Source organism: Nostoc sp., from assembly GCF_036917355.1.
GTDB lineage: Bacteria > Cyanobacteriota > Cyanobacteriia > Cyanobacteriales > Nostocaceae > Nostoc.
Genome location: NZ_JBALDP010000023.1, coordinates 1 through 57,671, shown reverse-complemented (window position 1 = coordinate 57,671; position 57,671 = coordinate 1). Strand labels below are relative to the sequence as shown.

Sequence of the window (57,671 nt, the reverse complement as noted above, 5' to 3'; positions counted from 1 at the left end):
GGCATATAATCTTAGTTTAATAATGTTGCAAAAGATTATTTTTTATAAAATATTTTGTGTTTTGGTATACCATTACCATTATTTTTGATGGTAAGGGTAGTATAAATATTGTTGAGAATGTATTCTAAAAAATAATCCCAGCAGAGACTATATAACAAGGCCGCCTGCCAGGAAGGTATAGTATATTTTGGCCATGTTTGATTGGGTTAGCGCTTATTTGTAAAAAATAATTGCGTATCCTTTAGATACAATAACTAAATACTTTGGAAAACACAGTTAAGAAAAGTTACTAAATAGGTTAATTTCTAATTAAAACCAACAATTTCCCGAATGGGGAGAAGGGGGAGAAAAAATTACCTCTTTCACCTCTGCTCCTTGCCCCTCTGCCTCTTTCCAATCCCCAATGCCCCATAATATAAGAAAGCGCTTCACACTTCTTAAATAATCAGCTTTATTAAAACAATGGCGAGAGACTTGCGGGGATTCATTAAAATTTTGGAAGAAAGAGGACAATTACGGCGAATTTCTGCTTTAGTTGACCCAGACTTGGAAATTGCTGAGATTTCCAACCGGATGCTGCAAAAAGGTGGCCCAGGCTTGTTGTTTGAAAACGTCAAAGGCGCTTCCTTCCCGGTGGCGGTGAATTTGATGGGAACAGTGGAAAGGATTTGCTGGGCGATGAATATGCAGCATCCAGAGGAGTTGGAAACTCTGGGGAAAAAACTAAGTATGCTGCAACAGCCAAAACCGCCAAAGAAGATTTCTCAGGCGATAGATTTTGGGAAAGTGCTGTTTGATGTGGTGAAGGCGAAACCAGGACGAGACTTTTTCCCCGCTTGTCAGCAAGTTGTGCTTCAAGGTAATGATTTAGATTTAAATAAGTTGCCTTTGATACGTCCTTATATTGGTGATGCTGGCAAGATTATCACGCTGGGATTAGTAATTACCAAGGATTGTGAGACTGGTACTCCAAATGTAGGTGTGTATCGCTTGCAACTGCAATCTAAAAATACGATGACGGTTCACTGGTTATCGGTGCGGGGTGGGGCGAGGCATTTGCGAAAAGCGGCCGAACGTGGGAAAAAATTAGAAGTTGCGATCGCACTTGGTGTAGATCCTCTAATTATTATGGCAGCAGCTACACCCATCCCTGTAGATTTATCAGAATGGCTGTTTGCAGGACTTTATGGCGGTTCTGGTGTGCAGTTAGCAAAATGTAAAACTGTAGATTTAGAAGTTCCCGCAGATTCCGAATTTGTCTTAGAAGGAACGATTACACCAGGGGAAGTTTTACCAGATGGGCCTTTTGGCGACCACATGGGTTATTACGGCGGCGTGGAAGATTCGCCGTTGGTACGCTTTGAGTGTATGACGCACCGGAAAAATCCGATTTACTTAACAACATTTAGCGGTCGTCCACCCAAAGAAGAAGCGATGATGGCGATCGCACTAAATCGCATTTATACGCCCATACTGCGGCAACAAGTATCAGAAATTGTCGATTTCTTCCTCCCAATGGAAGCTTTGAGTTACAAAGCGGCGATTATTTCCATAGATAAAGCATATCCGGGACAAGCGCGACGGGCGGCTTTAGCGTTTTGGAGTGCCTTACCACAATTTACCTACACCAAATTTGTAATTGTTGTGGATAAAGATATAAATATTCGCGATCCGCGTCAAGTTGTCTGGGCGATTAGTTCTAAAGTTGACCCAGTGCGCGATGTCTTTATTTTGCCGAATACACCTTTTGATACGTTAGATTTTGCTAGTGAGAAGATTGGCTTAGGCGGACGCATGGGAATTGATGCGACTACAAAGATTCCGCCGGAAACAAATCATGAATGGGGTTCGCCTTTAGAATCCGACCCCGATGTGGCGGCGATGGTAGAGAGACGATGGGCGGAATATGGTTTGGCAGAGTTGCAGTTAGGAGAAGTAGACCCAAATTTGTTTGGCTATGATATGAAGTAACCTGTTATAGATCAATACAGTTTAGATAGAGCAACAAAACCCTAATGTAGAGACGCGATTTATCGCGTCTTGAAGTTTATGTAGATTCGGAGATATCAATAAGACTCCAGCCTTAGGTACTGATGCCAGAAACTTGAAGAAATTATGACAAAAAAAGTGAAAAATCCAGCATCAAAGTTAGCGATCGGATTGGCATTCAGTTGTGTTAGTGTGATACTCAATACTGGTATAGCTAGTGAAATAAGTTTAGCGAAATCAAGTAATTCTCAAAAGTGCGATATTTTTGCCTACGTCACCGATACAGATTCGCAAGGGTTAAATGTGCGGAGTGGTGCAAGTACAAATAACGTAATTATAGGACAAATACCCATTAACGAAACAGTTCATGTTATTGGTGCTGCTGGAAATTGGGTGCAGATTACTAATGCTAACAATGGTTTTCAAGGAACTGGATGGGTATTCGTGCCAAAGTTAGGCTTAACAACGCGAGGCTACGGTACTAACGGCGTGGATTTCTATGCTAGTAGCAGTCAAAAAAGCCAAAAACTGAGAAGAATTCCTGCTAATACGGCTGTCAAATTGTTGGGCTGTCAGGGAGATTGGGCGCAGGTAGAATATCAAGGTGTTAAGGGTTGGTTGACAAGGGAAGATCAATGTGGTGCAGCCCTTACTAGTTGTTCTTAGAATCCCACCCTAACCCCCAAGTAAGGAGCAGGGTATTTCATACGAAAAAATAAAAATTGCGATCGCAATATTACCTTAGTTTTTCCTTAACGCTTGATACATATTGCTAGAAAATTAAAGAGTAATTTTTGACATGGTTATTCTCAGAGTTCTGAGAATAACCATGTTACAAAATCACGAAGAATGCCTTGCTCTACTTGAGCAAATTCGCTGGAACGGGAAGCCAAAGTGCCCATATTGTGAATCAACCAACGCTACTCCATACAAGAATGAGCGTAGATATCACTGTAATGAATGCTTTACTTCATACAGTGTTACAGTCGGTACACTTTTTCACAAGACTCATGTAGAATTACAAAAATGGTTTGTTGCGATTCACCTTGTGCTAAATTCTTCAGGGGGTATTAGTGTGCGTCAGCTTGCCAAAGAGATTGGGGTTAATAAGAATACGGCTTGCTACATGATAGAGCGTATTCATAAAGCGGTGATGGAAGAAAAGCAACTACTGGAAATGCTTGTAGCAATTATTGAGTGATAGAAAAGATTGAGGAAGACCCAATGGATAGCCGCCCATTAAAAAAACAAAATATACGTGCTTTTTGTTTTGCGATGAACGTTTTGCCCAAAGTAGTAGTACTTTTTGTCTCTCTACCAATTCTTAATCAGCCTCTTTATGCTCAGATTCCACAGTCACAAACTCCTATCATAAGTCAAACCCCAGCGCAACTTGATAATCGAATCATCAATTTGGAGAACAAGATAGGAGAAATACGTAAGGAACTTCTAGAAAACATAAAATGGATTATAGGTTTTATTTTGACTTTGTTTACAGTTCTCTATGGATATACATTATTTAAAACATTTGTTTTAGACAAGGAAGCAAAAAATGATTTGAAACAAGAACTCACAGATGAACTTAAAAAAATACTTCGTGACGACATTGTTCAAGAGATTCTTACGGAAATGACACGAGATATGAAACATAATATATATGAGATACAGAAGCGTATCAATTATCTAGAATATGAAATTGTCGATTTATCTGTTGAACAAATACATAATTCGTCTGAAGAAAAGATTTACAAATATTTAATTTTAATTAGGCAGTACATTACTGCTATTCAAATACTGTATGATATGAATAAGCAAAATAAGCAATTGGGACTTGAAGAAATAGAAATTGAAGGCAGTCAATATCTTTTCCTTCAGCGTTTTCGAGATATCGAAAATATTCTTAAAAAAATCTTAGCTAACAATAATGAACAACATATAAATGAATTCAAGGTAATTCTGAATAAGGGTATTTTGGTTGAAGAAATTGAAAGTTTATTAGATAAACTTACTGACCACACAGAAGAAGTTAATAAAGTAAAGGAGATGTTGCAATCTCTGAAGAACAAATCTAATATCTATTCAAGAATAAATACTGCTAGAAATTAATTCCAGTTAATTTTGAGCTAATTTATGAATAAATTGCTTTATGGTATTCATAAGCAGTACTGAAAAGTCAACAATTTAAATTTAAAAACTGACATGATAAATTGGATAAAAACAATAGTTTTTGTTTTAATCATATTGGCATTGGTTACAGTTTTTGTGTACTTACTTCATAAAGTTAAAAAGGTATTACATAAAAAAATTGAAATTTTTAAAAATAAGATTATTGAAGATGTCACAAATAAAGCCAAAGAAAATTTGCGGCAAGAGTTCCAAATTTTGAAAGGAACTCTACAAGAAAAAAACACTTGGAAGAATTTTTTAGCTAAATATACATATAGACAAGAAGGAGAACTTTTAGAGTACTGGAGACAACTCGAAACAGAAAAGAGGGAAGCTCAAAAAAATAATGATGAACAAAAACTTACAAGAATTCATAATACACAGCAGGAAGTAGAAGAATCTTTACAAGACTTGAGAAGACTAATGCCAAAAGACTATGATGAATATCTGGTGGAAAGAATGAAGAGAGGATCTGATATAATCAATAATAGCGTGGAAGAAATCGTGAAACGGACACCCATTGAACCAATAGAATAGAAAAATTGATCGGTATAACTAATTATAACTATAGAGAATTTACATTGTCTATAATATATTCAAATGCTTTTATTAAATATTGAAAATAAACTTTTTGAGGAATGTCTTTTTCTTTTTTTAGCTTTTCATCCAATAATTGTTGAAAGATGTTGGTGTAATTTTGAATATATTGGCTTTTACTTCTAATATTTATAATATTTGAATTACAAAGAGAATAAATCCCCCATTGATCTAGCAGGTCAGTATTACCAAAAATGATACAATACTCAATGACTTTTTCGTAATGCTTAATGTCTTCTATGCGCTTCTTATCGTTATCAGTATTTTCAGTATTTATTGAAATCCAAGAGAGAGGTAGAGGAAATTTATCTAATAGCTTTGCTTGTACAAAATTAATGTGATTTTCTCTTTCTTTTAATAAGAAATTTAAGCCCTCTGTGATAATTTCTACTAATTTGGGATCTTCTGATTCTTTTTTCTTTTTTTCCACAAGACGCTGGTATTCATCAATAGAAGAAGCCATTTGTAAGGATTTTTTAATCTCTTTTAATTGGAGCTTTAGATTTTCACGAAATTGGTTTGGTGTTATTGACATAATTTAAAGGTGATAGATAAATATTTTTCCAAGAAGAATATATTCTAGAACATCAGTTCAGTATTAGAAGTCGATGTTGATAAACCTAGTTTCTGTACTTAATAAAATCAAAATTTTCCTGATTCACACCTAAGAAATCTGGTTTATCAAATTACTGAATTTGTGTTCTAGTGGAGAGTAATATTCTTTATTCATAGAAAGTCACTACCGCTAACTAGCAACACTATTAAGAATGATATTCTTTGTTCATAGAAAGTCACTACCGCTAACTAGGACACAATGATGTTATTGATTCAACTACATTCAAAAGCCAAAGTTAGAAATGTATAAAGCACCTGTACTACTATGCGATCGCACCTTAACCATCAAATTCAACTTACAGCCACCGTTGCAATAGGTCTATAGCCGCCCCACATGGAAACCAAATCAATTTAGCGATGAACTATGGGGTTGCGAAGTCAAATTCAAGTTTCCCATTGTTAAATTACTTGAATATAGCCAACAATGGACAGAATTAGAAGCAAGTTCTAACCCATTTGCTACAGTAGTGATGGTTCATTTGAAGGCAAAGGAAACACGCCAAGATGACCAAAGCCGCAAACGCTGGAAGCTTGATTTAACGAAACGACTCTACGAAAAAGGTTATCAGCGCGAAGATATTATCAACCTGTTTCGGTTTATCGATTGGGTGATGAGATTACCTGAAGAATTAGAGAACAGTTTTTGGCAAGAAGTAACTCTATATGAGGAGGAGAAGAAAATGCCGTATATTACCAGCGTAGAAAGAAGGGGTATTGAACAAGGAAAAAGAGAAGGACTCCTTGAAGGTATTGAAATGGGTTTGGAACTAAAATTTGGCAGTGAAGGGTTAACAATATTACCAGAGATTGTCCAAATACAGAACGTAGAGATATTAAGTGCTATTCTCACCAGTATCAAAACTGTGAATAATCTAGAAGAACTCCGGCAAATCTATCAATAATTCACCACTTATACTCGACTCTAAAAAGCAGCGATGTTTGAGAGAGGGTACTATATCTTAATACACTCGCTTTAACCCCATCTCATCCTCTGCTAATTTTAATATATTAAGTTAAATTAAGAATTATTTCAAAATAGTAAACAATTTTTGGGAATATCACCCAAGCTAATTAAAAGGTTTACGCCGAATGGATATTTTAATAGAATAATCTCATCAAAAGATTCGCAGAAATATAAATGGACTGGATTACACTACTGCGATCGCTACAGTCTGATTTTATTAAAAGGTTAGCATCTGGTTGTCTGCTTCATTGTGAAACAGAAGGTCAATATAGTGAATTAACTATAATTTCTGGAGAGAGGTTAAAGGCACTACGGGAATTTTGCTGGCAGATGGCTGAGAAATATAAGCGTGTTTTACCAGTGCGTGATGTTTTTCTTAGCTATCTCAAAGGGAAGTTAGGTGAGGAAGTTGTCAAAGAACGTTTAGCTGATTTTATTACCGAAGTCGATTATGAAAAGCGATTTGGCGGCGATGGTAATATAGATTTTACCTTGACTTCTGACCCATCTATTGGTATTGAGGTTAAATCTCGTCATGGTCGCATTGACAGAGTTAGATGGTCAATTAGTTCTGAAGAAGTTGAAAAAAATGCAGTTGTAGTTTGCATTTTAATTCAAGAAGATGTGAGTGAAGCACAATCTGAGTATCACCTTTTTTTGGCTGGCTTTCTCCCAACCAGGATGATTAAGTTGAAGACTGGTAAAATTTCTTTTGGGATAGAACAATTACTATATGGTGGTGGTTTATGGTGCTATCTAGAACAGTTACAATCTTCTATAAATAATTCTTCTCGGCAACAACCACCTATTTATAAATATCTTCCGAAACAGGAGATTTCATTTAAGCCAACTATTAATCAGGTGTTCAAATCTCCTTTTAAACCTGAATATAGTGATGAAGATTTAAATCTACTTTATACAAAAAGGGGTGATGAGTATTTCGAGAAAGGAGAATATACAAATGCTATTATTAATTACACTAAAGCGTTAGAAGTTACTAATAATGATATTAACTTATATTATAAACGAGGTTTAGCACACTATCAAACAGGAGATTATGAAGCTGCGATCGCAGATTATTCTCAGGCAATCCAGATAAATATTCATGATGCTAAATCTTACAATAAACGAGGTTTAGCTCTCTATCAATTGGGCCGATTAGAGGAAGCCATTAATGATTATACTCAAGCTATTAGAATAAATCCTAATGTTGCCGTAACCTATAAAAATCGGGCTGAAGCTCGTTCTCATGTTGGAGATAACCAAGGAGCAATTGAGGATTATACCCAGGCTATTAAAATTAATCCTCATTATGCTGATGCTTATAAAAACCGTGGCATTACTCGTTATTTATTAGGCTCTCAACCAGGATTTCCTCAAGCAATCAAGATTAATCCTCAAGATGCCATAGCTTATAAAAAACGTGGTAATGCTCGTTCAGATTTAGGAGATTTTGAGGGCGCAATTGAAGATTATACTCAGGCAATCCAGATTAATCCTAATTATGCCGATGCTTACTACAACCGTGGTAATGCTCGTTCAGATTTAGGAGATTTTGAGGGCGCAATTGAAGATTATACTCAGGCAATCCAGATTAATCCTAGTTATGCTGATGCTTATTATAATCGTGGGAATATTCGTTTAGAAATTGCAGATAAACAGGGAGCAATTGAAGATTTTCAAAAAGCGGCAGATATCTATCGTCAAGAAGGTAAACTAGAAGCACTCAAAGATACACGAGAAATAATATTAGATTTAGAAATAGAAGAATCAGTAGATATTTTAAACTTTTAGATAAATACTATATTAAGTAGCCTCCAAAGTTTGTTTAGCATCTGGGTAATTTTAGTTGATTTAGTTAATACTATTGCTGATGACTTGTATCTACCATTTGACCTGAATCGGCAATGCCCGAATTGGGATTATCGAGTTTTTCAAATGAGCGAACCTACCGTTTATTTTTTTTGATAGCCACTAAAGCAGTTATACTTAGTATACCTAAAATTAGAGAAGACTCAGGGATAGGTGTTATAGAAAAAGAAGTGAGAGGATAACCTGTGTAATAACCTTGCTCCCCTATTTCTAAGTAGTCATAAGTGTAAAACACATTATATGACGCTCCTCCTACGGTGTAAGCAAATCCAAATTCATCTAATGCCGGGGTTTCAGCGAATAAGAGATTGTCATTGTCAAGAAATAATCCTGGAGATAATAAAGACTCTATTGAGTTGCCATTTCTTGTGCCAGTAATATCTATAATTTCATAACTATTTGTGGCTGAATCGTAGGGGTTAGTTGTTAATTTTCCTGCGACTGTAACAATGTCATTTGGATCGAGTACACTCGTACCAGAGTAGGAAAAATTAAAAATGGCGGCTGAGACAGGAGCCATCATAGTTGTTAAAAGGCAGACGGTACCAGTGATAGTAACTGCGAGCTTTTTATCAAAATTCATTCCATTTTCTCTTTTATTTCAAAACACTATTAACAAGGATTTTTATCACTACTTATTTGTGTAACTAATAGCTGTTAGTAAAGGCTACGGCAGCACGTCAAAGGGTAGCATCATGTCGTTATCTTCGTGATTAAGCATGTGGCAGTGCCACACGAAGCGTCCAGTGAATGAATTGCCAAAAGGTAAATTCGCTGTGGCTTTAGCACCGAAGGGAACTATCAGACGAACAACCTCAAACGGGTTGACTACCACAGTATCCTTCCAGCCGGCTTCGTTCGCTGCTGGTGGTTTTGCTAAACCTTTTAAATAGGGAGTAGGGTCGAGTGGTGGATAATCATAAGGCACTGTATCCCCACCAGGTGCATGGTGCATAAGTACTTTACGCGGCCCAGTAGCCCTGTATGCTGCCGAATAGGCAGTATCATTAATTGATTGGCGGTTGAGGATTTGAAATGGCACTAGATGTAGGTGCATTGTATGAGCGAATGGCTGTAGATTGATGAAGTTCCACTGCTCTACTGTGTCTACTTGTGGTTGCTCCCTCAATTCTGGGTGGTTGGCTGCTTCATGCCAGTAAACCGCGTTGAGCATCATCGCTAACACCTGAAAGTTGGAGTTCAAAATATCTGTTAGAACTAGGTTGCGCTGTCTTACTGGTTTGGTAGCAATCTTCGTTATCAATGGATTGTTTACTCGCAGCCGTGTGGGAATAGCTTTAGAAACAGCAGCACCCCGATTCACCGTAAACTGCATGATTTCTGGCATTCTAAAGTAACCCTGGTCAATAACCGTAGCCAAACCTTTGGGATACGGTGCCGCAGCGTCATTTTGCAATACAATCTTATCTCCTGGCAGACTTGTAGAAAAATCGATTAGCACATCAGCTCGTTCACCAGGCCCTAGCAGTAACTTAGACAAATATACTGGAGCGTTTAAGAATCCTCCGTCACAGCCAATTTGAATTAGTTGCTGATTTGAGGACAGCTTAAGTCTGAAGAATCGGGAGTTTGAAGCGTTGACGATACGGAAGCGGTATAAAGTTCGGTCAACATTGAGGTTTGGCCAAGCCTTGCCATTGACGACAGCAACATCACCGTAAAACTCATGATCCCATTTTGCTGGAAAGGACATCGAACCATCAGAGTTGAAGGAATGATCTTGTAGTATCAAGGGCACTTCATAGGGCGCTCCAGCAGGGATACCAAGAGGGCCATTGCCATCTATAGGATCGTCCTCATCCCGAATCAGATACATCCCAGCCAGACCGGCTTGGAGGTTCAATGCAGTCATGCCAAGGGAATGGTCATGATACCAGAATGTCCCGGCTTCTTGATTGTTGTTGTAGTTGTACACATTGCTCTGTCCAGGTAGGTACGTGTCTTCTGGATAACCATCGCTGTCAGGCTCGGTATTGCTGCCATGTAAGTGTATGACTGTTCGTGGGTTAGTGATGTCGGACGCATTGACACCATGTAAGCTTGTATCAACTGACCTAGCTAATGGATGAGTACCGAGTTTGTTGAATGCCCGAATCCTAACGGGCGTTCCCCTTGTTACCTCGAAAGTGGGGCCAAGATAAGACAATCCGCCGTAACCCCAGGTGGTAAAAGACCCTAAGCTACTGTGGAACGAGTGTTTACCTGGTGCAATATCTAAGGTACTAGGTGGTGAAATCGGGTATGAAATGGGCAGAGACTCGGTAAATTTTGAGAGTCGAGGCGAGGCTGCATAGGTTCTCTTGGCTTTGAGTACTTCAGGAAGCAGAACTCCTACTCCTAAACCTGCACTCATCGTTAAAAATTGCTTTCTGGTTAACATTTTTGGTTGTGTTGTAAAAATTAGCGTTGAGTCTATAAGGTCTTGGACTTATGCAAGAACTCTCTGAAACTTTGATAGGCTTATGATGCTATAGGTTGATTAGCGATCGCACTTTGTTTACTAACAAAATATGGTTGTTTTTGTTCGACATCCCTAGCTGCTAAGAGTGTACTCAGGGTGTTAATCATCTGAGTACTTTCCTCTACAGCCGAGTTCATTTCTTCTCCCAAAATGCTATGAGTTTTTTTGAACTCCCGAATCAGGTTATCTCGATCGTTTTGAATAACTAATTGCGCCAACCGATTATAAGTGGCTGCTAGTCGTTTAATGGCTTCACGACGCTCTGGTGTAGCAAGCATAATATCTACTATCAGAGGTGCAGACTGAGCAAACAAGCGGCCAACTATGTCAATTTCTAGACGGAAAATTGGACTAGAAAAATCTAAGCTTCGACGGATGTCAATCTCTTCTTCTGCTAGAAAAACACCCAGGCTCAAGGTTTTAAAGTTACGGATTGCTTGAACAGCAATCATCATTTGGTCGTGTTCTTCTGGTGTAGATACAATCAGTTTGCCACCATCATTTTGAATCAAATCCAGAAGCCATTGGAAGGCATCGTCTCCACGACCAGAACAGACTACAACTTTTTGAGACAAGAATGATTTGATACCTGGGCCAAACATGGGATGCAAGCTCATTACAGGCCCACTATGCTCCTCAAGCATAGTCTGTAATATTGGAGTTTTAATACTAGCAATGTCAGCTAAAGCAGTAGTTGGAGAAAGGTATTTACTAAGTTTAGAAATAACCTCTGTTGTATGTTCAATCGGAACGCAGACTAAAACTAAATCTGCTTTTTCTAGCAGCGATTCTGCTTCTTCCCAATCACCGCGATCGAGAACACTGACGTAGTGACCGGCGGCTGATAACTTCTGCTGGAAGAAGTGCCCCATCATCCCCCGTCCGCCAACTAGAGTAACCCGTCGTGGCTTAGTGTTAGCTGGAGGTGAAAATCTACTAGCAACGGCAGAGGTACAACCTGTAACCAAGTTTTTCCATATTGACTCTGGAACCCCTGCCTGCATTAAGGAAAATGCAAAATTAGTAATTTGTTCCTCTAAAGAAATTGATTGTGATTCAGCCAAAACGGCAATTCTTTTACCTAGTAAATCAATGAGTTGTTGGTCAATTTTTTTCAGCTTTTCTGGAAGCATAAAACTTTTCAAATATATGATTAATTTGTTTGTCGCATCAAAGAGCGATGTCTAAGGGCAAGCCACGCTTAACTGAATATCGCTAAATCTGGGCGTAACTGTGCAGCACCGCGCAAATAGATCGGCCGTAATGCATTCTGAGGTATGGGGGTATTGAAGTGAATTAGGATTCGAATACAGCATTTAAGGCTACTGTTTACCTGCATTTGCTGCACATCCAACAGAGGAACTTGCTCCCATCCCGGACGATGACGCGCCACCGCCGCGGGAAATATTGCATCTAAGTCAGGAGTGGCTGAAAAAGTGACACTAACAATTTCGGCAGGATCTAGCGGATTATTGACTTCTAAGGCATTCAATAACTCATTCACAGCTTCTGCGATCGCTTGTGGTGAGTTGTGACTAACTGTAGTTGCACCTCGGAGTCCCCGCACTCGCCATTCTCCGAGTGTCGCTGACATATTAGTTTGTTGATATGTATGTGTAAGAAATGTGAGCTTATCCATATTGATTTGACCCTTAAGTACTTAATTTTTGTCTACGACGAAAGATAAACCAAGCGCCTACTCCCAACAATGCAGGTAACAATGCAGGTTCAGGAACCTTCTCAATTCGGGTTTGGACAGTTCCTGTATACAGCAAGTTACCTATTGAATTAGGAAAGTCCACATTTGGATAAACATCAAGGATTGCAGTACTTGGGACTGTTGTTCGTATAGCGGTAGATCCCTCAAATGAACCCTTTGGGTAATGAAAATAGTTCACGAAAGCGAAGGGGGATGCTGGTTCCCGTTGAGAAGCGAGTACTTCCCAAAGAAAATCGTCGGTTTCAGGTGCTGTAATACCATCTTCTAGACGCGGTAAAAAAACAATCGGATTGCCAATAGTTCCTTGAAAAACTCCCTTCTCTCCTAAGTCAAATTTATAATCATATCCCCCTTCAAAATATCCGGTAGCGTTCGGTGAATTTGCAAACCCTATGGTAGTGTCATTGTAATTAAAGTAACCGTTGACTCCCTCACCCTCGAAACTGAATTTATATAATGCTGCTTGAGCGGTATCTATGTTTAATGTTGCTGACACAAGTAATGCTACTGCACTTGAAATAGCAGAAAGCGATAATTGATTCAAGAGAGCCATTTGTATTACCTTTCTAAAAGATTGATTGCCACATTAGTTTCTGAAACTAATACCAATTAAATTAATAATTCCAACATATCTTGGCTAAAGAAGCGATGAATCGCGTCTCTACAAATGGTCTATTTGTTGCATTCTTTTTTGACCTAAATATACTAAGCTGGCCGCTGTAATTAATCCTGTGCAGATAATAATTGTCGGCGCTGACGACGGAAGATAAACCAAGCACCTACTCCTAGTAATGCAGACACTGATGCAGGTTCAGGAATTTGCTCGATTTTTGTTTTAACAGTTCCTTCAAACGTGTAATCTCCCGTCGCATTAGGAAAGTCCCAGTATGGGTAAACTCTGAGCCTAGCGGTATCAGGTACGCTCGTTCGTAAGGCAACAGAATCTGAAAAGGTTCCCTCTGGGTAACTAAAGCGACTTGATAAACCGTATTGTTGCCCACGAGCAGCCGGAGGAACGTAAAGAATAAAGTCATCAGCGCCACCATCGTAGCCCAAATTATTGGCACGTCCAAGATAAACAATATTTCTGGCCTCATCATGTATATCTTGCTGCGCTCCTTTTGTTCCCTGAGCCAGAATATCTCCTGCATTAACAAAATATTTTTCCACTGAGCCATCATACTCAGCAAGAGGGAAGTTCGATCCAAGAGGTTCTATCTTATTAGCTGAATCATCATAAATAAAGTAACCATTTGCTCCTTCGCCCTCGAAAGTAAATTTAAAAAGAGCAGCTTCGGCTGGATTTATGCTAACCATTCCTAAAACTGAAAAGGCTGCGACGCTGATAGCAGAAGCCATCAAGAATTTATTCAACAAAACCATTTTAGTTATCTCCCAATATAGCCATACTTGAATGCTGAGAATTTCATTGTTTGGTAAGCGATGCCTACGGCGGGCTACGCCTACGCGTTATAGGCAAAAATACCATCTGTATGTACATAATCCTGAGATTGTGAGGGGAATAGCAATACAGTTTTATGCACAATCTCAGATTGAGATAAGGCTACAATCCTAGTAGTTCGCCAAGTGAACTTGGCGGGGTAAAGGGAAAGGGGGAAGGGGGAAAGGTTTTAAATCCCTTACCCTTTACCCTTTCCCCTTTCCCCAGACCTCACCTAGCATTTTTGGGTTGGCAGACTACTAGTGACGGATCAGAATTCTATCCTCTTGTTGAGAAAGACTGACTGAAGAAGCAGGAGCAGGGCCTAGTGCGACATCGCCCCAACGCATCACACAACCACCAGCATTAGATGATGAACCCATTGTGTAGACGAGAACTAGATCGTTTTCACGAATTTTACCTGCGTGGGCGGCGTGATAGAGATTAGCAACGGGAAAGGTTGGCCCAATGTTGGCATATAGGGGATTGATATTGATAGTACGCTCTGGTTCGATATCTAGAGCGCGGATGCAAACTCGTGAATACCAAGCACTGGGTGTATTAAAAACAAAAAAGTTGATTCGATCTAAGGTAAGTCCAGCATCAGCGATCGCACCGTGGCAACATAAACGAATAAACTTCACTGTCGTCTCGTTAAACATCTTACTTGCACCCTTGCCGCCTCGAATGAACATTTTGACGTTGCCATGCTCATCGGTGGTGAATTCATTATAGAAAGCTCCACAGGTAGCAGAGGTATTGGCAATTTTTGTACCAAGAATACCTTGATTTGGTTTCAGCTTACCAACTACAAAGGCTCCAGCACCGTCGCCTGATAAAAATGCCAGAGTATCATTTTCGTCGGTATAGCGTGAATACGTAGTTGAGACAACCACTAACACATTGCGATATCGTCCTGTTTGCACCAAAGAACAGGCTGTCTGAAGCGAAACTAACACTGAAGTGCAAGTTGATTCTATATTCCACGCTGCACCTTGTAGTCCCAGTTTTCCAGCGAGAAAGGCAGCATTCCCAGGTGTGATTTGCTCTGGAAACAGTGAAGTAACGAGCATAAGATCGATGTCTTCAGGTGATAGCTTTGCGGCTTCGAGAGCATCGATAGCAGCGCGATATTCTAGTGAAAGCGAAGTCTCATCTGGAGCTAAAACCCTTCGCTCGACGGTACCACGGAAGGGATCTGACATATATGGTGCTACTTCTTGTGACCAGATATCATCGTCAGTATCGATTGTGGCTTTATCGGGTACAAAAAGTTTAGCCAGGGTTTTTTGTTCAGCCTCAGCAACCATCTTGGGGAAATTCTCTCTGTAGTAATCGTTGGTGCGGATGATGCTAGGAAAGTTAACTGAGACTGCGCGAATACCTACTGGTTCTAATGTTGTCATGACAAATCTCCTTTTGATTTTGTTTTTGGTGTTACACAATAGAATTGGAAAATGATTTACATAGATGCGCAGATTTAAGCACGCCCTGTTTTGGCTTCTATGGCTCCTTGCTTAATCAGACTTTGAATGCGACCTCCAATCGGTGCGGGTCGGGTTGGGTCAATCTTGACATCAATAATGAATGGAACAGTAGAGGTAAGTGCTTTTTCTATAGCTGCTTCCAAGCTAGACTCAGTATTAACACAGATGCCATCAGCTCCCATAGCTCTAGCGATCGCAGCAAAATTAGTACTCGGTATCTCTGTATCTATCGGAACGTTCCCACTTAACCCCTGCAATGCCATTCCTTGGGCGCACATATTGTAGAGTCCATCGTTAAGGACAATCCAGACAGCTGGAATCTCGAATTTCACTGCTGTACTGACTTCGTTGTTCATTAGCATTGCTCCGTCCCCAACAATCGCCACGGCTTTACCTTTTCGCCCTAGTGCCGTACCAACTACACCAGTAGCAGCATGACCCATAGACCCAAAACCAGTACTAATCCGGTAACGATTTGGTTGGTTAAATCGCAGTAAATTAGTTGCCCAAGCAAAAGAGTTACCTGCTTCAGCTAAGACTGAGGCATCACTGCCCTCAATAATCAGCCGTTGAATTGCATCCATCAGAGCTTCGGGTCGCACTAAGCCATTTGGGTGCTGAGTATTTGTGTAGGCTTCAGGATACGGTAGTGAGGAAGTAGGAAACCAATTAAGACGCTCTGGAAAGTTTTTTAATAAAGCTTTGAGGAATTCTTTGATTTCCGAGTGAACAGCGAGAGTCTCTACTGATGGATAAGCCACTCCTGGCACTTGTGGGTCGATATCAATATGCACAAACCCATTAACAGGAACCATCGCCGGACTCCAGAATGAAGTCGGCTCACCAAGGCGCGTTCCCAACACTAGTATGCGCTGCGGCCGTTGTTCCTGCATATATTTCAGGACAGATAAATGCCCACTAAAGCCTGTGACACCGATAAACTGGGGATGATCTTCTGGAAAAATGCCTTTGGCGCGAGGTGATGTCATGACCGCCGCCCCAGTTTTTTCTGCCAACTGACGGATTTCCACTGCGGCGTGTCGCGCCCCGAAGCCAACCCAGATAGCAAAGGATTCTGCTGATAATAACTTTACACATTCAGCGATCGCTTCTTCACTGGCAGTTGGTACAGATTGAGAAAACACTGGCTGAGGTAACTGTATTTTTAATGGTGTCGTTTGTATTGGGGTGGGAACACTAATATGGGCTACAAAGCTACCTGGTTGTGCTAAACCTTGGGCAAGTCTGCGAGAAATTTCTGGCAGTTGATCTCCAGACTCTAATATGGTTGCGTAATTGAATAGTGGGCCTGAGGTAAAAATTCCTGAGAAAGGCATTGTGTGGGCGCTGGTTTCTTGACAAGCTCCCCGACCGCGATTTCCGGTTGAGGTTGCAGCCGATAAGAAAATTACCTTTGCTCCTTCCCCTTGGGCAGCAAAAAGCCCAGTCAGAGCGTTAGTGATACCAGGACCTGTAGTAGTGAATACCACGACGGGGCGATCGCTGGCAAAATAAGCCTCGGTAGCGGCAAAGGCTGCACCTGATTCATGGCGAAAGTGAAGCAATTCGATACTGCTACGGTTTAATGTTGCCCATAATGGCCCAATACCGCCTCCTGAAACACCAAATGCATAGTTAACTCCCAAATTTTCCAGAATCTTAACTAGAGCCTCTGCAACCGTAGGATTTAATTCTGACTCTGGAGATTTTTCATTTAGCGATGCAGGAGAGAAAATAGAAGATCCAGTTGAAGTTTCAAATGAGATTTGATTAGATGAAGGGTTAATTTTTGTTCCCAAAGCTTGAGGAGAATTAGCTTTTTTGTTGATATACTTAGTATTCACCATTGCCAACTTTGATTCCTGTTTATTGATTTTTTAGCTTTATTGATGACTTAGCTCAAGCTAGATTTATACCAATTCGCAATTCGCAATTCGCAATTAAGAAAATTAGATGCAGCAAGACTTTCCTGATTTACATCTGTTGCCTCATTTTAAAGAATTGGTATTAGTTATTAACAGCAACTAATTGAGAGCTTGATTGCTGGCGTAAAACTCGTTTTAGAACTTTCCCTGTTGGGTTTTTTGGCAGGTAATCTACAAAATTAATAGTACAAGGAAGTTTATATTTTGCCATTCTTTCCGAGCAAAACTTGAGAATTTTTTCTTCGCTAATTATCTTACCCTGCTTCAAGATAATATTTGCCTGAACTATCTCACCTTTGATAGCATCCTTAACGCCATATACTGCTACTTCAGCAACAGATGAATGTTGATAAATCACATTTTCAACTTCAGTCGGATATACCTTAAATCCAGACACATTAATCATGTCTTTCATACGGTCAACGATGTAGAAAAAACCGTCTTCATCTACCCTACCAATGTCGCCAGTATGGAACCAGCCATTTTTAATTACTTCCGCAGTTTCAAATGGGCGATTCCAATAACCAAGCATGACGTTAGGCCCTCGAATTACTATCTGACCCAATTCACCAAGCTCTACCTGATTACCATTATCGTCAATCACTTTCATTTCTACATTCTCAATTGGAGCACCAATGGAACCGAGTTTGTATTTCAAATCGTGATTATAAGATGCACATGGTGATGTTTCAGTTAAGCCATATCCTTCGTTAATCACTTTTCCATACTTATCCCGCCAAGTTTGGGCAACCTCAATTGGCATTGGTGCGGCGGCTGAAAAGTAGTAACGAACACTATTGAGGTTGTAACCAGATAAATCACTATTTAGAAGATTGATGAATACCGTTGGTACTCCAAAAAACATTGTTACTTGATGAGTAGCGATCGCGTCAAGTATTTGCTCAAGATCAAATCGACGTTTTAGGATAATTGTGGCGCAGACGTTTAATGCTGCGTTGAGAATAGCATTTTGACCAAAGCAATGAAATAACGGTAAATACAACAGTAATCGGTCATATGGTTGCATTCCACAACAACGGTTTTGGGAATACATATTAGAAATTATGTTGCCGTGAGAAAGGGTTGCTCCTTTAGGAAAACCTGTTGTTCCCGATGTATAAACGATGCTAGCAGCAGTATGGCGATCTATTTCAATAGCATCTGCATTACCAGAAGCACTTTCCATCAGTTTAGCTAAAGTAATTCCCTTTTTGGCGCTACCCTCTGCAATCAAAATGTGTTGCAGTTCGGGTAAATCTACCTCTGGTACATTTTCAACGAGTGACTCTGTGGTAATGATTGCCTTAGCAGCACAATCATTGAGAATATAGCTAACTTCATTGCTTTTCAGCATGACATTGACTGAGACAACAACCGCACCAATTTTGAGAATGCCAAGATAAGAAATGATAAATTCTGGAATATTTGGCAAAAACAAAACTACGCGATCGCCTTTTTTAATTCCTAATCCACTTAAACTGTTGGCTAGACGATTTGCTAGTTGGTTAAGCTGTTTGTAAGTAAAAGATTTCTCTTCAAATATCAGCGCGATTTTGTCAGGATATAGTTGATAACCCCGCTCGATGTGATTGGTAATATTCATGGCTAAAAAGACTCACTCGAATTGATTACCTTTATCTACTTCAACAGTCATTGAACAGAAGAATTCAGAACTCAGAATTCAGTGTTAATAATGTCTTTTGAGTACTTAGCTTGACGTTATCAACTTCAGTTCGTGGCTGCAATGTCATCAGGATGCCTTTGCGTGTTTGCAGAGTTAGCAATGGCTGGCACTCAACTGGGTGTTCAGGCAGTAGATTGAGGCGGAAACGTTGACATACCATTGCTACAATCAACTGAATTTCTGTTATTGCAAAAATGTCACCTAAGCATTGACGTTGGCCGCCGCCAAAAGGAAAGTATGCATAACGGGGACGATCGACAGAGCGTTCTGGGGTAAATCGCTCAGGATCAAAGCCTTCAGGATTATCCCAAAAAGCAGGGAGGCGGTGCGTGACAAAGGGACTGAACAAAAGCATCGAGCCAGCTGGGATATGATAGCCGCCAATCAAATCATCAGCCAAGTTGTTGCGGGCATAAACCCACGCACCCGGATAAAGTCGCATTGCCTCTTGGACAACCATTTTGGTATATTTCAGATGTGGCAAATCCTCGAAGGTGGGGGTTCTTCCAGCCAATACCGTAGCCAGTTCTGCCTGTAACTGGCGTTCCACAGTGGGATATTTGGAAAGCAAGTACCAGATCCAGCCAAGTGTTACAGCTGAAGTCTCAAATCCAGCAGAGAAGAGTCCAACTATCTGGTCATGTAATTGCTGGTCACTCAATCCCCCGCCAGACTCATCCTGAGTATTCATGAACATTGAAAGTATGTCATGAGCGGTATGATTGCCTTGTTTGCGTTGTTGGATGATGTTGTTGGCAACTGTGCAGAGGGTGTTGATTGCTTGTTTAAACTGGCGGTTTTTTGGCGTGGGGAAATTAATAGGTGGTTTGATGATAGCCCATAAGCGATCGCTAAGGAACTTGTAGATAGTATTCCAAGCCTGAATCAGTTCGCTGGTGTCACTATCAGCGTCGATACTCAAAGTCGTTTTCAGGAGAATCTTCTGTGTCAGCACGAGCATTTCCACAGAGATATCAAGGGTTGCACCGGGTGGAATTTTTTGCCAGCGTTCTACCATCTCGGCAGTAAGCTGGGTCATGTCATTGACCATCGCGGCGATTTGCTGGCGGTGAAAAGATGGTTGCATGAGGCGACGCTGGGAACGCCATGATTCACCCTCGCTAATTACCAAGCCTTCACCAATAACCAGTTTCATGTCCTGGAAATTTTCACCTTTTGTATAGTTCTGAGGATTTTCTTGCAGGACATATTTTACACAATCTGGATCGGCAATCAAGTAAAGTTGTTGCGGCCCGATTGACCCCAGATGGACAACTCCACCATATTCACGCGCTGAATTGGTGAGGAATTGCAGCGGATTTGTTGACATTTGGGGAAAGCAACCAATAATCGGAAAACTTGGCGGGCCAGGAGGTTTTTTACGTGCATTTTGATAGATGCTTTGTTCGATCATTGTATTCTCTCCAATTTAATTAGAAAAAATCATCACCGTTCCTAACAGATTCAGATTTAGGAGTTTCAGGTCAACAAAAGCTCCTTAACTGTTTGCACAATCTGTCCACCATTGGCGATATCAGTTGCAATTTTGGCGATGTGTTCGTCTAAGGCTTGTTCGTGGTCGTTCCAGATGTAAGGTCTGTCGGCAGAAGGCGCTTGTTCGACGACATCGCGGATTGCAAGATATAAATCTCTGGTTGCAGGCGAGAGGGTGACACGGGCATCATAATGTCCAACAGTTTTGTATGTGCGTAAATCAACTGCTTGCACGCCAAACATTAAAGCGATCGCTATATATTGTTGAAAAATTTCTACTGATTGACGCGCTAAATTTGCCGAAGCAAAACCTTGACTGTTGATATTTTGGTTATATTGTTCTGCATGGGTAGGAAAGCGATCAGCTATGGAATTTCCATAGAAGGTTAACAGAGGCATAATCGAGTTGCCAGTAATTTGTAATCCCTTCAAACCCATATTTACACTCCGTTCTTTATTACCAACTAAAGATGGAGAAAGTCCATTGTTAAATTCTGGCGCTACCAAGTAGGCTATTTGAACATCCAGATGTTTAGCTAACAACCCAATGTAGTAACGCAATTGATCCATACCTACGCCAATGTACTGCCCTAAGAAATTACCGCCATGATAACTTGCTTGGTTTTCTACATCGATGAGTGGGTTGTCAGTTACAGAGTTAATTTCTACTTCAATTTGTTTTTGAATTTGCTCAATTCCATCGATAATTGGCCCTATATATTGGGGTAAACAACGCAGTGAATAACGGTCTTGAATTGGATCTTCACCGCGATAGTTGTGAGAACCATTTAACTCTTCTCTAACTAACTGTGAACCTTCCAAAATATTGAGCATTTTGTTAGCAGCCCATTTTTGTCCTGAATGTGGTTTCAGCTTATGGATAAATGGGTGAAATGATTGATTAGTTCCATTTAAACCTTGAATAGCTAAGGCGTGAGCGCCTATTGCTAATGCTAAAAGATTTTTGGTGTCGTAGACGCAATTAGCGGCGATACCTGTCATGACTGATGTGCCATTCATCATCGCCAACCCTTCTTTTGGAAGTAGTTGTAATGGCTCTAAACCCAGTTTTTTTAATGCTGTTAGTGCATTCATTTCTTCACCGTTAAAGTCAACGGTGTAGCTGGAATTTAAACCAATTAATGCCCCAGTAATATATGCTAAAGGTGTTAAATCACCACTAGCACCAATTGAACCATATTCGCAGACATGAGGTGTAACACCAGCATTGAGGAATATCAGCATCCGCTTAATGATTTCCAAACGAATCCCCGATGCACCACTAATGTGAGAGTTTGCACGTAAAAGCATTGCAGCCCGAACATCAGCCAAAGGTAATTTTTTTCCTGCACCTACTTTGTGATACCACATCAAATTATTTTGTAGTAAAGCCGCAGATTCAGGAGAAATCACCACATTTGCCATACCACCAAAACCAGTTGTCACCCCATAAATAGGTTCGCCAGATTCAACTGCATGGCGAATAAAATCGCAGGATGCTTGGATATTAGCCAATTTCTCTAGATCGTCAGTTAAACGTACTTGTTTCCCATAACGCGCTACACTAGTTACTTCTTCAACAGTGAGATTGCGATCGCCTACAATTACAGCCTCATCAGAACCATATATAAAAGGAAATACAGCTTTTTTGGCAGTGTTTTTACTTAATCGGAGTGTATCCATGTTTTTGATAGTTATGACTAAAGTTTTCAAGCTTGACAATTAGTGAAGAAGGCAGTCCCGATGAAACAAGTTTCAAAAGCCTTGCATGAAAGTGAAACTAGGGACTAGGATTTTTACTCAGCACGGGCTAAACGCCCCGCTACCGCTAACAGCACTCAGCACTTTCAAGGCAGGAAGCCTCCTGCCTCTCTTGTTAAAGAACCCCAATCTTCCAATTTGTTAAGGGGAGTAGAGAATTAGTTTCGATACTTTTTGTATATTTCTGTTCTTGCCAGCGACCAAAAAATTTGCCCAAGGGAGTCATTTCTCTCATAAATTCTTCAAAGCTGGCAAAATTGAGCGACTGAGGCCCATCTGAAAGGGCATTTTGAGGGTTAGGGTGAACCTCGACCATTAGCGAATCACAACCAGCTGCTAAAGCAGCCATTGCCATTGGTGTCACCAATTCCGATTTCCCAGTACCATGACTGGGATCAACAGCAATTGGCAGGTGAGTCAAACTACGCAAAACAGGAATTGCAGATATATCTAAAGTATTGCGTGTATACTCTCTGTCAAAAGTCCTAATTCCCCGTTCGCATAAAATCACATTGGGATTTCCTGCTGCCAAAATATACTCAGCTGACATCAACCAATCTTCAATAGTGGCAGACAAACCACGTTTGAGTAACACAGGTTTACCTGTTGCACCGACTTTTTTTAAAAGGGAAAAGTTTTGCATATTGCGGGCACCAACTTGCAGGATGTCTGCGATTGATGCCACCATTTCTAATTCAGCCCCATCCATCACCTCAGTAATAATACCCAAGCCAGAAACCGATCTAGCTGTTGCTAACCAGTCTAGGGCACTTTCTCCATGTCCCTGGAAAGCATAGGGTGAAGTTCGTGGTTTGTAAGCACCTCCTCTGAGAAACTTTGCACCTGCGGCTTTAACTCGCAACGCAGTTTCTACAATCATCTCTTCGCTTTCGACAGAACAGGGGCCTGCAATTACGACTACAGGATGGTTTTGACCAAAGGCGATCGTTTCGGAGGGTGTAGACACCTTTACATCGCTGGGTTCACCATAACGAAACTCTAAACTAGCTCGTTTGAATGGCTTCTTTACGCGCAGCACTTGCTCAATAAAAGGGCTTAAATTTTGCACTTGCTGCACATCGATTTCCGTTGTATCGCCAACCAAACCAATTGCTACTTTGTGTTTACCTAAAGAGATTTCTGGGACAATCTTCCAGCGCGAAAGTTCTGTGAATAATAATTCAATTTCTTGTCGAGGACAACCGGATTTCATGACGATAATCATCGTTTTCGCATCCTTCTAAAATATGCAATTAACTTGTAAAAAGCTGAAGTTGTGTAATTACTTAGCTGAAAAATCAAGGGACTAATTAGCAGTCAGTAGTTTTACTGTTGCCGATGAATTCACAATATCCGACATATTCATGCCACACATCCACCTTTTCTGCTTGTTTGGATGCAGTATTCATACCTGGAGAATGCACAAACGCGATCGCCTCATTTCAGAAAGCTGTATGATTCACGAATATCCGCTTATTTAAAAGTTAGCGCGACTATTTCCAAAAGTAATTAGGTAGACGAAATTCAATGTAGAGTTTGTGTAAACGGAATTTAGGCACAAAACTCAACTCAAAAAGGAGAGTAATTGCAATGACAATTAATCAAAACGGACTTTTTGTTGAACCGGATCGAGGTCGTTCTTACTACCTTGGTCAAGACCTCTATATCTTCAAAGCTATTGGTGAAGAGACAGGAGAAGCCTATGCACTTTGTGAGTTAATCGTTGCACCTGGTGGCGGTACGCCTCCCCATCGGCACAGCCGAGAAAATGAATCATTTTATGTTCAAGATGGAGAAATTGAATTCCAGCTTGGCGATCGCACCCTGGTTGCAACACCTGGAACCTTCCTCTATTCGCCCAAAGGTCAACTTCATCGATTTACCAATACGACCTCTGTACCAGCCAAACTGTTAGTTTGGGTGACACCTGCTGGATTTGAGAAATTTATTGCCGAAGTTGGAAAGGCGGTAAATGGTCAAATTACATCTGCTCCACCATTGAGTTCTGAAGACTTCGATAAAATCCTCACCATTTCATCTAAGTACGGCATTGAAATTATTCCTCCGCCTCCTGAGCAATGACAACACCAGGGAGCATCTCAGATTTACAAATGAGACTTTCTGCTTCACAGGCTGACTACTGTCTAAGCCTCCACGACCTGCCAATTCAGGAAAGCGATTCTCCGTTCGCGCAAGCGTGCCGGAGAATCGCTTTCGTATGGGCACTCTAAAACTGATGGTGACGCAACCTCGCCTACCCTGTTACAAACTGGGCATTCGGTTTGGACGACCTGATATGGTGAAACGATTTCTCGCAAGTCGCCGCACCGGATTTTACTTTCGTGTTTTGCAAGAGGGCGAAGTTGGAGCTGGAGACACTTTAGAGTTGGTGAGCCGGGATGACAACAATATTACTGTTGCTAATATCACTCAGCTTTATAACTCGTGAGCAGAACAATCCAGAGTTACTTCACCAAGCTGCTCAACTTGAAGCCTTACCCGAAAGCTGGCGCGACTACTTTCAGGAGCAAAGTCGTCGTCAGGATATGAAATAAAGGCTTGCTGGAATGCTAAACAAGTATTAATTTCACAACACTATTGAAAATAATGAAAATACTACTGAAAAGATCCGCGTTACTCCTTGCTTTGCCAATAAGTATATTATCTAATTTTTCCTTACCAGCTTCTGCTGATTCTACTGCTGGCATCATCCTAAGTACAAAATGCTAGGGTGGTTATAACATTAATATTTGGCAGAATTATACTTCCGGCGAACTGCTCTATCGCGCGACCAATCCCAACGGTAATTTAAGTTTGGGCAAAGGAACTAGCCAAGCGACAGAAGGTGTTCGAGTGTATAAGTTTCGGAATGGAATTTATGAATATTGGGTGTGGGATGGCACGTTAGATAACCCGCAGGCTGGAACTTTAGAGGTGTATAAAAACAAACGTATCTTGATGAAGCAAGCTTGTAGAAAAAGTTGAATCTTCTAGCGAGTGTTATGATGCACTTTTTGGAAACCCAGCTAGGGCAAATACGTTGTGGTCTTGGGAAAGGGTAAAGGATGTATTCAAAACCTTTCCCCTTTCCCCTTTAACCCCTCTGCGTGAGATAAAAAAATCAGGTATTGAGTTCAAGTTAGAGATTTTGTAAGAAGCTGACCATCCAAAACCAGGCTAAGTTGCCCATTGGCAAGAATGCTAGTTCCTTGGATATAAGCAGCAACTGGGATTGCTTCCCCCAGAGGATGGATCGCAGAAGATTGTTTGCCGATGATGCAATCTACTTCTAAAGCACATCGTTTGTCTAAGTAACGAAATACTAATAAAGGCTTATCCTGCTTGAAAACATTTAGTGTATCTGTGCTGTAAGTAGTAACTGAGGTAGGAAGCTGGTTAGGACAAATCAGCACATCAGTCAATAAGTGGATAGGGACGAGCATTTCTGTTGTTAAATCCTCATCAGCACAACCAAGGAAGCCACTGGTGCCAGAAGACTGCAAAAATAACATACGTCCCGCTTGAGTTTGGATAATTTGTTCGGACTGGGATAGACAAATCTGCTCTACAGAATCGGCAATAAATGCATAGACTCTGGAGTTAGCTTGACAGACGATAAGTTGAGCAATTTTTTGATCGAGGGGAATTTGGAGGGAGAAGGCTGTACCATGTCCAGCTTTAGACTTCAATACTATTCTTCCCTGAATAGCTGTTAATTGCTTGCAAACTTCAGTTAATTCTACTCCTAACTCTAGGGCAGCGCGATCGCATAAAACAGATGAAACCTCTGGTTCAATTACCAGTTCTTGTAAGATATCCCCTGGTTTTGTCAGGGCGAGTCCTTGGGCTAAAGCTTGTTGATAAATTTGAGATAAGTTAAGTCCTGCGCCATCATCACAGCCATCAATAATCAGTTGATTTCCTTGCTGATAAACTTTAATTTCAATAATACCGTTGCTATTTTTACCAAGGTGTTGGCGTGTTTGGCTAGACTCAATACTTTGCTCTAGTAAATAGCAACTTATATGCAACAGGAGAGCATGGAGGCGATCGCTAAATGCCCGATTGACTTGGATATCGCTAACTTGTAAATGTAGTCTAGCAGACTTATCTTGTAGAGCTTGTAACTGAGACCAAAGCCGATGCAACGGTTCTAACGCTACTTTTAAAGGAATAGTTGTAACTGTTTTGACTAAATTGGAAGAATGGTTAAGTAACTTTTTCTGCTGTATGAGTTCTTGTTTGAGTTGATGATGATTGTTATTCAGCGAATCAACAGTTGATGCTACCTGAGACGCTTCAGCCAAAACCGATTGCAGAGTACTGTATAATTGCTGAGAGCGAGAAGCAGCTAGAGGAGAAAGGGTATCTGAAATTGCTGCTAAACGTCCTGACCATTCCTGTAGATTATCCAGCAGGTGTTGTAATCGTTTAACTTGTCGGAGCAACCGCCCGATCGTATGTTGCTGTTGTTCTTCTTGACAAGCTTGCTGATTATATGTAGTTAATAATGTTGCAACTAGCGCATTTAGTTGTTCGAGATGCTTAATATTGATGGGTGTAGCGGCTGGAATACTTGTTGCAAGAATGGTAGAAATGGATTCTTGCAAAGAGAGTGGATGGCGATCGCGAACAGATTTAACTAGGGATGCAACAGAAGTTTCAGTAGGTAGGGAAAAATCCCCCAACCAAGCATGAAAATCTTCTTCCTCCAGGTTTGCTAGTTTCCCTGCCTTGGCGGGAAGCTGCTCGGTATCCACATGAAAAAGGCTGCCAGATTGGGGGCTAGTTTCAGCTATTAGTTCCCTATCAAGACTTTCCTTATCTTTAACCATAACTTGCTCTGGTAGAGCCGCAGAAGATTCTACCTCGGCCAAGCGATCGCCAAACTGAATCAATGGTTGATGTTCTTGCGGTTGCTCTATCGATGTCTCAAGGTTTGTTTCCTGAGAATCCCCAAACTCTGCTTGTAGACGAGCAACAATGGCAGACATCCGCTCCAGAATTTCTACTTCGTCAATTTGCGAGGCTGTTAAAAATGCCATCAATAGCATCTGTAGGCAATCTAATCCTTCCGACAACAGGGAGGCGATTGGGGCGTTGACAGTTGCTCGATACTGATGTAAAAGCTGAAAAATCTCTTCTAGTGCAGCCGCAACTATGGCAATGGCATCTAACTCAGCTGCTATGGCAATCGAATGCAGGGAGCGAGCAGCTTCCATGAGAGCCAAAGCTGTACCAGGGTTACTGTCTTTTGTATAGTTAGGCAACTCCTGCTCCAAGAACAGTAACAGATCGATCGCTTCTTCTAGAAAGCGATCGTCGTTCTGCGGTTGGGGGACAAAATCGGTACTCATGAAAACAACTCTCAGTTTCTATGGGGTTTGTGACAATTCTATAAACTTCTTGCAGAAGTCGGGAAAAGGGCAAGGGGGAAAGGGAAATGTTCTGTATTTTTCCCCTTTAACCTTTACCCTTTTCCCACCTCTTGCAAAAAGCACTTTTGCAAGAGGTCTTATGGCTTCGACATTGATTTGAGGGTACAAGCAGCGATGTCGGCGATCGCTCTGAATTCCTCCTGGATTTGGGCGATTGACTCCAGCCCGGCACTGATTTGGCGATCGCACGGTTCGATAGCAGAAGCAACATCTCCTACTGCCACTTGGAGTTCCTGGAACCACTCCTCTATATTTAGGGTGCTGTCGCGGGCTTGACGGGCGAGAATTTCCACCTGTTCGGCAGCAGCTAACAAACCTCGTTCCTGCTCGCTAGCTTTTGTGGCTTCGATGGCTGTATTCAGGGACAAAACCTGAATTTTGGTACTCAAGCCTTCCACAAGATGAACAAAGCCAGAAGCTTGCTGGCAAAATTCACCAAGGTATTGCAGCTGTTTATGAGTAATAGCAACAGTATCTTGAATAGACATTAAATGCTCGTTGGCAAGCTCGGCGATTCTTGCTCCTTCTTGTACAGCCTGGCTCACCTGCTGAAATGGCACTAGTAACTCAGAGCGATTGTAGGATTCAAGCTGTTGAGCAGGTGGAGCTACTATTTCAGCCCAACGCAAGTTAATTGTCAACATCATTCCTACTTGTTGTAGCAAACTGCGCTCTGCTTCCTGCCATTGTCGTGGTTGGAGGCAATGATGAATAACTAAAAAACCCCAAGGCTGTTGTTTGACAATCAAAGGTAAGCACAGGCTAGCTTGCACCTGAAAGCGTTGCCAAAATTGCTGTTGGCGTGGGGTTAATTCTAATACTTCAGTTAGGTTGTTGAGTAAGTTTTGTCCGTCGCCAACATCGGGTTTATTAACAAACAAATTTATTGGTAGGGATTGGTTGAGCAGGGATGTCCAACCTGCTTGTATAGCTTCAGCGATCGCTCGAGAGCGATTATCTTCCTCAAAACGATAAATCAGGACGCGATCGGCGTTGAGAACATCTCGAAGGGCGGTGACTGTAACCTCCAAAAGTGCAGTTTGACCTTTTGTCTGCTGCATTTGCCGATCGATGGCCGCAAGTTGTTCTCGCTGGAGTTGAAAAGCCCCTCGAACATTTTCATCGTTGTCACTGGGCGAATCCTTAGCCAAAGCTTGGATAAAAGCTTCGATTTGACTTACCTTCTGCTGCAATTGAGCGACCTTTGGCCCCTTAGCAGATTGAAAAACTGCTTTGATTAGAGCCACATTAGCCAAAATTTCTTCTATCTGGATTTCATTTTCAACAGGCTGGGTTTCAGAATTAGGGTCTAAAGTTGCGATCGTCACAGAAAACTCCTTGGCAGCATCAAGTCAAATAAAAAAGCAGGGGAGCAGGGGAGCAGGGGAGCAGGGGAGCAAAGGAGAGTTCAAATACCAAGTTCTTTCCCCTCCGCCTCTCTGCCCCTCTGCCCCCTGCCTCTTATCAGTGGGTTTGCCATTGCAATGTCTGGGCGATCGCTCTGGTGTCTAAAATCCAGCGATCGCCTGGCAGAATACCTCGAACAAAATTTAGCAGTTTGTTTGGCGAAAAGTCGGTTGGTGCCGATTGTGCTTGCTGTAAATCCTGCCACTCTACATCGTAGACATGAGCCACCAAAAACCCGACTACCTGATTTTGCAATTCGAGAACCAGAACCATTGGCTTTTCTGGTCGTGACTGCCGCTTCAAAAGTGGCGCATAACCAAGCAAATGTTCTAAGTCAACCAGGCGCAGCATCTGTCCTTGCCAATTATAGAAACCTAAAATCCAACTTGGTAAGGCCGGGGCTGGGGAAATTTCTTGGCTAGCGAGATGAATCATGTCCACTATTGAGTCAAATGGTAGCAATCCACTTCCTTGATTCCCCAAGGAAAAACGCAGAAATCTTTGCCGTTGTTCGCCTGATGTCAATCCAGGAGCCAAGGTTGGGGTTGTTCCGGGCAATCCCAACTTATCAGCCAATATCTGGCTCATACCAAAAAGAAGTACTTTGAGTGGTTCCTCATTTGGTGCTACAGGCAAAACAGCCATGTGGCTCACACAGCTTAACTCCGCCACTTGCCGATAAGACCACGGCACCGGACGCACTGCTTCTAAAGGAATATCGATTAAGGCAGGGGGCTTGTCCACAGGAATGCCACAAATTTCCCCAGTCCGTGTTTGAGTCAGAAGTAAGAAGCGCCCTGAAGTGTCAACAGCAGAGGGAACTTGATGCGCCTGTTGGCCTTGTACTTGCTGAATGAACTTCTGGCGCAAGTCCACAATCGTAATGGTTTGCGCTCCCAGATCGACCATCCCGATACCACTTTCAACCGTACTGCGAATAGGGGGACAAGCCATCACCTTGAGAACTGCACCAACTGGCAGGGCAAATAAATAGTCTGCGATCGCAAAAACAACGACTCGTAATGAGTCGCTCTCGCTCACAGCACCAGATAATCGCTTAAACGGAAAGGGAGTGTTAAGCATAAATAATAGAAAGGGTAAAGGGTAAAGGGTAAAGGGGAAGGGGTAAAGGGTAAAGATTTTATTATTTTGATGACTGATTTATAGATTGAATTTGATTAGATAGCATACGGCTCAACTCCATAGCTTGATTAGAAAGTTGTGTATAAGTTGGTTGGTCTAGATAGCCCACTTCTAACGCTACTCTTAAAAGACTGCGAACTTCACCGGCAGACCCTTTAGCAATATTTAGAAAGTTTAAGTATTCTTTGCGAGAATATCGTTCAAATCCTTCTGCAATATTTGTAGGTATTGATACGGATGCACGTCTTAACTGATCTTTTAAACCAAAGTCTCTACTCAGTTCACCTTCCTTAGTCCTTAAGTATATTTGCTTAACTAAGTCAATACCTTTTTGCCATACTTTTAAATCCTCAAAAGTTTCAATTTTTTTCCTTTCCATTCCTTCCCTTCCCCCTTCCCCCTTCCCCTTTTCCCTTCCCCCTTCCCCCTTCCCCTTTTCCCTTTCCCCTTTACCCATTAACCAATTCAGCGATCGCGGCTAGAAAGCTCTGTTCTGAATAGGGTTTGGTCATGTAAGCTTTCGCCCCTAGAGCTAGAGCTAATTGGCGGTGCTTCTGGCCGCTACGAGTAGTTAGCATCACCACAGGAATGCCGGACAAACGCTCGTCTTGGCGATGGTGTTCTAAAAACTCAAATCCATTCATACGCGGCATTTCAATGTCACAAATCACTAAATCGACATCACTGTGTTGCACCAATTGAGCGATCGCCTCTCGACCATCGCCTGCTTGCAACACTTGATAATCGGCTTTTTGGAGCGTCTGCACCAAACTTTGCCTTTGGACAACCGAATCTTCCACGACTAACACCATCAGTCGGTTAGGTTGAGCAACGGCTGTATTAACTTCCATCGGCTGTTGCTGCGGTTGCGTTATAGTTAGCTGGGATTGCTGCCCCTCTAGAGCAAGAACAGGCTCAGGCGCAGGCAATAGTTTAGTTGTAAGACTTGATGCCGGGGAAGTCGGCATCATATCTGTCTCCCAAGTTTGCCGAACTAACTCCAACGGGTCAACGATTAGGGTAAGACTACCATTGCCCAACACGCTGTAGCCTTGGATGTAACTAGGTAAAGTCAGGACTCTGCCGAGGGATTTAATTACTAATTCCTGCTCGACTAAAATCTGATCGACTTGCAAACACAGGTATTGATGCTCTGTTTCCAACAGCAGCAGAGGTTCAACGGTGTTCCGTTGTTTGACTGGAAAAGGACTGAGGTTTAAATTGTGGTCTTGGGTGAATAAAGGATATTTGTAATCCAGCAAATTGGCAAGCGAGCGGATGGGAACGAGTTGCAGATTTTGCCCTTCTCCCCACTGCCAGAATTTTTGGCTGCCTTGCCCGTGTAAAGATTGCTGGACTTGAATCTGCTCTGGCTGCGGTAATAAAACCTGGCTAACTCCTTCAGAGAGCAAGCCATAAGTAATACCTTGAGATTGACAAACGAGCAAGCGTGCTGTTGTCAAGCTCAGGGGCAATTGCAGCATGAAGGTGGTTCCCTGCCCTGAAAACGATCGCACCACAATCGAACCTTGTAAAGCTTGCAATTGAGTGCGAACTACATCTAAGCCGATACCACGACCAGATAACTCACCAACCTGCTTGGCGGTAGAAAAGCCTGGTTCAAATAATAATTCTGCCAGTTGGTCTTCTGAGGCGTAGGCGGCTTGTTCGGGAGTCAGCAAGTGTTTTTCTATAGCTCGCTGACGAATGGATTCCCAGTTAAAGCCTTGACCATCATCCCGTACCTCAATAGTAGTGCGGTTGCCTTGATGATAGGCTTTAATTGTAATTGTTCCGGTTTCTGGTTTACCTTGCTGGCGGCGGGTTTCTATCGGTTCAATCCCGTGATCGAAGGCATTACGAATCATGTGCAGCAAGGGATCGTACAACTGCTCAGAAATGGCTTTATCCACCAGTACTTTCGTACCGCCAAGCTTGAGTTCAACAGGCTTATGATAAGTTGCTACCATCTGTTGCAGGAGGCGGGGTAATCGATTCAAAACTGTTCCCAGTGGAACCATTCTGGCTTGCAGCAAATCTTCCTGCGCTCCTGAAAGCAGTTGCTTGCGCTTGCCGAGACTGAAGCGAGATTGCTGAACTAAGCCATTAACAGCCTCAATCTGTTCTCCTAATTGCACCATGTCTTCTGTAAGATTTTGCAGGAGAATGTGCAACTCGCTATAGTTATCCATTTCTAAGGCATCAAAATTGGATTGTGCCTCGGTAGCAGAGATAACTCGTGGAGATCCATGTATATGTCGCTGCTTGCGTTCGGGAAGCAGCAGATGTCGATCCGACCAAGTAAAAACTTTACTCAGTTGTTGTTGACAGTACAAAAACTGTAGTAGAGTGTCTTGAGCTGCTTTGTGGATGTGGTTAGATTGCAGGTTTTGTTGGTTTTCGCTGATTAGCAATTCCCCAATTGTATGGCTGAGGCGATCGAGCTGTTCGATCGCGACTCGGATACTGGGAAGTGATGCCGATGATTGAGCCTGGAGGCTTGGTGGTGGTGGAGAGGCTGGCCGATCTGAGTCTGAGTATCGGCAGGATGTCTGTGGATCTCCGATCCAGATTGACTGTAAAATCCGCTCTATGGCAGAGGGGGCTACTACCGAATCTTGAGAAATAGGTGCCAGTACCTCCGGTGTTTTCGGTACGGAGTTATCAGTCCGCTTGGGGAAAAACGACCAAATTGATTCCGCTTCGCTGGCACTGAGGAGGGGAGATGGCTGATTCTCAGTCGTAGTTGTTTGTATTGGTTGGGCAGCGATCGCAACTGGCTGCCCTTGCAGTTCTGAGACAGAAGTAGTTATTTCTGCCCATTCTCGCAATTGTGAAGATATTTCTCCCCCTTGAGTGCGATCGCCTGCAAGTACTGCTGTTTGAGCTACTTTAAAATTTTCTAAAGCCGCCTGAGCGATTTGCAATACTTTGTCTGGATGTGCTTTGAGCGCGTTTAGAGTCGCCTGGGCAATTTCTTCCAATCCAGATAAGCCATAAGATGCTGCTAGTTCGACAAAAAATTCTGCTTGGGAGTTGAGTGTTGTTTGAATTTGTTGCGGATCTTGGCTTTGGATGTCAGTTTCCAGCTGTTGCAAATCCTGGAGTACACTCCCGGAAAAGATTGACTCTACCACATCAAAGCCAAGTTCTTCCGAACTGGGAAGCGGAGCCTCACGACCAAAAAAGTCGCCTAGTTTATGTTGGAGTTGGGCGAAGATTGAGGCAGTGCGATCGAGTATTTCTGCCTCATTGCAGGATAAGCCCATCAAGGCTGCACTCAATGGAGTTCGCAGGCACTCATAAGCATCTAGAAGCAAAGCACCCAATTCTGGATCGATTTCCAGTTCTGGAGCGTATAACGCTTGGAATACATCTTCCAAATGATGGGCAATTGTCTGAATAGTTTCTTGCCCAACACTGGCAGCACTCCCTTTGATAGTATGGGCGCTTCGCATCAAGGCATGAACTTTTTCTATTGTTTTTTCATCAAGCAAACCGATCAGATTCTGCTCAATGGTTTGCAATAACTCTGCCGCTTCCGCAAGAAAAGCCTGCTCTTGATTACTGGGATCGGAGTTCATAACACAATACGCTTGGTGTTAAGGAGATTTATCTGTTAAGGCAGGGGGGCAATACGGTTAGGATAAGCATTTTGAACTCAGAATTGGGTTTGGGGAAAAGGTTAAAGGGTAAGGGTTAAAGGTTTTTTTTTCCCCTTTCCCTTTCCCCTTTCCCTTTCCCCCTTTCCCTTTCCCCTCCCTGTTCCCGCACGGAACAGGCTAGTCAACTTTGAACTGGCTAACGCTGGTTTCCAGTTGTTGTGAAGTCATCCGTAGTTCCTCAAAAGACTCGGAAATGTGGATGGCACTTTCTGAAGTCTTGCGGGCGATCGCCGAAACATCCATCATCGCTTCTGTCAACATCTGGGATTGCTGACTTTGATGGGAAACTGCTTGGGTAATTCCTTGTACTAGTCCACCAATTTCGTTGGTAGCTACCACGATCGCACTCAGGGAATGACGAGTCTCATCGATCAAGTTCGAGCCTTGGACAACTTGGGTAATCCCTATTTCCATTGCTTCGGTAACTTCGTTGGTGCCAGCTTGAATTTCTTGCACGAGTCGCTCAATTTCTGTGGTGGCACTAGCTGACTGATAAGCCAGAGAACGAACTTCATCTGCAACCACCGCAAAGCCTTTGCCATACTCTCCGGCACGGGTAGCCTCGATCGCCGCATTGAGTGCCAGCAAATTGGTTTGAGTGGCAAAGTTTTCAATCAGACTTACTACTTTCGAGATTTTCTGAGAAGCTTCACCGAGGCGTTTAATCTTCTTCGCTGTTTCCGACACTGTTTCCCGAATCTCCAAAATCCCATCTACGGTTCTTTCCATCAGGGAATCACCAGCTTGGACGGTGTTATTAGCTCTTTGAACCGCCTGTCCTACTTTTTGGGCATCAGCAGCGACTATCTGGGTGGAAGTTACCATCATTTGTAATTGTTCCAGAGCGTTTTCCAGCCGTTCTGCCTGCTGTTGAGCTTGGTCAGATAGTTTTACTACTGAGGTAGTGTTATTGCTGGAATTTTCACTCACCTTGCCAGCAGCAATCTGCACTTGTCGCACTAAATCTCGCAAACTTTGGATCGTAGTGTTGTAACCATCGGCGATCGTCCCAATTTCATCTTCAGATAGGGGCGCTCGAACGGTAAGATCGCCTCTGAAGGATGGTTCCAAAGCCATGAGAACGCGGATAGCTCCTTGTTGGAGTTTTTCGCGGGCGGTGCGTTCGCGCTCTGCTGCTTCTGCTAGTTGCTGCTCTTGAGTACGCACCTGTGTTAGGTAGTCTGCAAGATTGAGGGCAATACCAATCTGGACGCTGGCTTGGTTGAGAACATCCTCCTCGGATTGCTCCCACTGACGCGGTGCGCTATTTTGATAAACCCCCATCAGCCCCCATAGCCGATTTTCTTGAAAAATCGGAGAAATCATGTAGGCTTTAGTTCCCCACATTTCTAACAATTGGACGTGACATTCGTCATGACCGACAGTATATATATTGTCAACCCGCAAACTTTCTTTGCGGACATAACGCCCTCCTTGGTTGTACTGGAGATAGGTATCTCTAACTCTGGCAAGGCTAGTTCCCACCAACTTAGGCCAATCCCCAGTCACAGACTCAACTACAAATTCTCCAGACCAATCAGGCTCAAAACGGTAAACTCCAACTCGATCTACTTTCAGCAGTTGACGAAGTTCGTGGGTGGCAAACTGGATAAATTCCAGAACATTACCACGACTTTGGGCCATCTCTGTTAACCGACTTGGCAGGCGATAGGAAAATCGGGCGTTTGCTACTTCCCGTTCTGCCAGTTTGATCAGTTCCTCATTCTTGGTTAAGGTTTGTTGTAAGTATTGCGATTGCTGGACGGCAACCCCAAACTGCGTGCCGATTTTCGCTACCAAGTTGACTTCATTCTCTTGCCATTGCCGCGGCCCGCTATTTTGGTAAGCTCCTAACAAACCCCAGAGCTTGTTTCCGGCAATAATCGGAGTGATGATATAGGCTCTAATCTGGAATTGCTCTAGAATTTTCAAGTGGCACTGGGCATGACCAGCAGTGTAAACGTCATTAATCACAAACGTCTCGTTGTTGCGATAGCGTCCACCTTGGGTTTGTTGTAGGTGTTCGTCTTCCCATACAGTCCTGATATCGGGGCCAACCAAAGCCACCCATTCACGACTTACGGATTCGGCAATAAACTCCCCACCCCAATCTGGATTGAAGCGATACACGGCTAGACGATCGCATTCCAAGTGCGATCGCAATTCTGGTAAGGCATTGCGGAAAATCGTATCTAGCTCTTGAACTTGGCGGATTTTTTCTGACAGCCGTGTTAATGCTCGTTCCCCTTCTGCGGTTCTGGCTAACTCTGCATTCTTATTCTTGAGTTGTTCGATATACTTAACCTGTTGCAAGCCTATACCCATTTGCACAGCTACTTTTCGCAACAGTTGCACATCCTTGGATTTCCACTGCCGAGGGCCAGTATTTTGGTATGCTCCTAAAAAGCCCCAGAGTTTGTTTCCAATAAAAATCGGAGCGATCGCGTAAGCTTTGGCCTGGATTTTTTCTAATATCTCTACGTAGCACTGAACGTGACCGGCAGTGGAGATATCATTGACAACAAAGGTTTCATGATTACGATAGCGTCCGCCCTGAGTTTCTTGTAAGTGATCGTCCATCCACATCGTTTTGATGTCGGAACTAGCTAAAGACAGCCATTGATCTTTTACGGATTCGGCAACAAATTCCACACTCCAGTCGGGATGAAAGCGAAATACTGCAAGGCGATCGCACTGTAGTTGTTTGCGTAAACTTGGCAGCACATTCAGGAAAATTGTATCTGCCTCTTGAGCTTGGCGAATTTTTTCCACCATCCCTGTCAGCACCTGTTCCTCATCTGCTGCCCGTGCCAACTCTGCATTCTTCGTTTTCAGTTCTCCGATGTACTCGGCTTGCTGCACGCTTAACCCCAACTGAATGCCCAATTTGGTCAGCAATCGCACTTCCTCGGAATTCCACTGGCGCGGACCGCTATTTTGGTAAGCTCCTAACAAACCCCAAAGTTTGTTTCCAGCGAAAATAGGGGCGATGGTGTAGGCTTTAGCCTGGAACTGCTCTAACAGGTCGATGTGGCACTGGGCATGGCCAACAGTATAGATATCATTGACGGCAAAAGTTTCATTGTTGCGATAGCGCCCGCCTTCGGTTTGCTGTAGGTGTTCGTCTTCCCATACGGTCTTGATATCGGGACCAACCAAAGGCACCCAGTCACTTCCTACAGATTCAGCAATAAATTCACCGCTCCAGTCAGAGTTGAAGCGATATATTGCTAGGCGATCGCATTTGAACAATTGCCGCAATTCTGCCAAGGTAGTGCGGTAAATTGTTTCTGGGTGTTGGGAATGAAGCATTCTCTCCGTCATTCGGGCGATCGCGTGTTCTACTTCAGCTACTTGGGTCATTTCGATATTTTTTAATCGTAGCTGTTCGATATATTCAGCTTGCTGGAGGGCAATGCTCAACGGTTCGCCGATCTGCAACAAAGCACCGGTTTCTTCCTCAGTCCATTTCCGAACATCAGAATTCTGATAGGCTGCTAACAAACCCCAAAGATTACCAGCGCGGAAGATGGGAACAATGATGTACGCTTTGGCTTGGAACTTCTCTAATGTTTCTAAATAGCAAGGTGAAAAACCAGCAGCATAAATATCGTTGACTTTACGAAAGCGCGTTCCTTTGGTGTACACTCCACCCTGGGTTTCCTTCAGATAGGTATCGGCATCAGGTTTAACAGGGGAGCCATAGTCCTTAACATTACAACGTTCTGAAGACATCAGACCTGTTTTTAAAATGCTGTCTTGTTCCTGCATCTCCAACAGTGACGACCAACCAGCAGCCACAGATTCAGCGATCACTTCTCCACTCCAGTCTGGATGAAATTGATAAACGACAACGCGATCGCATTTTAAAAATCGCCGCAACTCTTGGGTGGTAATGCGGAAAAGGGTGCGAAGATCCGTTGCTTGCCCAATCTTTTCAATGATGCCGAAAACAGTACGTTCTCGTTCCACAAGTTTGGCTGACTCTTCAGAGCGGTGATAAAGTTGTTGCTGATATTGCACCTGTTGAATAGCAATACTAGATAGAGATGCAATCTGAACCATTAGGCGAACTTCACTATCTTTCCACTGACGAGGCTGAGAATTTTGATAGGCAGCGAGCAAGCCCCACAACTTTTCTCCCTGGAAGATAGCAACAATAATGTATCCTTTGGCTTGATAGGTTTCTAAAACTTTGATATAGCAGTCAGAAAAACCAGCGCTGTAGATATCATTAGTGACTCGATAAATCTGTCCGCGATGGAAATTTTTGCCTTGGGTATGCTGAATGTAGCTATCTGCACTGTGCGATCGCCCTGTTGTCCCAACCAATCCCCCTTCGTCTGCAAGGTTCCTCACACTACAATAATTAACGTTATTGACAATCGCTGGATTGTTTCGCTGTTCTTCTAATAGAGAAACCCACTCAGCTCCAGCAGATTCAGCCACAAATTCCCCACTCCAATCTGGCTGGAAACGATAGATTGCGACGCGATCGCATTTTAGTGACTGTCTTACTTCTTGGGTGGCAACGCGAAAGATGGTATCCAAATCTTTGGACTGGAGAATTTTATTTGCTACACCGACCAGGATTTGGTCTTTTTCTACTTCTTGTTGCAGCGTAGCCTGAATCACGGCAACTTGCAGTTGCGCTTCTAATTCCTGCTCGATTAATTTTAGTAACTGAATTTCAGCATTCTGCCACTGGCGAGCAGCAGTGCATTGCTGCACCACCAACAAACCCCAAACCCCATCTTTTGCTAAGATCGGCAAACTCAAACAAGCTCTTACCTGAAACCGCTCCATTAACTGCTTTTGGTAAGGGGACAAGCCAGCAGTGTAGGTATCCGCGATCGCGACTAATTTTTCTTGTTGATAAAGCTTGGCAGAACCTAACCCAAAAGTGACGGCAGGCAGTTTTTCCTTCAGCATTGGGGTAAAGCCATCCCTCATCGCCTCCGCAACAACTATCCCCTGCGTCGGATTCGTAAACTCATACAGCACCACGCGATCGGCTTGCAGGGCGCTTTGTATCTCTATGACAGCAGTAGCCAGCAATGTATCTAGATCGGAAAATTGGCGGATTTTGCTAGCGATCGCCTGTACTTGTTCTACCTCTAATCCATCTCCTCCGTCTTGATATGGCAACACACTTAGCAGTTCTTTTAACTTGCGGATTCTCTCTCGCAATGGCCCTGTTTCCACCCAATCAGCTTGATCCAGTTCAGTTCGCAATTCTTCTAGAGCGGAGGTGATTTGCTGTTTTGCTGGTACATCAACGGTATGCCCGTTATCAGTTTCCTTATAACCGTTGCTGGGATTTGAGTGAGGTTGGCTCGGTCTAAGATTGTGTTGCGCTACCATGATCTTTCTTGCTATGAAGGTTGTCGGAATTAATAAGTAGAATGCAGAATAAACTTCTTGCAGAAGTCGGGAAAAGGGATAAGAAAGAGGGGAAAAGGTTAAAGGGAAAAGGGAAAAGGAATGAACAAGTCGCCCACGTTAGCGTAGCGGCACGAAGTGCGGGGCGAGGTTTTTACCTTTTCCCCTTCCCCTTTCCCCCTTCCCCCAAGAGTGCAAAACTATTTTTGCAAGAGGTCTAGTAGTTCGCCAAGTGAACTTGGCGGGGTAAAGGGTAAGGGGGAAGGTGGGGTCCCCTCTGGGGATAAGGGGCGGGGGGAAAGGTTTTAAATCCCTTACCCTTTACCCTTTACCCTTTACCCTTTCCCCAGACCTCACCTAGCATTTTTGGGTTGGCAGACTACTAGTGTTAAAGAGGCTGAAGGGCTTGAATCACAACATGGGTGTCAAGTAACATCAAAGGGCTACCTTGAGAATCCACAAAGTAACCCTGTAAAAACGAGCCTAGTCGGCCAGGTAACATCGATGTCGAAATCTCTAACCGCTCTTGAGGATCGTGAACTTCAATGGTATTGACTTGCTCTACCAACAGCCCGACGGTTTGATTCTGGACTTGAACAAGCATCGCCATGCCAGAGTTACGCACACTTTCTCGCCGACACCAGTGTGTTGCTCCCAACAAAGCTGCTAAATCAAGAATCCAGATCGCTTCTCCCCGCCAATTCATGATGCCTAACAAGAATTCTGCTACTTGCGGTACTGGCAAAATCTCGGTCAGCGCAACCTGAATTACTCCCCGTAAATCAGCTAATGGGAGTAACCCATTTACCTTTCCATTCAATGGAAATCTTAAAAACCTCTGGTTGTTTCCTTGAGAAGAGTTTTCAAGTCTAAATTGGCTATTCATGGGTAGCGAAGAAAAGCTATCATTGCCCTGTAACATTGCCCCAGTTTCCTTTAGCGAATAAATTTATTAACAGTCTGAAGCAAGGTATTTTCATCTACAGGTTTGACTAAATAGCCATCTGCACCACTCATATTGCCCCAAGTTCTATCAACATCTGTGTTTTTAGTTGAGCAAATCACTACCGGGATTCCTTTTGTTGTCGGATCGGCTTTCAACTTGCGGCAGAACTCAAATCCACTTTGACCTGGCAAAATCAAATCCAGTAAGATCAAGTCAGGTTTTTGTTGTTTTAACCGCAGTTGAGCCTCTTCACCACTGCGAACTTCATAAACTGAATATCCTCCTTGCTCTAGGTAACGTGTCATCTTTTCGGATTCTGTGAGGCTATCTTCAACTAAAAGAACTTTTTTCATTTTTTCCTAACTATTTAATTTAGAATTTGACAAATTATTGCGACAAATGAATTAACACCAAGCCAGATATAGAAAGTAATTTACAATCCAAAATCTGTTTTGAAAATGGATCTAGGAGAGCCACTGGCATGACTACCGCTTCAATCTAAACGGTTAAATACTTGTGAAGCATATTGAGTACTTTCTCTACTTCTACAGGTTTACCCAAAAAGTCAGTTGCTCCTACTAATTTTGCTCGCATCCGATCTACTATTCCATCTTTCCCCGTTAAGATGACAACTGGCACATTTTTGAGACTTGGAGTTTTACGGATTTGAGAACAAATTTCATAGCCATTTACTTTTGGCATCAAAAGATCCAAAAAAATGAAGTCTGGCTTGCTTTTAATTAGGTTTAAAACTGCCGTCAATGAATCTTGAATGCCAACAAAGCGATAACCTTGATGGGTGAGAATTTCCTCCAAACTGCGACAGATCATTGGACTATCATCCACACAGGCTACTAAAGGTCTTGAGACATCAATAATTGCTTTACTAGCTGCTGGGAGACCAACTTGTAAAATAGTCTTCTCTTCTGTCTTCAGTGAAGAATTGGAATTATTAACTCCACTGGACGGAGTGAAAACTTCTTTACTAGTCGCTGGGGAAGCAACTTTGTTGAAATTGGGCGCAACTTGTAAAACAGTGTCCTCTTCTGTCTTTAGTGAAGAATTAGAATTATTAACTGCACTGGACGGGTTGCCAGTTTCTTTACTAATCCCAACCTGCCTGAGCTTTGGAGTGGGTGAAAAAGCGATCGCCCCTGTTTTTACCAATGTCATCAATAACCGAGTCAAAGCTAAGACATCCCGACCGCTTTTTTGCCCTAAACCTCGTAAAGTTTTTGTGCCATCAACTAGAGCAATAATCTGTTTAGAGGATGCTTGTCCTTGAAGTAGCTCAATTTGTTGAATTATCGGAAATAAATTGGGCGAGTAGGTTGCCAGTCCTGCATCTCGCCATTCTTGCCAGGCTTGTGTAGCCCGTTTCAAAACTTCCTCTGTTGGTATTACAGCTAGGAGAACCCCTGGAACTTCACCAACAACGGTAGTATGTGACAACTGCCCTGTTGGATTGTCGCCATTTCTTTTGGCTTCAATGTACTGCATTATATCAAACAGGACTTCAGCTATTGAGCTTGCAATCAGGCTCACAAGTTGTTGTTGTTCGATTAATTTTTGTTCTCGTAACTTAGCAAGAATGGAATACTCGCGATAATTTTCTTGGGGAGAAACAAGCTGCTCCAACTGTGTCACATCCACATTAGAACAGTACCGCAACAAGTGTCGTCGCCATCGCTCATCGGCATTAGAACCGCCAGCCTGCCAAATTAATCGTCCTAAACGAAAATATAGCGTCCAAGTCGGCCCATCCCTTGCTTCAAGATTCAGCCTGCCTGTAAATAATTTAATTTGAAGTTGCTCGATCAATTGATTCACAATGGATCGCACCTCCTTATATATCTTGAGTTTTGGATTTACATTAAAATTGCTCAAACAATCCAGTTTACTAACTTCATCGTGCGATCGCCAATAGCACAGTTAAAAACCTTGATTGAGCTACCCCAGCTTGTTATATCCCTTTGCAACCGGATATTTTTAAAGTTCAAAGCCGGAAGCTTGAACAAAGATTTAAGCTCTTTTTCTAATTATTAATAGGTTAACTAATTATTAATAGGTTAACTTGTTGCCATGTTACATCTACTGAGCATATTGCTTGTAAAAATGTAGTTGTAATACAGACCGGAAAAAGATGGAAATGTTGAATACTACAAAACATAAACCAGCTTTAATGCTTATCGATTTTGTACTCTGCTGCTTAAGGCGGGAGAGACAAGCCGATCGCATTTTCCTAGTTTGCAAATACAATAAATGAGCTTGAATTAAGTTTGTCAAGAAATTGTTTGTTGCCGAATAAAGTATTGGCGATCGCGTTGTTCTAGTACCCCTTGCTTGATCAAGGAGCGCAGGATATCTATCGTTTGTACTCGGCTTAAGCCTACCACCTCTTCAATTTCTATCAGAGTAGCTCCTTCAGCTTGCTGAATGTATTGCTGCACTTTAGATTTAGCAGTATCCGCATTCAAGGCAGGTACTTTCTTAGTCATCGTATTGACGGAAGTACGAAAACCAGTGGCTTTAATTGCAGAACGGGAAATTGACCATTTTGGAACTGTTACAACTGATTTCTCTTCTTTAGCAGGAGTTGTCGGAACTGGTTGTTCGGGACTGCGATCGTCCCAAACACTGTTATGTAAGATTGCCCGGAAATTTTGCAAGTTTTGGAATAATGCCTGAGCCTTTGCTGAACGCTGTTGGCGGTATTCTTGCTGGCGTTGCGAGACATCTGTTTTTATTTGCAATATTTCCAATTGCCGCTCTACAATCTCTTGCTGAAATTGCTGCTGTTGTAACTTTCTGTTGTTGTCAAGGCTGGTAACAAAACTGCTCAATTCTTGATGAAGCAAATCTGCTTGCAGCTGCAATTCTTTTTGAGTTAGCTGTTTCCACTGGTTAACTTGTTGACGGCGTTCAGCAGTTATTTGCAATCGCTGCGATCGCTCTTGTTCCCATAAATTCTTGAGAGCCATCAGCTGAAATCTCCTATTTTGTTAACTAGAAATATTAAATAGGAGCCATGAAGACTCCCTTTTTATAATCTGGTGTTAAGCAGCAGATGGAACAGCAGCCTGAGATGTTAAACCAACTGCCTCGGCATATCTTAAGTAAGTTTCAACTGAAGCAATTACAATCCGAGCTTCTATTGATAGCAGTTCAATACCAACTAAAGAAACACGTACCCAAGCATCAACTACAATTCCTTTGTCCAAAATGCGGTCAATAACTTCAGCCAGACTTGAAGATGAGTTAACTTTTTCAACAGCCATTTTATTTTGCTCTCACAACTCTAATTATTGATTTCATTCTGCTCTAATTGAGCAGTAGGTAAAACTTACACAATGTGTTTTATTCTTCCTGAGTTTAGTGTTCCCAAAAATATAAGATAAATATAAGAAAATAAAAAAATATTAAAAAGTTAACAATATTTTTTTTAGGCAAAAATTTAAGAAAAAATCATCTCATCTTGATTTTTTCTGGTAAAGTTATAAATATTATTTTTTATGAATTTATATGAGAGTGTTTTTGAGAAAATGATAAGGTGGCAAAGGTTCGCTGAGTGCCAATTGCCAGTACGAGCATTGTACTTGCCAAAGGGAAAACTGGTGCGTACTGACCGTTGAATCGTTGCGCTGTGCCAAAAAGTGGATTTGCCGCACATCTGACTGTCGAGTTTCACAGATAACATTTGTATATGTTTTAAGAATTAACTGGCTCAAGAGTTCCCACTGTTCGCATTGTTGTGCTTGAAATGCTTGCTGTGTTTGGTAGCGTTGTTTTTTAGCTAATAAATAGGCTTTTCCCTTGGCATCAATATTGTCAGAATCGTCAAGTAAATCACAGGATGTCAATTTTAAAGTGTACTCAACTTTGTCTGCTAGCTGAGTTAGGGCTTCTAGATATTGCTCTTGGTGCTTTTCTAGATGATTCAGCAGTTTTTCTTGCGAGGTAAAACCCCTCCCAAAACGTAGGGGAAGAAGGGGAGTTTGTTGAAAAAGTTCTCGAATCACGCGATCGTGGTTTAATACAGCTTGAAGTAAACGCTCATCCGTTGCCTGTATTGCCTCCAGTGAGATTTCCGGCTCTGCGATCGCACCTAAACCAGAAGAGTAAACTAGTTCAATATTCCTTTCCATCCCTAAAGGTAGAACAAGCGGTGATGCGGTGGGGACTAGAAGAGCATAAGCGTATATTGACATAAGTATAACGGCGTAAACATTTGTAGTTGGGATGAGGCAAGAGACAGGAAGGAGGCAGAAGGCAGGAGGCAGGGGGGAAGAGGGTTTAAGTTAAATTTACTTTAGTAACATAACTTAAGTAGCTTCCGCTCTGAACTTCTGCATTTTTTAAAGTAAGTATTCATGCCTAGTTTTGGCACAATTAAGCATGAAAATTCTTACCTCTTCCTCCTGCCTCCTGCCTCCTGCCTTCTGCCTTCTATTGAGATTGATGCTGGTTAGCAAGCATTTGGTATGTAACCTGGAAATCATCATTTGTAATCTGAATCAAGCTGGAGTCAGTCAATCCCTGGGCGCGGTATCGACGAATTGCGCTTAAAGCAGCTTGATTGCTCAACAAAGCCAAGTCTGCGCCATTCCAACCTTCGGTAACTGTCGCCCAAGTTTCTAAATCGACATCAACCAGGGGACGATCTAGATTGTGAACTCCTAGAATCGCTAATCGGCTGGCTCGATCTGGTAGATCGATTTTTATTTGTAAGTCCAATCTTCCCGCTCTGAGCAAGGCAGGATCGAGCGCTTCTGGACGATTGGTTGCTCCTACTAATAGTACTTTCGGGCATTCATGCAACCCATCCAGTTCGGTGAGCAATTGACCAACAACGCGATCGCTAACTCCAGAATCACCAGTGAATCGTCCCCGTGCTGGTGCTAAAGTATCAATTTCATCTATAAACACAACGCAAGGAGCTGCTTGCCGAGCTTTGCGAAAGAGTTCTCTGACTGCTTGTTCTGCCGCACCTACCCATCGGCTGAGTAATTCCGGGCCATTCACAGCAATAAAGTTGGCTCTAGCCTGGGAAGCGATCGCTTTTGCAAGTAATGTTTTTCCCGTTCCCGGCGGTCCCCACAACAGAATCCCCCGGGGAGGCTTGGCTTTGGTTTGCTCGTATAGTTCGGGATAAAGGAGTGCGCCTTCAACAGATTCTTGAAGTTTTTGTTTCACATCATATAAACCACCAATGTCATCCCAGCTGACGCTCGGTACTTCAACTGCTACATCCCTGAGAACTGAGGGTTTTATCTCCTTAATTGCTTCGAGAAAATCCTGCTGCATGATAGTCATGTTCTCAGGAATGGGACTGTTGAGCGAGGGGACTTGACGACGAAGGGCAATGTAGGCTGCTTTTTGACAAAGTGCTTTGATATCCGCACCAACAAAACCGACAGCCAAATCGGCGATCGCTCCTAAATTAATTGAAGTTTCCAAGGGCATGGCACTTGTCAAAATCGTGAGAATTTCCAATCGTCCATTGCGATCGGGAACCCGAAACTGAACTTCGCGATCGAAGCGTCCCGGACGACGAAGCGCCGGATCGAGATAATCAGGACGATTTGTTGCCGCTAATACAATTACGCCCTCGGTTTTGGCAAACCCATCCATTAACCCAAGCAACTGCGCCACTAGTCTTTTTTCAACTTCACCTTCCACTTGGCTGCGATCTGGGGCAAGGCTGTCAATTTCATCAATAAATATCAAGCAGGGAGCAGAACGAGTTGCTTTCTCAAAAATACTTCGCAAACGAGCTTCTGCTTCGCCGTAATACTTGCTCATCACCTCTGGGCCATTGATGGCAATGTAGTTTAACTCTAACTCTTCTGCCAAAACGCGGGCTGTTAAAGTTTTTCCAGTACCGGGCGGGCCAACTAGCAAAACCCCACTCGGAGGCTCTAACCCTAATTTCACCAATAAATCTGGACGTTTAAGTGGAATTTCAACTAACTCTCTGATTTCTTGGAGAACATCCGCCAAGCCGCCGACATCTTGCCAAGAAGTTTTTGAGTTCGTCTTATCTGATGGGGGAGTGACATCAGTATCATCCATTGGTGTAGTGCCAACAGTGGAATTGGATCTGACTCGGCTGGAATTATTTGTTCTGGGAATATTGCCTTGCCGGGGAATACTACTGAGATTATGAGAGCGAATTTGAATAGAAGTTTTTAACTCGCCTTTCTCTGCTTTTTCTTCTAAAGCTTTGGCAATTTCTAATAGGTGTTCAAATCCTTTAAATATGTCGTCCATTGATTTTAGTTAAATAAAAGGTAGAGAAAATTTTATTTTCATAGGACTTACGCAAAATAATTAAAAAACGAACCGCAAAGGACGCAAAGGACGCAGAGAAATAGGAGTTTTATCGAGTTATTGCGTAAGTCATGTTACGAAAAATTAAAAGTTTCAATAATTTTTGATTCTCAATTTTTATTGCTGTTCAACAGGAAGAGGAATTAATCAGTTGGAAATTGTTAATCGAAGACGAGCAAAGTTATACGGGGCAGTGAAATTGTTGTAACGAATTCGCAAACGGTCTTCAAATTGACGATCGAGTGCTTCAACGTGTTCGCTAAATTGTGATTCTGCTTCCCAAGGAATTAGGTAGGCTGAATTGTAGATCATTGTGTCCATTTGGGGAGTATTTTCTACCACCTCGATCGCAATGGAGTTGAGCGTGCCTTGAAATATATCTATGATGCCTTGCTTGCGATCGCTCATTCCCTGTTCGATGGTTTGCCCTATTTGGATTACCCGCTCCATACTCAGGGGTTGACCTACTAGCTTATCCCTTTCGGTTTTGAGATTTGGGTGTTCTGCCAATAATCCCTGAATTTCTGCCTCGGTATCCCAAAAAACTTTGACACTAACTTCTCGGCAACCCGATAACTTTGCAAGCAATTGCGTCAATTCTTCTTGATGAGGACGAATTAATTGCTGTGAAACCGTTTCCCAGCTTGAAACCAAAAGTCCAAATTGCACTGGCAGTAAATAGCGATCGCCTCCTTGCATGATCTCCTCAAGGACTTTTTCATGACTTAGCAGGTTACGACGGCTAGCCAAATAACGCTCTTGCTGTGCTTCTGAGTAGATGACTGCAAAATCATCCAAAATTTTAATTTGTACAGGTTGCCGATCTAAGCCCTGTAAATTTAAGTTTTCTGGAGCAGGCAAGGTCAAAATTCCATAAATGTAAAAGCCATAACTCATAAAAATGTCTTACCAAAAAGAATGTAGATAAAAAAGTTACAAGGGTTTGGAAGTGAGTACTAGTCTTAACTTGGCATGAACTAAGCTTAATTGAGCCAGTCCTAAGTCCAAGTCACCTTCAACCACAACACCCGTATTTAATAGGCGATCGAGGAGTTCTAGAATAGAGGGTTGACTAGAGGTTTCACCGGGGTAATATCCTCCAGATTGGGGAAGTAAATTTCCCATTTCACCCAAGTTAATATTTAGATCGGCTGGGTCAACATCAAATATCTCGCAAAGCTTAACAACCTGTTGTTCAAGCTGTTGCAGGCTTTCGGCAGCTCGATCTAGCTCAGAGTCGCTGAGGTTGCCAGCATCCATTCGCCGAATCACCTGAGCTTCCATGAGTTGGCGTATCAGTTCAACAACCGTCAGTAACAACGGTGCTAAACCGGAATCGGAACCTTTTGATTTGCTAATCGCCTGCATTCTGATGATTAATAGGATTGAGTGCTTTGAGCGATTGCAGTTCTGTTTCTAGACTGACAAGACGCTCTTGAAGTTGTTGATTAGTTGCTAATAAGGCGTGAGTTTGACTATTAAGATAGGGGTCGCTCTCCCACCAATTAATTCCAATCTCTTTGGCTTTATCAACAGAAGAAATCAACAAACGAATCCGAATGTTGAGCAATTCTGTGGAGCCTACGGAAATAGAAATATCTCCTGCGATAACAATGCCTTTATCCAGAACCCGTTCTAGAATATCTGCCAAGGTAGAACCTTGAGTTGATGTGGTGATAGCTCCCCGATTAGTATTAGTACTCATTTGTTTATTAAATGGCCAGAATCAAAAGCAACTGTCTGTGAGATGCTTGGCGGCTCGGCATTACCCTGCATTTGTACTAATACTCCCTGTTCTCTGAGAGACTTGAGTGCAGCCACAATTTGACTGCGATCGATCCCTAGTTCTACTGCCAATTCAGAGAAACGCCTTCCTGGAGAATTACACAGGTAGTTGTAGACTTCATGCTCGTAAGGTACTCGTTGTTCCAATACAACCCGATCTTGGTTGTTTGGTATTATCTCTGACGGCTGGGATTGAGTATTTATACTATGATATAATTCACTTAAAACCTCTTCCAGTAACCGAGTTGCTTCCATCAGAGGTTGATTCGTGCGAGAAAGCAGGATATCGGCACAAATATCTTGGAAGCTAGGATCTCCAGGGTTGACGGAAATTTCATGTTCGTGGCAGATTTTGGCAATCATAAGACAGGAACGCAATCCACCGCCTTGTCCAGAGCCAGATCGACTCCAAAACGTCCGTACTAAGCGGACAATTACTTCTGCTTTCTCGGAATCTATACCTGTTTTATGAACTACAATTTCCTGCTGACTCAGTTCATCAGGTGTAGGCATATCAATGGTAATAACACGATCCATCAAAGCATCCTGAGTTGCATGAACTCCACAATACTCTTGAGGATTTGATGTTAAGATTGCCCGAAACTGAGGGTGAACCCGGATATACTCAGCTCGATGTTGGTTTGTTGGTAATACTAACAACCTCTCCTCAAGTACGGAGAGTAAAACGTTATTTACCTCCGGGTGCGATCGATTGAATTCGTCGTAAACCAGCGTAAATCCTTCTTTACAAGCTAGGGTTAATCGTGCATCAACCCAATGTTGTCGGACTTCATCCTCAACTTTGATAACGCTGTGGATGAAGTTATCAACAACCTTTTTACGGGTATAACCTAATTGATTACCAATCAAGTCTGAGGTTTTAAACTCATCATCTCCAAATAAGAGGATGATCGGCTGATTGAGCAAATCAGCTAGATGCATTGCCAGAGTGGTTTTTCCGACTCCGGCTGCACCACGTAAATGTATTGAAAAACCTGACTGTAGATAGCGCAAAGCACGTTGAGCGATGCGTTGAACAGCAGGTGTATTGACAAATCGTTGGGGAGATGCATTTAATACTGTTGTCAAACTCTAAGTACCTCCTAAAATAGGAATGTCATGTAAAAGTATTTTTTTTTACATTGCAAATATAAAATACAGATGTCAATCAGCCTTAACTGGACTCAAATCCAACGCATTTTGGCATCAACACAAGACTAGTAATGTTTAATATTTATGTCATCAGCATGATTACGGTCTTGAGAGGATACCTTTGATAAGTCCACACAAGTGTAAAGCAATATGGTTCTGCGCTTTTTACTATTACCGATTACTGGCCCATTAATGGGGGTAACGTGGCTTGGGGAAAAAATTTTAGAACAGGCGAGTACTGAAATTGATGATAAAGAAAATCTCAGCAAGCAACTTCTTGCACTCCAACTTGCTTTTGATATGGGAGAAATTCCCGAAGAAGAGTTTGAAATTCAGGAAGAAGCGCTTTTATTAGCGATTCTGGAAGCAGAACAGGAGGGAACAATGTTGGAGGAATAGGGCGTTGCATAAATGCGGGATGGTTTTTCTCACGCAGAGGAGGACACTTTTCTTTTGTGGGCGGGTTTCCCGACTTGTACCGCTAACGCGGAACGCGCAGGGTAGAAAGTGTCCGTCGCGCTCCAGACGCAGAGAGAATAAGGAATTTTATATTTCAATACGTACAATTTCATCCCTAGATTCAGCAACGCCAGGAAAAGAGTCATTTCCCGACATTTTCACTAACACAGGACTTACGCACAAGTCACGGAAAATCGAACCACAGAGAACGCAGAGGACACGGAGGAATAAGAGTTTGGGAGGTTTATTGCGTAAGTCCTATAACATATAAAATGTATTGGCATTGTATATACAAATGTTCTATATTAGATATTAAGCATTACCGAAGTAAGCTGCAACCTTACTTCGGTAATGCTTAATCTGACACATAAATATGGAAGATACCTAATGGTTGCCCGTTCTAAAATGGATAATCTTGGTCGTAACCAAGTAATTAATATTAGAGTTCAAGAACAACAACGGGATTTAATTGACAATGCGGCTGCGATTCTTGGTAAAAGCCGTTCTGACTTTATGTTAGAGGTAGCCTGTAGAGAAGCTGAAAAAGTCATCTGTGACAAAACCTTTTTTGCATTAGATGAGGAAAAATATCAAGAGTTCCTTGCTATTTTAGACTCACCACCTAAAGCGAATGAAGAAATTCGTAAACTCTTAACTGCTAAATCGCCTTGGGATTGATGACAAACCAAAGGAAAATGATCAATGCTCCTCAGCCTGTTACTAAAAACCATGATGTATCAGAGTTTGAATCCAAATCAGAAGCCTTGAATAGCTGGCTGAAGGAGAGAGCTTTGAAAAATGAGGGGGATACAGCCAGAACATTTGTAGTAACAGTTGAAAATAAAGTAATAGGCTATTACTGTTTATCAACAGCTTCTGTAACTCATTTAGCAGCTGTTAGCAAAGCTAAACGGAACGCACCAGACCCTATACCGTGTATGCTTATTGGTAGGCTAGCTGTAGATATCAAATGGGAAGGACAAGGTATAGGGTCTGGTTTATTAAAAGATGCTATTAAACGCATTTTATCAGTATCTCAAATAGCTGGTGTTAGATGTATTTTGGTTCACGCTAAAGATGAAGAAGCCAAAAATTTTTATTTAAAACGTGGTTTTCAAGCATCGCCAATAGAAGCATTAACGCTAATGATGACTTTAAAAGATATTCGAGCAAGCATTGTAGATTAACCTATTAACTAACGTGCGCCTCCGTTGGAGACTCACGTTAATTTTAAAAATATTGTTAGCTATTATACTTAAATAAATTATGCTTCTACTATACAAGTATTAATTTAATGGAAGCTTTGCCCGATAATTGGGCAGATATTCAACCTGATACTGTATATCTTTCAATCAGTGGTCTGCTAGTTTTATTTGGCAGTGAACAAATAAAGCTGGGATTAAAATATGATCGGAAGGGGAAACATTTAAAAGCCATTGAGAAGGGGCTTGTACCTCCTCGCGGTAATGTTGGGTTGGTGGCTTCCCAAGAATCTGGCTACGATTTTAAATCTAAAGTCTTAGGTAAAGGTGGCGACCGCCGATTTCATGCAAAATTAATTGATGGTATATTGCACTTCTCTGGTTTGGTAACAGAACATTAAACCCACATAACTATGACAAGGCTCGAATTAAAAAATCATCAAGTTTGGCAAGATTTAACTGAAATATTACAAAGTCTAGATGCTAATCTTCTTGTTCAAGAACATCTTGACCAGTGTGATTATAAAGTGTGTGGTTATTGGGATGAACAAGATGAATATTATGAGAAAATTACGTTACCTCGTACCCTAGAAGCCGAATTAGTTAGCAGTTCAATAGGCGTTACTCACAAAGAACGTTTTTTACAACTAAAGTTTTTGCTGATTGCTGATGCTGTTGATAATACAAAAACTGCAAGTAGCAATGCTCAAAAACTTGGTGAATTGATTCTTGTTTATGATGAAAATCTAGAATTTATTGATGAGAATTGGCTTTTAGATGTCGATTCTTCATTCCTTGTGAAGCTATCTGGCTAATTTTAGGCAATTGAGTAGAAATAAGAAATAACTAAGCAACGAATTTTCGTGCCTAGCGCAAAGCTGAATATATAAGGGTTTGAGATAGGCTTTGTTGCTCACCTTTGGGGTATCGCAACGATTGATGAAAAATTCCGCTATTTGCTGTGAAATGCTTGATAAATGGTTTTTCTATCTGCTAACTTCGACAGCGCAATCAAGGTGCGCTGTCGTGTCTGCTGAAAACTCTGTATTTTAGACTTTCGAGCTAAATTATCAGAAAGTATTCTTACTTTCTTCTTACTGGATATCTCCAGATAAACTCACTGTAATAACGTTAACAACATTATTATTAGTATCGTATCCAAAGTAATTATAATAAAAACCATCACCCAACGCTGTTGCAAATGCAATAACATTTGCTCCATTGGACTCATTGACACACATATTAGCCAACATTACGCCAAGTCTATTTTCTTCTTCGAGTAAATTATCTAGTTTGCAAGCTAAAGTGTCTTCATAAATTTCTGTTTTCCAAGTATTATTAATAATAATTTGAGCAGCATCCGCATCCATAAAACACCCTATTCCAGAATCAACTCCATAACCAAAAAATCCCTCTCCTTCTTTTAAATCACTTAATTTTTCACCAACTCTAGTAGCTAATTCCCACCTTACTGGGCTTACTTCGCTAATCTGAACCATAGCATAAGCAACCATTGGTTCTTCGTTATTGAGGTTGTGTGCAATGCTCAAAAAAACTGGGTAACAACCAGGTTGAAAATTGGGACTAAAGGGATCTGTACCAGGAAAAACTAGGGGATCACAAGCTACTAATTTTCCTGAAGTTAAGTTTAATTCCCCAATTATATAGGGATTAAGAATAAAAATACCAAATCGTGTATTTAGCCTTTGACCTGTTTGGAAAGCTTTTGATAAATCAACATTTATCATCTTTTATTCATTTATTTGTTTAAAGGTCATTAATTTAAATCTTATACAAATCTATTGAGATAGCCCCGACCGAGCAAGGAAGTTGCGAAGAATAGGCAAGCTGAAATCTTAGTACTTAGTATTCCAACGTTAAGGTTTTGAATTTTGGTGTATTGTCCTTCAAGTCAGTATTTGCTTGCTGATGAGTCATGTCCCCTTCAGGAATTGTTTGACTATTTAAAATAGCAAGACGTTGCTGAATCTGATGTTGGCGTGCTTCGAGTTTCTCTAGTTCCTCCTCTAAACGCTCCTTCTCTAACATCATTTTGTAAGCATTTAAGTAGGCTGTTGCTTGAGAACGTTGAGGAGGCATGGTGCTAAATTTGGCTTGAATTTGTCTGCGGTTTGGAGTGCGATGCATAATAAATTTCTCTTTGGGTATGAAAGTATTTAGTCTAATTAGCCGTTAAAATAAACAGGTAGCTGCTCCTTGGATGCGTTCTAAAGGCTGAACTGAGCGAGGAAGCATTGGTAAGCGAACTATTGTCAAACCTGGAAAATTTGTCTCGCAGTCATCGCAATTAATGGTTGCTGTAGAAGTAAAACGGTTGAGAACAAGGTAATTCTGACTTACACCTATTTCTTGCATAGATTTGAACAAGCGTTGTTGTTCGGCAAGTACGCTAGTCTGGTTAAGTGTAACCCCAATGAACTCTGCTTGTTGTGCGTCTTTTAGCACTTTTTGGGCTTTGACTACGCGCTGTCGCAAAGTTCGTAAACGCCCCATAAACTCTGTACGACCAAGAACATTTTGATACTTGATCCAGAGTTTGAAAATCCAACCTAGCCAGTCTGCTAATGCAGTTGGCATTTCTAGAAAACGTAGAAGATGACCTGTAGGAGCAGTGTCTAAAATAATTAAGTCTTCTTCTTGTTGCTCTAGCAATTCCATTACTGTTAACAGGGAAAGTATTTCATCAATCCCTGGTAAAGCTTGATCGACAATTTTGCGCCAGGCAGCAGGAGCATAGGCCATTTCAATAGATTCGCTTGTTTGGGTTTCGCCACTCATCATTTCGGCCAGTTCCCATAGGTAATCGGCTCTAAATTGATCGACAATGCGATCGCCATCCACTTCCTGACCTCGAAGATTGGTAGTTATTTGATATGGTTCGTGTCCTAAACTCAGACCAAAGGCATCACCCAAGGAGTGAGCAGGATCGATGGAAACCATGCGAATTTTGCGATCGGGATGTTGTTGAGCCATAGCCCAACCAATCGCAGCTGCTACTGTGGTCTTGCCTACTCCACCCTTACCGCCGATTAGTAATAGGCGACGACCTTCGGTCAGAAAATCTCCAAAGCTAGGAGGAATTTTTTCAGGCCATTGAATTGGGAGTAGATGAACAGGAGATAGTGGTTCAAGCTGAGGAATATGGATTTGGTCGATAATATTGCTGAGGGCTACAATTCCCAAAGGCTCCTTATCTTGTTGTGGCACAATAAACATCGGCTTTCCGTTAGCAAGAGTCGTATACTGGCTGATGAGCGGTTGTTGTTCTTGGTAACGATCTGGGTCAGTCGCACTGGCAAGGACTTGGTTGACAAACAACCCTCCACAAGGAACCTGCATGGTTTCTAAGGCTTCTAGGAATCGTTTTGACTCCAACCAACTCATTGGTTCGGCGATCGCAACTAACAAACAAGCTGTATGGTTAGGATCTTGAAGCAGACGACGACCTTGCGACAGTTCAGCTTTCAGGGTTTGCAAAAACTCGTCAGCGCGATCGGGTGTGTAACTTCCAGCAAAAGTCTTGCTAATAATCCGATGCTTTTCTTGAAACAGTTCGAGAGAGTGGAGGAAAGTGTCTAAAAAATCCATCAATCCAAACAAGTTGAGAGTATGACCGCTAGGAGCCATATCTACTACTACTCGATCTACCCGCTGCTCCTGAAAAAGGCGTTGGATCTCTAACAAGCCCATCAACTCGTCCAGTCCAGGCCAATTTAAATCCCAAACTGGAGACAAGTCTTCTCCTTCAACAAAACTACCGCGCTCCACTAACAGTTCTAACACCTGACCATAACGTTCTTTAAACTCTTGTAGCAGACGCTTTGCATCTAACGCTCTTACTCGTAGATTGGGTAGTTCCGCTATGGGACGAGGAATGTCATCAACGCTAACTTGTAAGACATCTCCAAGAGAGTGAGCCGGATCGGTTGAGATTAAAAGAATTTGCTCATTGGCAAATTTCTGCGCCCAACGACATGCAAAGGTGCAGGAGATTGTCGTTTTTCCGACTCCACCTTTACCGCTAAACATAGCAAGGTGTAGGTTATCAAAAAGTTCCATCCCGTTTGTCATTATCCGGCGTTTTAGGATAAAGTTACTACATTTTTTTGAAATTAACTTAAGTAATTTTGCTGAATAAATCTATTTAAAACCTTAATCTTTCACGGATAGGATTTACAAAACTTCTAGGGCGGCGATAGGGAAAGCTTTACAAGAGAATATGTAATTAATTTTGTTGAGGTACTTACAAAGATTAGCCGAGGAACTATAACTGAGGTAAAGATTTAGCCAGAGATGTCCAAAGGTAAGGAGATAAGATGGTTAACAGTTCTGAAGGCGATATAAATATTGGCTGTAATGTCCAAGGTATTTCTGAATACGACTTTTTTTCTGACAGTAATTTTGAGGACATTCATTGTCGTCCACTTAAAACAGACTCTCCCTACTTAGGACTAAAAACTTTTGAAATTAAAGATAAAGACAAATTTTTTGGTCGAGATAAATGGATTGTTAATCTGGGCGATCGCTTAAAAAAAGATAATGTACTCTTGCTTCTAGGAGCATCAGAGAGTGGCAAATCATCATTAATTCGGGCAGGTTTAATTCCTTATTTAGGATCTAATAAAAATTCATTAATTAATATAAGTTTTCACCCAGATGAAAATCCTTTTAAATCTCTTTATCACTGTCTTGCTTCTACTTATGGGAAAAAATCGCAAATAGCGGATATTGCTAGAGAAATAAGAGAAAATACCCTAATTAAAATTGTCACATTCCTCAAACAAGATTATCAGTGCATTCTGATTTTTATTGACCAATTTGAAGAACTGTTTACAAAAACTCAAAAACCGGAACGCGATAAATTTGTTGCTAGTCTCTTTCAACTGTTCCAGCACCAGGATAGCTCTGTCAAAATTGTTTTAACAATGCGATCTGATTTTTTGGATAAATTTAGTGAGTATCCCCAACTTGCAAAGATTCACGATCGCTATAGTCGTATACTCACTAGAATGAGCGATGGAGAATTAAAGTTAGCGATCGCTGAACCTGCTGCTAAAAATGGCGTTACCTTTGAACAAGGATTAGTTGAGCAAATTATTCATGATTTTCACCAACAAGATGATTCTTTACCGCTTCTGGCATACACCCTGAATGTATTGTGGGAAAAAGAAGATATTGCAAACGGGGTTCTGAAGATAAAGACTTATCAAGAACTAAAACAGCAAACGTTTGGTTATTTAAGAGAACAAGCTAATCAATTTATTAATCCTAGTCTTGGATGGCGCGATCGCCATTCGAGAGAAAAGGAACAAGAGATTCAAAAGTTAAACCTTGCACTGACTGAATTAAAACTGCGCGAGCAATCCGCCAGGGTTTTGAATTTACTTCCTGTCCAACCGCTAGAGGGTTTGGTGCTGGCGATTCAAACAATGGGTGAGAATCTAGAGAAATACCCAAACCAGCTTCTAGCTCCTGTTCTGGGAAGCTTGAAGGAAGCAATGAACACACCCACAGAAGCGAATAGCTTGCGCGGACACGAGCAAGAGGTTAATTGTGTAGCCTTTAGTCCTGATGGCAAGTTTATTGCCAGTGGCAGTAGCGATTCTACGGTGTGCTTGTGGAATATTATTGGCAATCCTACCGCTCAATTTTTGTTGGGGCACGAGCAAGAGGTTAATTGTCTAGTCTTTAGTCCTGATGGCAAGTTTATTGTTAGTGGCAGTATTGACGGAATTTTGTGTTTATGGGATCTACAAGGTAATCTCCTTATTCAACCGTGGCAGGGACATGAGGAAGGAGTTATTTCCGTCGCTTTTAGCCCAAATGGCGATTCTATTGTCAGTGTTGGTTTTGACGGAACAGTGTGTTTGTGGGATTTACAAGGTAACGCCATTACTCAACCTTGGCGCGGACATAAGGAAGGAGTTATTTCCGTCGCCTTTAGCCCAAATGGCGATTCTATTATCAGTGTTGGTTTTGACGGAACGGTGTGTTTGTGGGATTTACAAGGTAACACTATCACTCAACCCTGGTACAAACATGAGGCAAAAATTATTTGCGCCGCCTTTAGCCCCGATCGCAAGTTTATTGTCAGTGGTAGTAGTGATTCTACAGTGCGGTTGTGGGACATCCAAGGTAATCCCATCGGTCAACCTTGGCACGGGCATGAAGGACATGTAAATTCTGTAGCGTTTAGCCCTGATGGCAAGTTTATTATTAGTGGTAGCTGCGATCGGACAATACGCTTGTGGAATATCAATGGCAACCCCATCACTCAACCTTGGCGGGGACATGAAGGAGAGGTTAATTCCCTAGCCTTTAGCCCTGATGGCAAGCTGATTGTCAGTGGTGGCGATCGCACTGTGCGTTTGTGGGAGCTACATCAAATATTACAAGATCGGGTCATCGGGCGATCGCAGCGCAAATATGAGAATTGGGTCAATTCTGTCGCCTTTAGCCCTGATGGTCAGTGGATTGTCAGTGCCAGCAATGATTCGACAATCCGCTTATGGGATATTCACGGCAACCCCATTGGTCAACCTTG

Annotated in this window: 50 protein-coding genes; 17 read left to right on the top strand and 33 right to left on the bottom strand. The window is 42.1% G+C overall.

Annotated features, from left to right (window positions below):
- Positions 1 to 462 precede the first annotated feature (462 nt).
- From V7K53_RS06515 to V7K53_RS06495, 5 genes are all read left to right on the top strand, one after another.
- Positions 463 to 1,971, top strand: a complete 1,509-nt coding sequence (locus V7K53_RS06515; RefSeq protein WP_094353519.1) for a UbiD family decarboxylase — start codon at positions 463 to 465, stop codon at positions 1,969 to 1,971.
- A 144-nt stretch (positions 1,972 to 2,115) separates the two neighbouring features.
- Positions 2,116 to 2,655 (top strand): SH3 domain-containing protein, encoded by a 540-nt coding sequence (locus V7K53_RS06510; protein WP_335196793.1) that lies wholly within the window; start codon positions 2,116 to 2,118, stop codon positions 2,653 to 2,655.
- Between the two features lie 163 nt (positions 2,656 to 2,818).
- Positions 2,819 to 3,190: an IS1595 family transposase gene (locus V7K53_RS06505; protein WP_335196792.1), complete on the top strand. Its 372-nt coding sequence runs from the start codon at positions 2,819 to 2,821 to the stop codon at positions 3,188 to 3,190.
- Between the two features lie 23 nt (positions 3,191 to 3,213).
- Positions 3,214 to 4,095 (top strand): hypothetical protein, encoded by an 882-nt coding sequence (locus V7K53_RS06500; protein ID WP_335196791.1) that lies wholly within the window; start codon positions 3,214 to 3,216, stop codon positions 4,093 to 4,095.
- Positions 4,096 to 4,188: 93 nt separating this feature from the next.
- Entirely contained in the window at positions 4,189 to 4,692 is a 504-nt protein-coding gene (locus V7K53_RS06495; protein WP_335196790.1) for a hypothetical protein, read from the top strand.
- Positions 4,693 to 4,720: 28 nt separating this feature from the next.
- On the opposite strand, the gene V7K53_RS06490 is transcribed toward V7K53_RS06495, so the two are convergent.
- Positions 4,721 to 5,287: a hypothetical protein gene (locus V7K53_RS06490; protein WP_335196789.1), complete on the bottom strand. Its 567-nt coding sequence runs from the start codon at positions 5,285 to 5,287 to the stop codon at positions 4,721 to 4,723.
- Between the two features lie 550 nt (positions 5,288 to 5,837).
- Here V7K53_RS06490 and V7K53_RS06485 point away from each other — a divergent pair.
- Positions 5,838 to 6,269, top strand: a complete 432-nt coding sequence (locus tag V7K53_RS06485; protein WP_335196788.1) for a hypothetical protein — start codon at positions 5,838 to 5,840, stop codon at positions 6,267 to 6,269.
- A 236-nt stretch (positions 6,270 to 6,505) separates the two neighbouring features.
- Positions 6,506 to 8,125, top strand: a complete 1,620-nt coding sequence (locus tag V7K53_RS06480; protein WP_335196787.1) for a tetratricopeptide repeat protein — start codon at positions 6,506 to 6,508, stop codon at positions 8,123 to 8,125.
- A 154-nt stretch (positions 8,126 to 8,279) separates the two neighbouring features.
- On the opposite strand, the gene V7K53_RS06475 is transcribed toward V7K53_RS06480, so the two are convergent.
- The 12 genes from V7K53_RS06475 to aroF form a co-directional block, all read right to left on the bottom strand.
- A complete protein-coding gene (locus tag V7K53_RS06475) occupies positions 8,280 to 8,786 on the bottom strand; it encodes a hypothetical protein (protein ID WP_335196786.1) in 507 nt (168 codons plus the stop codon).
- 84 nt (positions 8,787 to 8,870) lie between these two features.
- On the bottom strand, positions 8,871 to 10,604 hold the full coding sequence (locus V7K53_RS06470; RefSeq protein WP_335196785.1) for a multicopper oxidase family protein: 1,734 nt from the start codon (positions 10,602 to 10,604) through the stop codon (positions 8,871 to 8,873).
- 80 nt (positions 10,605 to 10,684) lie between these two features.
- The gene (tyrA, locus tag V7K53_RS06465; RefSeq protein WP_335196784.1) at positions 10,685 to 11,818 is read right to left on the bottom strand and encodes a bifunctional chorismate mutase/prephenate dehydrogenase; all 1,134 of its coding nucleotides are present in this window, start codon (positions 11,816 to 11,818) and stop codon (positions 10,685 to 10,687) included.
- A gap of 68 nt (positions 11,819 to 11,886) precedes the next feature.
- A complete protein-coding gene (gene aroH, locus V7K53_RS06460; protein WP_335196783.1) occupies positions 11,887 to 12,279 on the bottom strand; it encodes a chorismate mutase in 393 nt (130 codons plus the stop codon).
- 58 nt (positions 12,280 to 12,337) lie between these two features.
- Entirely contained in the window at positions 12,338 to 12,958 is a 621-nt protein-coding gene (locus tag V7K53_RS06455) for a PEP-CTERM sorting domain-containing protein (RefSeq protein ID WP_335196782.1), read from the bottom strand.
- Positions 12,959 to 13,128: 170 nt separating this feature from the next.
- A complete protein-coding gene (locus V7K53_RS06450; RefSeq protein ID WP_335196780.1) occupies positions 13,129 to 13,788 on the bottom strand; it encodes a PEP-CTERM sorting domain-containing protein in 660 nt (219 codons plus the stop codon).
- Positions 13,789 to 14,106: 318 nt separating this feature from the next.
- Positions 14,107 to 15,252: a 3-oxoacyl-ACP synthase III family protein gene (locus V7K53_RS06445; protein ID WP_335196779.1), complete on the bottom strand. Its 1,146-nt coding sequence runs from the start codon at positions 15,250 to 15,252 to the stop codon at positions 14,107 to 14,109.
- A 74-nt stretch (positions 15,253 to 15,326) separates the two neighbouring features.
- Complete coding sequence (locus V7K53_RS06440) at positions 15,327 to 17,180, bottom strand: ScyA-related TPP-binding enzyme (RefSeq protein WP_335196778.1); 1,854 nt, start codon at positions 17,178 to 17,180, stop codon at positions 15,327 to 15,329.
- Between the two features lie 160 nt (positions 17,181 to 17,340).
- On the bottom strand, positions 17,341 to 18,861 hold the full coding sequence (locus tag V7K53_RS06435) for a class I adenylate-forming enzyme family protein (RefSeq protein ID WP_335196777.1): 1,521 nt from the start codon (positions 18,859 to 18,861) through the stop codon (positions 17,341 to 17,343).
- Between the two features lie 64 nt (positions 18,862 to 18,925).
- Positions 18,926 to 20,356 carry a cytochrome P450 gene (locus V7K53_RS06430; protein WP_335196776.1) on the bottom strand — a complete coding sequence of 477 codons (1,431 nt, stop codon included), beginning with the start codon at positions 20,354 to 20,356 and terminating at the stop codon, positions 18,926 to 18,928.
- A gap of 65 nt (positions 20,357 to 20,421) precedes the next feature.
- On the bottom strand, positions 20,422 to 22,119 hold the full coding sequence (locus tag V7K53_RS06425) for an HAL/PAL/TAL family ammonia-lyase (protein ID WP_335196775.1): 1,698 nt from the start codon (positions 22,117 to 22,119) through the stop codon (positions 20,422 to 20,424).
- A gap of 193 nt (positions 22,120 to 22,312) precedes the next feature.
- Positions 22,313 to 23,422 (bottom strand): 3-deoxy-7-phosphoheptulonate synthase, encoded by a 1,110-nt coding sequence (gene aroF, locus V7K53_RS06420; protein ID WP_335196774.1) that lies wholly within the window; start codon positions 23,420 to 23,422, stop codon positions 22,313 to 22,315.
- Between the two features lie 365 nt (positions 23,423 to 23,787).
- On the opposite strand from aroF, the gene V7K53_RS06415 reads away from it, so the two are divergent.
- The 4 genes from V7K53_RS06415 (at position 23,788) to V7K53_RS06400 (ending at position 25,182) form a co-directional block, all read left to right on the top strand.
- Entirely contained in the window at positions 23,788 to 24,279 is a 492-nt protein-coding gene (locus tag V7K53_RS06415; RefSeq protein WP_335196773.1) for a cupin domain-containing protein, read from the top strand.
- A 136-nt stretch (positions 24,280 to 24,415) separates the two neighbouring features.
- Entirely contained in the window at positions 24,416 to 24,646 is a 231-nt protein-coding gene (locus tag V7K53_RS06410) for an MOSC domain-containing protein (protein ID WP_335196772.1), read from the top strand.
- Complete coding sequence (locus tag V7K53_RS06405) at positions 24,597 to 24,752, top strand: 3-alpha domain-containing protein (protein ID WP_335196825.1); 156 nt, start codon at positions 24,597 to 24,599, stop codon at positions 24,750 to 24,752. Before V7K53_RS06410 ends, V7K53_RS06405 begins: the two co-directional genes overlap by 50 nt.
- Positions 24,753 to 25,011: 259 nt before the next feature.
- Positions 25,012 to 25,182: a hypothetical protein gene (locus tag V7K53_RS06400; RefSeq protein ID WP_335196771.1), complete on the top strand. Its 171-nt coding sequence runs from the start codon at positions 25,012 to 25,014 to the stop codon at positions 25,180 to 25,182.
- Between the two features lie 149 nt (positions 25,183 to 25,331).
- Here the strand turns inward: V7K53_RS06400 and V7K53_RS06395 are convergent, their stop codons facing one another.
- From V7K53_RS06395 to gvpN, 17 genes are all read right to left on the bottom strand, one after another.
- Positions 25,332 to 27,554, bottom strand: a complete 2,223-nt coding sequence (locus V7K53_RS06395; RefSeq protein WP_335196770.1) for a chemotaxis protein CheW — start codon at positions 27,552 to 27,554, stop codon at positions 25,332 to 25,334.
- Positions 27,555 to 27,712: 158 nt separating this feature from the next.
- Positions 27,713 to 28,963: a GAF domain-containing protein gene (locus V7K53_RS06390; RefSeq protein ID WP_335196769.1), complete on the bottom strand. Its 1,251-nt coding sequence runs from the start codon at positions 28,961 to 28,963 to the stop codon at positions 27,713 to 27,715.
- A gap of 136 nt (positions 28,964 to 29,099) precedes the next feature.
- Positions 29,100 to 30,125: a chemotaxis protein CheW gene (locus V7K53_RS06385; RefSeq protein ID WP_335196768.1), complete on the bottom strand. Its 1,026-nt coding sequence runs from the start codon at positions 30,123 to 30,125 to the stop codon at positions 29,100 to 29,102.
- Between the two features lie 61 nt (positions 30,126 to 30,186).
- On the bottom strand, positions 30,187 to 30,642 hold the full coding sequence (locus tag V7K53_RS06380) for a four helix bundle protein (protein ID WP_335196767.1): 456 nt from the start codon (positions 30,640 to 30,642) through the stop codon (positions 30,187 to 30,189).
- Positions 30,635 to 33,769, bottom strand: coding sequence for a hybrid sensor histidine kinase/response regulator (locus V7K53_RS06375; protein WP_335196766.1), 3,135 nt, complete (start codon positions 33,767 to 33,769; stop codon positions 30,635 to 30,637). Before V7K53_RS06375 ends, V7K53_RS06380 begins: the two co-directional genes overlap by 8 nt.
- Before the next feature lie 198 nt (positions 33,770 to 33,967).
- Positions 33,968 to 39,214, bottom strand: coding sequence for a GAF domain-containing protein (locus V7K53_RS06370; protein ID WP_335196765.1), 5,247 nt, complete (start codon positions 39,212 to 39,214; stop codon positions 33,968 to 33,970).
- A 406-nt stretch (positions 39,215 to 39,620) separates the two neighbouring features.
- Positions 39,621 to 40,118, bottom strand: a complete 498-nt coding sequence (locus tag V7K53_RS06365; RefSeq protein ID WP_335196764.1) for a chemotaxis protein CheW — start codon at positions 40,116 to 40,118, stop codon at positions 39,621 to 39,623.
- A 50-nt stretch (positions 40,119 to 40,168) separates the two neighbouring features.
- Complete coding sequence (locus V7K53_RS06360) at positions 40,169 to 40,531, bottom strand: response regulator transcription factor (RefSeq protein WP_069071669.1); 363 nt, start codon at positions 40,529 to 40,531, stop codon at positions 40,169 to 40,171.
- A gap of 145 nt (positions 40,532 to 40,676) precedes the next feature.
- Positions 40,677 to 42,008 carry a response regulator gene (locus V7K53_RS06355; protein ID WP_335196763.1) on the bottom strand — a complete coding sequence of 444 codons (1,332 nt, stop codon included), beginning with the start codon at positions 42,006 to 42,008 and terminating at the stop codon, positions 40,677 to 40,679.
- A 452-nt stretch (positions 42,009 to 42,460) separates the two neighbouring features.
- Positions 42,461 to 43,159 carry a gas vesicle protein GvpC gene (locus tag V7K53_RS06350; protein ID WP_335196762.1) on the bottom strand — a complete coding sequence of 233 codons (699 nt, stop codon included), beginning with the start codon at positions 43,157 to 43,159 and terminating at the stop codon, positions 42,461 to 42,463.
- A gap of 75 nt (positions 43,160 to 43,234) precedes the next feature.
- The gene (gene gvpA / locus V7K53_RS06345) at positions 43,235 to 43,456 is read right to left on the bottom strand and encodes a gas vesicle structural protein GvpA (protein WP_163931998.1); all 222 of its coding nucleotides are present in this window, start codon (positions 43,454 to 43,456) and stop codon (positions 43,235 to 43,237) included.
- A gap of 240 nt (positions 43,457 to 43,696) precedes the next feature.
- Positions 43,697 to 44,386, bottom strand: coding sequence for a GvpL/GvpF family gas vesicle protein (locus tag V7K53_RS06340; protein ID WP_335196761.1), 690 nt, complete (start codon positions 44,384 to 44,386; stop codon positions 43,697 to 43,699).
- A gap of 238 nt (positions 44,387 to 44,624) precedes the next feature.
- Positions 44,625 to 46,448, bottom strand: coding sequence for an AAA family ATPase (locus tag V7K53_RS06335; protein ID WP_335196760.1), 1,824 nt, complete (start codon positions 46,446 to 46,448; stop codon positions 44,625 to 44,627).
- A gap of 207 nt (positions 46,449 to 46,655) precedes the next feature.
- Entirely contained in the window at positions 46,656 to 47,405 is a 750-nt protein-coding gene (locus tag V7K53_RS06330; RefSeq protein ID WP_335196759.1) for a GvpL/GvpF family gas vesicle protein, read from the bottom strand.
- A gap of 36 nt (positions 47,406 to 47,441) precedes the next feature.
- The gene (locus V7K53_RS06325) at positions 47,442 to 47,876 is read right to left on the bottom strand and encodes a gas vesicle protein K (RefSeq protein ID WP_069071675.1); all 435 of its coding nucleotides are present in this window, start codon (positions 47,874 to 47,876) and stop codon (positions 47,442 to 47,444) included.
- Positions 47,863 to 48,213 carry a gas vesicle protein gene (locus V7K53_RS06320; RefSeq protein WP_335196758.1) on the bottom strand — a complete coding sequence of 117 codons (351 nt, stop codon included), beginning with the start codon at positions 48,211 to 48,213 and terminating at the stop codon, positions 47,863 to 47,865. The genes V7K53_RS06325 and V7K53_RS06320 overlap by 14 nt, the downstream gene beginning before the upstream one ends.
- Positions 48,210 to 49,382: a gas vesicle protein GvpN gene (gene gvpN, locus V7K53_RS06315; RefSeq protein ID WP_335196757.1), complete on the bottom strand. Its 1,173-nt coding sequence runs from the start codon at positions 49,380 to 49,382 to the stop codon at positions 48,210 to 48,212. The genes V7K53_RS06320 and gvpN overlap by 4 nt, the downstream gene beginning before the upstream one ends.
- Positions 49,383 to 49,595: 213 nt before the next feature.
- Here gvpN and V7K53_RS06310 point away from each other — a divergent pair, with 213 nt between their 5' ends.
- The 5 genes from V7K53_RS06310 (at position 49,596) to V7K53_RS06290 (ending at position 51,921) form a co-directional block, all read left to right on the top strand.
- Positions 49,596 to 49,844, top strand: a complete 249-nt coding sequence (locus tag V7K53_RS06310; RefSeq protein WP_335196756.1) for a gas vesicle protein GvpG — start codon at positions 49,596 to 49,598, stop codon at positions 49,842 to 49,844.
- A gap of 447 nt (positions 49,845 to 50,291) precedes the next feature.
- Entirely contained in the window at positions 50,292 to 50,582 is a 291-nt protein-coding gene (locus V7K53_RS06305) for a type II toxin-antitoxin system TacA family antitoxin (protein ID WP_194144280.1), read from the top strand.
- Entirely contained in the window at positions 50,582 to 51,091 is a 510-nt protein-coding gene (locus V7K53_RS06300; RefSeq protein WP_194144279.1) for a GNAT family N-acetyltransferase, read from the top strand. Before V7K53_RS06305 ends, V7K53_RS06300 begins: the two co-directional genes overlap by 1 nt.
- A 107-nt stretch (positions 51,092 to 51,198) precedes the next feature.
- Positions 51,199 to 51,507 (top strand): hypothetical protein, encoded by a 309-nt coding sequence (locus V7K53_RS06295; RefSeq protein ID WP_335196755.1) that lies wholly within the window; start codon positions 51,199 to 51,201, stop codon positions 51,505 to 51,507.
- 12 nt (positions 51,508 to 51,519) lie between these two features.
- Complete coding sequence (locus tag V7K53_RS06290) at positions 51,520 to 51,921, top strand: hypothetical protein (protein WP_335196754.1); 402 nt, start codon at positions 51,520 to 51,522, stop codon at positions 51,919 to 51,921.
- A gap of 279 nt (positions 51,922 to 52,200) precedes the next feature.
- Here V7K53_RS06290 and V7K53_RS06285 read toward each other — a convergent pair whose 3' ends face one another.
- The 3 genes from V7K53_RS06285 to V7K53_RS06275 all read right to left on the bottom strand — a co-directional run bounded on the left by V7K53_RS06285 (position 52,201) and on the right by V7K53_RS06275 (position 55,198).
- Entirely contained in the window at positions 52,201 to 52,854 is a 654-nt protein-coding gene (locus V7K53_RS06285; protein ID WP_335196753.1) for a DUF4241 domain-containing protein, read from the bottom strand.
- A 115-nt stretch (positions 52,855 to 52,969) separates the two neighbouring features.
- Positions 52,970 to 53,254: a hypothetical protein gene (locus V7K53_RS06280; protein ID WP_335196752.1), complete on the bottom strand. Its 285-nt coding sequence runs from the start codon at positions 53,252 to 53,254 to the stop codon at positions 52,970 to 52,972.
- A gap of 45 nt (positions 53,255 to 53,299) precedes the next feature.
- Complete coding sequence (locus V7K53_RS06275) at positions 53,300 to 55,198, bottom strand: ArsA family ATPase (RefSeq protein WP_335196751.1); 1,899 nt, start codon at positions 55,196 to 55,198, stop codon at positions 53,300 to 53,302.
- 245 nt (positions 55,199 to 55,443) lie between these two features.
- On the opposite strand from V7K53_RS06275, the gene V7K53_RS06270 reads away from it, so the two are divergent.
- Positions 55,444 to 57,671 (top strand): WD40 repeat domain-containing protein (locus V7K53_RS06270; RefSeq protein WP_335196750.1); only part of this gene is annotated, 2,228 nt, incomplete at its 3' end.

Excerpts from the sequence above, each read along its gene's own strand:
- V7K53_RS06485 (WP_335196788.1), top strand. The coding sequence starts at position 5,838 with ATGGTTCATTTGAAGGCAAAGGAAACACGCCAAGATGACCAAAGCCGC.
- V7K53_RS06285 (WP_335196753.1), bottom strand. The coding sequence starts at position 52,854 with ATGATAAATGTTGATTTATCAAAAGCTTTCCAAACAGGTCAAAGGCTA.
- V7K53_RS06450 (WP_335196780.1), bottom strand. The coding sequence starts at position 13,788 with ATGGTTTTGTTGAATAAATTCTTGATGGCTTCTGCTATCAGCGTCGCA.
- V7K53_RS06495 (WP_335196790.1), top strand. The coding sequence starts at position 4,189 with ATGATAAATTGGATAAAAACAATAGTTTTTGTTTTAATCATATTGGCA.
- V7K53_RS06440 (WP_335196778.1), bottom strand. The coding sequence starts at position 17,180 with ATGGTGAATACTAAGTATATCAACAAAAAAGCTAATTCTCCTCAAGCT.
- V7K53_RS06505 (WP_335196792.1), top strand. The coding sequence starts at position 2,819 with ATGTTACAAAATCACGAAGAATGCCTTGCTCTACTTGAGCAAATTCGC.
- V7K53_RS06430 (WP_335196776.1), bottom strand. The coding sequence starts at position 20,356 with ATGATCGAACAAAGCATCTATCAAAATGCACGTAAAAAACCTCCTGGC.
- V7K53_RS06480 (WP_335196787.1), top strand. The coding sequence starts at position 6,506 with ATGGACTGGATTACACTACTGCGATCGCTACAGTCTGATTTTATTAAA.
- V7K53_RS06415 (WP_335196773.1), top strand. The coding sequence starts at position 23,788 with ATGACAATTAATCAAAACGGACTTTTTGTTGAACCGGATCGAGGTCGT.
- V7K53_RS06300 (WP_194144279.1), top strand. The coding sequence starts at position 50,582 with ATGACAAACCAAAGGAAAATGATCAATGCTCCTCAGCCTGTTACTAAA.
- V7K53_RS06425 (WP_335196775.1), bottom strand. The coding sequence starts at position 22,119 with ATGGATACACTCCGATTAAGTAAAAACACTGCCAAAAAAGCTGTATTT.
- V7K53_RS06515 (WP_094353519.1), top strand. The coding sequence starts at position 463 with ATGGCGAGAGACTTGCGGGGATTCATTAAAATTTTGGAAGAAAGAGGA.
- V7K53_RS06320 (WP_335196758.1), bottom strand. The coding sequence starts at position 48,213 with ATGAGTACTAATACTAATCGGGGAGCTATCACCACATCAACTCAAGGT.
- V7K53_RS06310 (WP_335196756.1), top strand. The coding sequence starts at position 49,596 with ATGGTTCTGCGCTTTTTACTATTACCGATTACTGGCCCATTAATGGGG.
- aroF (WP_335196774.1), bottom strand. The coding sequence starts at position 23,422 with ATGATTATCGTCATGAAATCCGGTTGTCCTCGACAAGAAATTGAATTA.
- V7K53_RS06470 (WP_335196785.1), bottom strand. The coding sequence starts at position 10,604 with ATGTTAACCAGAAAGCAATTTTTAACGATGAGTGCAGGTTTAGGAGTA.
- V7K53_RS06395 (WP_335196770.1), bottom strand. The coding sequence starts at position 27,554 with ATGAGTACCGATTTTGTCCCCCAACCGCAGAACGACGATCGCTTTCTA.
- V7K53_RS06280 (WP_335196752.1), bottom strand. The coding sequence starts at position 53,254 with ATGCATCGCACTCCAAACCGCAGACAAATTCAAGCCAAATTTAGCACC.
- V7K53_RS06455 (WP_335196782.1), bottom strand. The coding sequence starts at position 12,958 with ATGGCTCTCTTGAATCAATTATCGCTTTCTGCTATTTCAAGTGCAGTA.
- V7K53_RS06475 (WP_335196786.1), bottom strand. The coding sequence starts at position 8,786 with ATGAATTTTGATAAAAAGCTCGCAGTTACTATCACTGGTACCGTCTGC.
- aroH (WP_335196783.1), bottom strand. The coding sequence starts at position 12,279 with ATGTCAGCGACACTCGGAGAATGGCGAGTGCGGGGACTCCGAGGTGCA.
- V7K53_RS06370 (WP_335196765.1), bottom strand. The coding sequence starts at position 39,214 with ATGGTAGCGCAACACAATCTTAGACCGAGCCAACCTCACTCAAATCCC.
- V7K53_RS06340 (WP_335196761.1), bottom strand. The coding sequence starts at position 44,386 with ATGTCAATATACGCTTATGCTCTTCTAGTCCCCACCGCATCACCGCTT.
- V7K53_RS06335 (WP_335196760.1), bottom strand. The coding sequence starts at position 46,448 with ATGGACGACATATTTAAAGGATTTGAACACCTATTAGAAATTGCCAAA.
- V7K53_RS06435 (WP_335196777.1), bottom strand. The coding sequence starts at position 18,861 with ATGAATATTACCAATCACATCGAGCGGGGTTATCAACTATATCCTGAC.
- V7K53_RS06295 (WP_335196755.1), top strand. The coding sequence starts at position 51,199 with ATGGAAGCTTTGCCCGATAATTGGGCAGATATTCAACCTGATACTGTA.
- V7K53_RS06325 (WP_069071675.1), bottom strand. The coding sequence starts at position 47,876 with ATGCAGGCGATTAGCAAATCAAAAGGTTCCGATTCCGGTTTAGCACCG.
- V7K53_RS06305 (WP_194144280.1), top strand. The coding sequence starts at position 50,292 with ATGGTTGCCCGTTCTAAAATGGATAATCTTGGTCGTAACCAAGTAATT.
- V7K53_RS06375 (WP_335196766.1), bottom strand. The coding sequence starts at position 33,769 with ATGAACTCCGATCCCAGTAATCAAGAGCAGGCTTTTCTTGCGGAAGCG.
- V7K53_RS06350 (WP_335196762.1), bottom strand. The coding sequence starts at position 43,159 with ATGGCTCTCAAGAATTTATGGGAACAAGAGCGATCGCAGCGATTGCAA.
- V7K53_RS06360 (WP_069071669.1), bottom strand. The coding sequence starts at position 40,531 with ATGAAAAAAGTTCTTTTAGTTGAAGATAGCCTCACAGAATCCGAAAAG.
- V7K53_RS06275 (WP_335196751.1), bottom strand. The coding sequence starts at position 55,198 with ATGACAAACGGGATGGAACTTTTTGATAACCTACACCTTGCTATGTTT.
- V7K53_RS06500 (WP_335196791.1), top strand. The coding sequence starts at position 3,214 with ATGGATAGCCGCCCATTAAAAAAACAAAATATACGTGCTTTTTGTTTT.
- V7K53_RS06290 (WP_335196754.1), top strand. The coding sequence starts at position 51,520 with ATGACAAGGCTCGAATTAAAAAATCATCAAGTTTGGCAAGATTTAACT.
- V7K53_RS06365 (WP_335196764.1), bottom strand. The coding sequence starts at position 40,118 with ATGAATAGCCAATTTAGACTTGAAAACTCTTCTCAAGGAAACAACCAG.
- V7K53_RS06405 (WP_335196825.1), top strand. The coding sequence starts at position 24,597 with ATGACAACAATATTACTGTTGCTAATATCACTCAGCTTTATAACTCGT.
- V7K53_RS06380 (WP_335196767.1), bottom strand. The coding sequence starts at position 30,642 with ATGGGTAAAGGGGAAAGGGAAAAGGGGAAGGGGGAAGGGGGAAGGGAA.
- V7K53_RS06385 (WP_335196768.1), bottom strand. The coding sequence starts at position 30,125 with ATGCTTAACACTCCCTTTCCGTTTAAGCGATTATCTGGTGCTGTGAGC.
- gvpA (WP_163931998.1), bottom strand. The coding sequence starts at position 43,456 with ATGGCTGTTGAAAAAGTTAACTCATCTTCAAGTCTGGCTGAAGTTATT.
- V7K53_RS06410 (WP_335196772.1), top strand. The coding sequence starts at position 24,416 with ATGGGCACTCTAAAACTGATGGTGACGCAACCTCGCCTACCCTGTTAC.
- V7K53_RS06445 (WP_335196779.1), bottom strand. The coding sequence starts at position 15,252 with ATGACAACATTAGAACCAGTAGGTATTCGCGCAGTCTCAGTTAACTTT.
- V7K53_RS06510 (WP_335196793.1), top strand. The coding sequence starts at position 2,116 with ATGACAAAAAAAGTGAAAAATCCAGCATCAAAGTTAGCGATCGGATTG.
- V7K53_RS06490 (WP_335196789.1), bottom strand. The coding sequence starts at position 5,287 with ATGTCAATAACACCAAACCAATTTCGTGAAAATCTAAAGCTCCAATTA.
- tyrA (WP_335196784.1), bottom strand. The coding sequence starts at position 11,818 with ATGCTTCCAGAAAAGCTGAAAAAAATTGACCAACAACTCATTGATTTA.
- V7K53_RS06330 (WP_335196759.1), bottom strand. The coding sequence starts at position 47,405 with ATGAGTTATGGCTTTTACATTTATGGAATTTTGACCTTGCCTGCTCCA.